Below are 56,998 nucleotides of genomic sequence, written 5' to 3' on the forward strand. Positions count from 1 at the left end.
TCCAATGGAACACGCAGTTCACTGTCTAAAATGATTCGGATCGGATTTTTCCCGCCGCCTTCCGGGAGTCTGGTCGTCAGTGATGGATCATCTGCCAAAACAGTCCCAATACCGACAAGAATGGCATCCACCTCATCACGCAGTAAATGAACGGAATGACGGGATTCCTCTCCTGTAATCCATTTAGAATGGCCTGTATGGGTTGCAAGTTTCCCATCCAATGTCATCGCAAACTTCGATATGACAAAAGGACGATTCGTCGTCATATTGTGAATAAAACGCTCATTCAGTCTTTGCGCTTCCATTTCCATAACGCCAACTTCCACTTCTATGCCTGCATCCTTCAGGATCGATATCCCTCTGCCGGCAACTTCCGGATTAGGATCTTGCGTAGCCACCACAACCCGACGGACACCTGAATCCTTCACTAAATTTGCACAAGGGGGTGTCTTTCCATAATGGGAACAAGGCTCAAGTGTCACGTAAAGCGTTGCACCTTCTGCATACTCACCCGCCATTTTGAACGCATGGACCTCTGCATGCGGTTCACCTGCTTTACGATGGATCCCTGTCCCTGCTATCACACCGTCTTTAACTATGACGGCCCCGACCACTGGATTTGGATTGGTTTTCCCTTTGGCACTGGCCGCTAAATCCAGTGCCAACTTCATGTAATATTGATCATCATTCATACGGTTAGCTCTCCTTATACAATCAAAGTTGGCTTCTCTTTGGGAATATGTCCAGACTTCTTAACCTTTGTATCCAGATAGAAACTATTATCTTCCGTTAAGCCGCCCCAAAGCGGGATATGGTCCTTTGCCGCAAGTCCATGCTTCATGAGGGCATCCAACTTTTTAGGGTTATTCGTAATTAAAGTCACCGGATTCTCACGCAGTCCCTTCAACACTCGAATGGCCCCCTCGTAAGATCGTGTATCGTCTTCAAAACCTAAAGCTTGATTCGCCTCGACTGTGTCATAGCCTTCCTGCTGAAGCAAATAGGCAAGAGACTTGGAGAATAGGCCGATCCCTCTTCCTTCATGGTCCGCAAGGTAGAAAATGGCTCCGCAACCATGCTCGGCTATCATTTTCATCGATTGGTGGAGCTGGTAGCCGCAATCACAGCGTTTACTGCCAAAGATATCACCCGTATGGCAGATGCTATGCATCCGGACAAGTGCATCCTCCGACTTTTCAAAATCTCCATACACCAATACAGAAGATTGCTGGCCAAAAGCAAGGTTGGCTTCAGAAAGGGAATCAAGCACCGCTTCCTTATCATTATCCATGCCATCGAGCTGAAGCCATGTGTACCATTGGAAAACCGCAGAGAAATCGCCTTGTTCAACAGGCAAGTTTACGGGCCCCACTAGGCATATATCAGCTTTTCCCGGGGTTTTAAGGATATTCATTTTATCTATTAAAAGGTCTTTTGTTTGTTGGTTTATTTTCATGATAACATCACCTATTTTATAATTTATAGTGTGCCTAGCCCTTACTTTAGGTAAGTAAGTATATTACTATACACTATACCTGTCAATGAAGCAGTTTACAAATAATAGTGTGTCTTTCTTATTAATTTCCAAGAAGATTTTTTCAGAAGAAGGGTTATTCACTAACGGCTATCATATCTGCCTATCGTTATACATATTTTATCGTATAAAGAAATCGTGTCTATAGACAGACTAAACGAAAGGAAGGAAACCTTTTGGAGGATTTCCCTTATTTTTTATATGATCCTGGCCTATTTCAATCTCCCGGCGGTGCAGCGAATATGAATAACGAAACTGCAGGATTGGTGCGTTCCTACTCCACACCCAATCCAGATTTGTTAGTTAAATCGGCAAAGACCTCGCAATCTTTATTTCTGGATGTAAAAAAAGTAATGGACACTATAGCCACATCCAAGCCATTCTCGAACCGGTTGATGACTGCTGCCCAATCATCAGAAAAGAGTGTCGTGGAAGAAATGATACGAAAAATAGGCATTAATAACGAGCCTGATATCATGTATAACCCTGATGGGATCCGGTTTGATTTCCACCCTAAAACAGGGGATATAAACTGTCATATCATCGTCAGCTTGAAATGGAGGGATTGATAACGATTCAACACCTTTTGGTAAAAAAACCGAAGCCCATTTTCGGCTTCGGATCTTTTGGGTTCATTTTGATTTGGATTCAAAGGTTTCAACCAATAGTGCAAGCGTTCGTGCCATGACGCCGGTCGCCCCCGCCGTGCACAATTCGGAGTTGTTCGAAGTCGTGGATGTCCCGGCAATATCCAAGTGGACCCATGGAGTGTCTTCAGCAAATTCACCGATGAAAGCGCCACCCATGATGGCATGTCCTGCCCCGCCAGGTGAATTATTCAAATCCGCTATTTTACTATTACGTACACGCTCTTTGTCCTTTTCTGTAATAGGCAGCCTCCACATAGGTTCCCCGGCCTCCTCTGAGGCTTTGAGGACTTGTTCATAGAATTCCACGTCATTCGTCATTGCACCCGTCATATCCATACCCAGCGCCGTTATAACACCACCCGTTAAAGTCGCAACGTCCACCAGGTATTCTGCACCATGATGTTTAGCGTACGTCATCGCATCTGCCAGAACCAGCCGTCCTTCGGCATCCGTATTCAATACCTCAATCGTTTTTCCGCTCATGGCAGTGATTACATCATCCGGCTTGAAAGCTTCGCCGCTAATCATATTATCTGTGGATGGAATGACAGCCACGACATTTTGACCCGGCCCCAATTCGCCGATAATTTCCATAGCACCCAATACAGCTGCCGCACCACCCATGTCCGTCTTCATTCCGACGATTCCAGCCTTTGTTTTCAATGAGTACCCGCCAGTATCGAATGTGATGCCCTTCCCAACCAAACCAATAACATCTTTCCATTCCTCTTTACCTTGATACTTCAGGACGATCATTTTCGGTGGCTCGGCGGAACCTTGATTGACAGCAAGGAGGGCGCCCATTCCCAACTTGAGCATATCTGCCTTTTCTAGGATCTCCACTTCAAACCCATAACGCTCTCCCAAAGCAGATGAATAATCGGCAAGATCCGTAGAAGTCAACAAATTCCCTGGTGTGTTAACCAATGTTCTTGCTGAGTTCGTCGCTTTTCCGAATATTCGCCCTACATGAAGTGCGGCCCCGATCTCTTCTTTATCCGATTCACTATAAACCGAAATCGATTCGATGGTCTTTTCGACCTGATTCGATTTCTGCTTGTATCCGGCAAATTTATAGGAAGCAAGTTCAAATGCCTCAGAACAAGCATGCGCAGCGTCCAATGCATCCAGATTTTCTGTCGTGAATGTATCCAAAGCAATCGAAAGCGTCGTAAGCTTGGATTCTGCAATCGTTTTACGCGCTTTCCCCAAAGCTTCACGCAGCGTTTCAAAGGAAAGTTCTTTTTCCTTGCCTAACCCCACAAATATCAATCTCTTTACTCCTAATTTACCTAATGTATGTATTTTGACTACTGATTTTTTCTTGGAAGAGATTTCTCCAGCTTTCACTAACTCGGTTAGCTGACCGCCTAATTTCTCATCGGCTTCTTTCCCTAAGCCTGTAAATTTTATTGGTCTGTCGAATACACCTAGAATCAGGCATTCATCAATCATATCTAAATTCAAGGAATCTTTTACTGTGAACATTCTGCTACCTCCTCCATTCGATTACTTTCATTATAACGAAATCTTCCAAAATTTTCGAATTAGGCATATATCATTAATATTAACCAAGGATATTGTTTAAAATGGGTCACTTTAGAGTAATAGTATAAGAAAGATCATATTTATCCTTATATCCAGCAGGGAATCGACAGGATTGGATGGAACTAATTAATAAGGGCCCCATAGCCCTTGTACCAAGAAGGATTTTTTATTTACCCAATATAGATTTCATCGTTACTTATTACTAGAAAGAAGGCTGATACTCTTGGAATTATTTCTCAACTTCCCTTTAATCGCAGCATTGATTGCCATTTTCTTTGCTCAATTCATTAAAGTGCCCATCCACTTCATAGCTTTCCGCAAAGTAAACTGGTCACTTCTTAACTCGACGGGCGGGATGCCCAGCTCCCACTCGGCTGCCGTGTCAGCACTCACGGTAGCCGTTGGGATTGAAACTGGAATGGACTCTCCTGTATTCGCCGTTGCCGCAATCTTCGCCATCATCACGATGTTCGATGCGACAGGAGTAAGACGGCAGGCAGGAGAACAGGCAGCCGTCTTGAACCGACTAGTTACAGACTTCAATACATTTGTCGAGCAAGCAAAAAACTGGCAGAAGAAAGCAGATAAGCAGAAACAGCAACAATTAAAGGAACTGTTGGGCCATAAGCCAATCGAGGTATTTTTCGGAGCCTTGACCGGAGTATTCATTGCACTTGCACTTCACTTTTTCATCTTTCAAGGGTAGGTGGTTCATTTGAAAATTATCTCTATTTGCCCCAGCAATACTGAACTCTGCACATATCTAGGCATTGAAGATCAGCTGATCGCCATCGATGACTTCTCGGATTGGCCTGATACCATCCAGCAACTCCCTAAAGTGGGGCCGGATTTATCGATTGATATCGATCATGTAGAATCATTAAAACCTGATTTGGTCCTTGCTTCACTTAGTGTGCCTGGTATGGAAAAAAACATTGAGGGATTAAAAGAAAGGAACCTCCCACATATCACATTCAATCCGCAATCACTAGAAGATATCGCGAAGGATTTGCTAACATTGGGCGAGGCCCTGGATCTTAAGGAGAAAGCAGAGGAACAGGCTGCCAAATTCCGTGATATCATCCTTCAATATAAAAGTGTCGCCGAAAAAATCGAAATAAAGCCGTCCTTATATTGGGAATGGTGGCCAAATCCCTTATTCAGCCCTGGGGGGGTTAACTGGTTATCGGAAATCAGCCTACTTGCAGGAGGATATAATGTTTTCGAAGAAGTAGACATGGCAAGCATTCAAGTCACTTCGGAAGAGGTCCTGAAAAAGGATCCCGACCATATTTGCTTAGCATGGGTCGGTGTTCCTTTACGAAAAGTAAACCCCGATCTGGTCAGGAAACGGAAAGGGTGGACCGATTTAAAGGCTGTCCGGGATAATAACATTCATATTATGGAAGAACCCTTATTCTGCCGTCCATCCCCACGTTTACTGGATGGCTTGGCAAAATTGGCAAAAACCCTGCACCCCGAAGCATATAACGGCATCGGGTAAAGAGTGTATTGGAAATTAACCTACATCAAAAAGGCTGCCTCAACTAAGGGCAGCCTGTTAAAGTTCTGCTTTCTCCACTCTGTTTTTAATGGTTTGCCCAGCATTTCATTAAAAAGCAAAGGAAGATACATTATTGTTCAACGCCTTTTCGGCGATTTTTGGCTTGAATACCTGCCTGATCTTGGTTTCATTCAACTTGTTTAGCTGTTCTTCAGATAACTCGCCGTTCCCTTTTTGTACAACATACACTTCAAGGGTTTTTTTCCCCCAGTTATTATACACATCTTGTACCGTTTCGTAGTATAGATCCAGGTGGTTTCCTTTTATCGCTCCCCCCTTATCCGCTACTACCCCATAGCCATAGCCAGGAATCCAAAGGATCGTTCCTAGGGGAAATACGGCAAGATCGGCGGCAATGGTGGAAAACAGATCCCGTTTTACCTTCACTCCTGAATAAGTAATTCCATAAGATGGACTTTCCGGGTACTTTCCGGTTGATTCATAGCCTGCTGTATATCCTGTAGCCAATACTTCATGTTTAGGGTATTTCAAGAGCTCGAGTGCTTCATCTATTGTCTTTGGGCCATTGCTCATGGATGCGGATGCAACCAGTGTCGCCACTTGGTCACCCCTATGTATGGCTTTGTATTCGAGACCAAGCATTCGATTTTGTCTCATGGCCTCTTCAAAAGGATGGTCTTCGTACGTAGCCCCAAAAACATGATATAAGGTTGAATCGATGGCCAAGATAAATAATATGATAATAGCAACCCTTAATAATAATGCCTTCAAAATCTTCATATGTATTTGTTTCCACTCCTCTCACAAGGATATTTGTTCCCTTTCCAGAGTGAAAGTATTCATAAAGCATGAAAACAATCTTTTTTCGCACAAAAAAGAACCGTCTTTCATTGACGGCCCTTCCCCTTTTTAAAACATTTGATATCCTTTATTTCTTAAAACCTTAATAACCACACCAGCTAAAATCGCGCCAAGTAGCCCGCTTGATAAAATAATGAAATCTGCCGTATGCAATGATGTAAGGTTCGTCCCAAGATGTGAAAAAGATATTCCTGGATTTCTGAAATATTCTATTAGCTTTGTTTCATTGACAATGACGATGAAGACGATTGGAAATAAGATGACCATGATCCATGAAGAACGAAAGAGCATATTCAACAAAAAGCCAATTCCGAAAAACAATATGAAAAATAAGAGTATTGAGATAATTAAAACAGGCAATGGCATGTTAATCTAGACCCTCCTTAAAAGCACACCTTTAGTTTACTGAAAAAATAATTGCTACGTCAACGACTTAATACCAAATAATTCCGAAGAAAAGATAATTAACCAAATCACATGAATAATTTATACGCTGTATACCCAAATTGATCTCCCGGGTTCACACCGTCGAGCATTGTTTGCATACTTTCCTTTTTAAAAGCTAAAAGCTGCTCCAATAATACGGAGTGCTTGCCTTCTTGGACCAGTAAATCAGGGTCAAAAAACTTAGCTTCATATAATTCATCCAATTGAGCGGTGACTTCAAAACTGAGCGGTTTTAGTAAGAATATTAACATATTATCACTTATATCCCCTTTGATGACTCCGCTTCTCACTCCCACCATACCTTCGACTTTCGTATGAATACCCGTCTCCTCCAACACTTCCCTTACGACAGCCTCATCAACGGTTTCATCATTTTTGACAAAACCAGCCGGGAGCGACCACTGCCCTTTCAATCCGCCATACCTTTTATTAACGACCAGCCACTCACCTTTATCAGATATCACAAGGCCAGAAACTGCCAGCCAAACATTTTTGCATCGTTCCACCAAACTCCACTTCCTCCATTATGATTCTTTTTATGTAGTGTAAACTCCAAAATCACATAAGAACGTATGATCACTAAAACCTTCAAGGTCAGGATGATTTAATTTGCTCCATTACCCTTATCCCCATTATATTCCACACATCAACGGTACATACTCCCGCTTCATGGTACACCCATCGATACATGCCAAAGAAAAAGCCATTCAGGGACAATCCCAAAATGGCTTTTCCTATTATATATCGAAAAAACTTAAAGGACGTTGAATTTACCCTTTTTAGCAACGAGGGAAGCTCCGCCAATCAGTAACAATGCTCTGTTGTCGACCATCTTCTTCAAGAATGATGCAGTCTTACCTGTAACTTTCTTGCCGAATACAACACCAATCGCATTGTCATCGCCAAGTGAGCATACCGTTCCTTTGTTTTCGAATGTGAATGTTTCAAGGTCACTTTCGTTACGAACCAACTTCGTTAGGTTTTTGGCAATGACTTCACCTTGCTGCATGGCTATTTGTGCAGTCGGTGGATATGGCCGATTAATTTCTTCATTGATGATCAACGCGCAATCACCTACTATGAAAATATCATCATGCCCTGGTGCACGCATATCAAGGTTCACTTTTATCCGCCCACGCATAGCTTCAAATCCTGAAGCTTCAATCACGGAGTTACCGCGCACTCCTGCGGCCCATACTACGGTTCCGGCTTTTATTTCTTCCACTTCATCTTCACCTTTTGCCACGATGATGCCTTCAGGGGTTGCTCCCTTGATCGGTGTGCCTATTTTAAATTCCACACCTTTTTTCTCAAGGTAAGAAACGGCATAATCCACCAATTCCGGATCGAAACCAGGAAGGACCGCTGGTGCTGCCTCAACACAGTACATACGAACCTTTTGGAAGTCGATGTCATATTCTTTACAAAGTTTAGGGACACGGTTTGCCAATTCCCCAAGGAATTCAATACCAGTAAATCCTGCTCCACCAACAACGATTGTCAAGCGGTCTTCATTTTTCTCTGCCTCGGAGCTGTATGTAGCAAATTGCAATTGTATATGGTCACGGATTTTACGTGCTGTGTTCACGTTAGAGATGGAAAAGGCATATTCTTTTAGTCCTTGGATCCCAAATGTTTCTGATTCAGGTCCAAGTCCAATCACTAGGTAATCATAAGAAATTTCGCCGTTTTCAAGAATGACTTTTTTGTCTTCTGTTTTGACTTCCAAAACAGAATCTTGGATGAACTTAACTTTGTTGCCGTTAATGACACTTTTGATTGGATAGCGTACACGGTCATGATGAAGCGTTCCAGCAGATGCTTCATGCAGCCATGTTGTTTCATAGTGGTAATCATTTTTATTAACTAACACGATTTCAGCCTCATTTTGACCCAATGCCTTCTGCAAGCGAGTAACGGTCATCAAACCACCATAGCCTGCTCCTAAAACAACGATAGTTGGCTTTTTCAAAAGAATTCGTCCACCTTTACGATATTTTCTTGTGATGCTTTCCATAACTAATATCTATTATTTATTTTATTAATTTCCATTATAAAAAGCACTCTTATACATTTGTGACATTTTTCACGTAACACTTCATAATTTTCATGAAAAATTCATAAAATTTTACCAATTTATTCATAAGTAAATATTAGTCTTTTTCCATACCTTTGACAAGTAACAATCTGAACTTTTTCATATAAAAATCAAGCTCAAAAACGCTACTTTTTTACCAGAAGCGAAGTATATCCATACTATATCCCCCAACCTTAGTAAAGCATCCTCACCTGCATATTGAAGGAAGGGTAAAGGATATTCATCGTTTAATGCGTTATTATAGTCAAAACTTTCTAACTTTTCTAATCTTTCTCCTTTTTTAAGGATTCATCTATGTTAAAATAAGAGAATAAATTTCAGCAAACCTAGTATATCGGAGGGATAACGTTGGAAGTTAATGAAAAAGTTTATGATATCACCATAATTGGCGGAGGCCCAGTTGGGCTATTTACTGCATTTTATGGCGGTATGAGGCAAGCATCCGTAAAAATCATCGAGAGCTTACCGCAATTAGGCGGACAATTGTCAGCTCTTTATCCTGAGAAATTCATCTATGATATCGCAGGTTTTCCTAAGGTGCGTGCTCAGGAGCTAGTGAATAATTTAAAAGAACAAATGGCAAAGTTTGAACAGACCGTCGTCTTGGAGCAAGCCGTTCAAGAAGTAGAAAAGCAAGCCGATGGAATTTTCAAGTTAACGACAGATAAAGAAATCCATTATTCCAAAACCATCATCATTACGGCTGGAAATGGAGCTTTTCAGCCCCGTCGCATCGAAATTGATGATGCAAAGAAATATGAAAGCAGTAACCTTCACTATTTCATCGACGACCTTAATCATTTTGCAGGCAAAAAAGTGGTGGTCTTTGGAGGCGGTGACTCTGCAGTGGACTGGGCACTAATGTTGGAGCCCATCGCTGAGAAAGTGAGCATCATTCACAGAAGAGATAAGTTCCGTGCCCACGAACATAGTGTAGAAACCCTTAAAAATTCAAAAGTTGAAATAAAGACTCCTTACATACCTTCAGAGTTGATTGGTACTGCAGGACGGATCCATACAGTTGTCATCAAGGATACAAATGGTGAAGATACAGAAACGATGGAAGTAGATGCAGTCATCGTCAACTACGGCTTCGTTTCTTCTCTTGGTCCCATTAAAGAATGGGGTCTTGATATTCAAAAGAACAGTATCTTGGTAAATTCCAGAATGGAAACGAATATCCCAGGGATATATGCAGCAGGTGATATCGCAACATATGACGGTAAAGTCAAATTAATTGCAAGTGGTTTCGGTGAGGCACCCACTGCTGTCAATCACGCCAAGCAATATATAGACCCAAAAGCAAAAGTTCAGCCAATGCATAGTTCCTCGATGTTCTAAACCGATATCCGGGTTTCATAGCCGGGTTTCAGACTGTAGACAAACTCGATATTAATGGAGTTTGTCTACAGTTTTTTTGAGGTTGGTAAAATTCCGCAGGAGTCTCGCACATCCGTTCCAATCAACTTAAATAGAACCCCTTTTGACTACAAACTGGAACCGGCTTACATTAAGCCGGTTTTTAAGTTGTCCCCATTTCCATGATTGTGGATAAGTTTTTTTCATTAGTTATCCACAATACTTAATCTTGATGCACATTTATGAATATTTGAATTGCAGGAGCCAATGGGACGACCGGAAAGCAGATTATTGGGGAATTATCGAAAAATCCACAAATGAACGTTTACGGAATGATCCGGAAAAAGGAACAGGCCCAAATGATAAAAGGACTCGGCGGGAATCCCATCCTTGCAGATTTAGAGGGAAATGTGGATAAAGCAGTGGATAACATGGAAGCCATCATTTTCGCAACTGGATCCGGACCAAATACAGGTCCTGATATAACGACAGCTGTGGATAAGAATGGCGCGATTAAACTTGTTGATGCGGGCAAGAAAAAGGGAATCGACCGATTTGTCATGTTAAGCTCCGTCGGTTCTGACCATCCGGAGCAAGCCCCAGAAGGGATGCGCCACTATCTTGAATCAAAGCGCGATGCCGATGAACATTTAGAAGCAAGCTGGCTGACATACACGATTGTCCGGCCGGTTGCTTTGACAAATGAACTATCTGTCGGAAAAATCTTTGCGGATGAGAAAGTGGATCATACGAACAAGTCCATTCCAAGAGCCGATGTAGCCACCGTTCTTGCCCAATCAGTCACATATGATACTACATTCAATAAAACATTCGAGATTTTTAGCGGCACCCTTCCAATCGAGGAGGCCTTGAACAATATTTAAAAGTAGAAAATAAGCATAAAAAAAGAGGCACCTATATAGGGTGCCTTAAAGACTGTAGACAAACTCGATGAAAATAGAGGTTTGTCTACAGTCTTTTGAGGTTGGTAAAATTCAAAACGTAGGGCACCTATATCTAGGCCCCCTCTTTCAAAAGATTTGAGCCTCTTAGCAATTCTCCGGCGTACCGGCGTTTTTTGCCGTTTTGAAGGAAGACCCGCAACCGCATGATGCGATAGCATTTGGGTTTTCGATCGTAAAGCCTCCGCCCATCATCGTTTGTTTATAATCAATTATTGTTCCATTCAATATATCAGCATCCTCGTTATCCACAAGGATCTTAATTTCAAACTGTTCCAGCTGGCTATCTTTCTCTCCGGGTTCTTTTTCAAAACCCATTCCGTAGGATAATCCACTGCAGCCTCCGCCTTTAACGGCCACTCTTAAAAAGGAACCCTCTTCACCATTATGTTTCATCATTTCTTTTATCTGAAAAGCAGCAGCTTCCGTTATTTGAACAACTTCACTCACAATAAATCCCTCCTTCTTCTGATATGTGAGATAGACTATTTCTCCTTATAGTATATACCAAAGAATTTCCCGCGCTCAATTTTCCTGCTTGAAAAAAGAAAAACACAGCATCCTGGCCGAAAACGATTTTCGCTTGGCTTTATAGGTTCAATCAAACACTGAACAAGAAGAAAGATTTTTGAGATTTGCTCTAAAGGAACAGTTGCATCCTATTTAACAGGAGACTTCAATGATACCCAAACATCTGAAGCCAGACTCCTTTATATCGCCGGCGACATTTCAAAGCGAATAGGAAATCAAACAAGAACAGGGCAACACCACAATTATCACTGCATTCAAATCAAAAGGCAGTCCCGTAAGGAACAGCCTTTTGATTTGCCCTTGATGATTAAAGCATTTGATATTCATCAATGAACTTATATATATTTTCCACCAATTCATCCGTTGTGTCCCCTGAAACCACTTCACCGTTAACAAGTGCATATAAGTTACTGGAACATTTTCCGCAATATCCCAAACAACCATATTCAATAATATCTAAATTAGGGTCGCGTTCTAATCGTTCAAAAGCTTCTTGAGCGCCACTGGCCAAATTACTTACACAAAATTCAATAATCGGGTACATTGCTTCACCTCACCATTACTAACAATCCATCTTATTACTTTTCCCAACTCCAGTCAATATTTACGCATAAAAAATAAGCCGATTTCAAGATACCGGTTGTGATTTCCTTTTATATTCGTTATACTTTTGTCGGGGTATGTAAAAAAAGAAAATTATCTAATGTTTTTATTCTTACTACTAATTGGGTATATATATTTAATTAAACTATAAAGGGCTTCATTTGGGGGAATCCTATAGGGGTACTTGTTTTCACAAGTGAAACAATTATCAAATTTCAATAGATCAAATAAAGGGGAAAATCATATGAAGAATTTAGTCATACTTGGTGGTGGGTATGGTGGTATGCGCATGTTGCAAAGATTGCTGCCTAATCAGCTTCCTGAAAATGTGAGCATCACACTTATCGACCGTAATCCTTATCACTGTTTAAAAACGGAATATTATGCTTTAGCAGCAGGTACCATTCCAGATCAACACATCCGTGTTGCATTTCCTGAACATCCTCGCTTGAAGAACGTATACGGAGAAGTACTTTCCATCGATATGGAAAATAAACAAGTCATTATAGAAAATCAAGATCCTGTCGTTTATGATGATTTAGTCATTGGCCTTGGCTGTGAAGATAAATACCACGATATTCCTGGCGCAGACACACATACTTATAGTATCCAAACAATCGATAAATCACGTAGCACATATTCTGCATTGAATAATTTAGGTGCAGGTGCAACCGTTTCGATCGTTGGTGGCGGACTTAGTGGTGTTGAGCTGGCAAGCGAATTGATCGAAAGCCGTTCAGACTTAAACGTTAAGTTATTTGACCGCGGACCGCATATTCTATCAGCATTCCCAGAAAGATTAAGCACCTTTGTCGAATCTTGGTTTGATAAACATACAATCGATATCATTCATCATTCAAATATAACTAAAGTAGAACCAAACCTTCTTTATAATGGCGATGAAGCCGTTCAAAGTGACGTTATTGTATGGACAGCTGGAATTCAGCCAAGTAAAATTATCCGCGATATGGATATTGAGAAGGACCGCCAAGGAAGAGCCGTCCTGACGCCTCAGCATTTCCTTCCATCAAATGATAGCATCTTTGTAGTCGGCGACTGTGCGAGCTTACCGCATGCACCTAGTGCGCAATTAGCTGAATCTCAAGCTGAGCAAATCGTTCAGGTCCTTGTGAAAAAATGGGCAAATGAACCACTTCCAGAAAGCTTCCCTACCATGAAATTAAAAGGGACATTAGGTTCCCTTGGGAAGAAACAAGGTTTTGGTCTTGTTGCAAATCGTCCTATTACCGGAAGAGTGGCACGCCTCATGAAATCAGGCATTCTCTGGATGTATAAATACCATAACGGTTGATCTACAACTTTCATAGCCACATTTCAAAACTGACCCATGCGCTCCTGTATGGGTCAGTTTTTTTCATTTCTTCCATTATATATCAAACCCGCAACTTATATCCGTATTTTTCCATCTCTTCCACTACTTTCTTGAGACTCACATTTCCTTCTGCAATGATCTCCTCTTCAATGCGGACCAGTGGATAAAATAAGTCTTCTTCGATCATCCTCGCGGCAAAGCTCTTTTGATTCATCTTTTCTGGGGGATTATACATATCTATATAGGAAATTTTGAATTTCTGCTCTGGAAATTTTCTTGTTAATGCTGCCTCTAACCACTCACACGTATCTTTCGATGAGGGGAGATTCACACAGCTAGCACAAATTTGCTCCGCTCCATATACTTCTATTTCAATTTCTTTATTAACCATGCTCTTCCTCCATTATTTTAGTTTATTTGATTCATTTTAAATACTTTTAAGAAACATTCAACGGTTTCCAGCTTATCTGAATAATATAGATTATATTTCCGCAAAGTTACAGTTGGATTTTTTACTATCTTCGCATTATAATATGATTAGGAAAGGAGTCGATTGCAATGTCTGACCAAACAATGGAAGTACAAGTTCAAGATGTTCTAGATAAGCTTCGTCCGTTTCTTCTTCGTGATGGCGGTGACTGTGAACTAGTTGACGTAGAAGATGGAATTGTAAAATTACGATTACTAGGAGCTTGCGGAAGCTGTCCAAGTTCGACCATTACACTAAAAGCTGGGATTGAGCGCGCCCTTCTTGAAGAAGTGCCTGGTGTAGTGGAAGTTGAACAAGTTTTCTAATACCCTTTAAAAATAACAAGCAACGTATAGAAGAATCTTTCTTCCATATACGTTCAACCATTTTCATACGGACCAGAACTATTTGGACTGTTATAGAAATAAAGCTGACTCGGCTTTTGCCCTATCAAAATTGATACGGCTTGACGCGGGTCAGCTTTTTTTATAACAGTAATTAAGTTAAGTATGGCTTACAATTTCAAAAATTTCAATTTCTTTTTTTCTTGCTCTGATAGGATTGCCGTATGGCTGCCATCATTATCGATTTCCAGCTCTTTCACAAGAAATTCCGGAAATTCCTCCTTCAATCCAGAGAGCACCCTTTCAGATTTTTCAACGGATGCCAGGCATAAAATAGTGGGACCCGCTCCGCTTAGAGCTGTACCAAATCCACCTTCTTTTTGGACAACCTCTTCAATAATTGCTAAATGAGGGACTAGCTCTGCTCTATAGGGTTGATGGAAACGATCACTTTGCATCATTTCACCAACTAGCTTCCAATCTTTCGATAAGACTCCGGCAAGCAAAACGTTGGCGGCTGCACTTCCGCTTATCGCATCTTTATAGGAAAGTGAATGTGGGAGAACATTTCTTGAATCCTCCGTAAGCAATTCAAAATTGGGTATGACGGCAATCACCTTAACTCCTTCGATTGGAAACGAAACAACATCGGTTCTTTGCTCTGTATGAAGGCCCACAACCAATCCGCCATAAACAGATGCCCCTGCATTGTCAGGGTGCCCTTCAAAGAGAGAAGCATGCCTATTCTTTTCCTCATCGGATAAATGGAGTTCACCTATGATGTTTGCTAATTCAATACCTGCTACAATGGCAGACGCACTGCTCCCAAGACCGCGTGCCAGTGGAATTTCACTAGAGACGAAAAGTCGGCATGGAGATAGTTCTTTTCCATAAGAAGCCGCTGTTTTCTTGGCAATTTGGACGATATAATTACGATCATCCCTTGGAAAAACGGACATTTCCTCTGAAAGTGGGATGACTTCCCAATGATCTGATGAAGATCCGTGTATTTCCAAGTAAAGCCCTAGCGCCAGGCCGATTGAATCGAATCCTGGTCCTAAGTTGGCCGTACTCGCTGGTACACGGATCAAGAACATCTCGGAATCCCCACTCATGCCTGTTTCACACCTTGCAGATGTTCTAAAATGACCTCTTCATCCATTGGCAACAGTGTCGGTTGAATCGTGCTTGTATCGACTGCTACATTTGGATCTTTCAATCCATTCCCTGTCAGTACAGCAACGATCTTACTTCCTTTTTTGATTTCACCGCTTTTTAATTGTTTATAGATGCCTGCAATGGAAGCACAGGATGCTGGCTCTGCAAACACTCCTTCTTTTTTAGCAAGGAAATGATAGGCTTCCAGAATTTCTTCGTCTGTCACCTCATCGATTTTACCTTTTGATTCATTTGCTGCTTCCACAGCGAAGTTCCAGCTGGCAGGATTACCAATCCGAATTGCTGTTGCAATCGTTTCGGGATTTTCAATAATGGTATCGCGGACAATCGCAGCTGAGCCTTCCGCTTCGAACCCTCTCATTTCAGGAAGGCCCGTTTGTTTCGATTCATTATATTCTTTAAACCCTTTCCAGTATGCTGTTATATTCCCTGCATTCCCAACAGGAAGCGCCAATATATCCGGTGCAGAGCCAAGAGCGTCACAAATTTCAAACGCCGCCGTCTTCTGCCCTTCAATCCGATACGGGTTGACCGAATTCACAAGTGTTATTGGTGAACTCTCACTAAGAGAACGGACGATTTTTAAAGCTTGGTCGAAGTTCCCCTCGATCGAGATGATTTCTGCTCCGTACATAACTGCTTGAGCAAGCTTGCCCATGGCAATTTTACCTTCTGGAATGACTACGATGCAGCGCAGGTTTGCACGAGCAGCATAAGCGGCTGCAGCAGCTGATGTATTCCCGGTAGAAGCACAGATGATCGTGTCGCTGCCCTCTTCGATCGCTTTGGCGACGGCCATGACCATTCCGCGATCTTTAAACGATCCTGTCGGATTCGCTCCTTCATATTTTACATGTAAGTCGATTCCCCACTCTTCGGATAATCGATTCAGTCTAATTAATGGAGTATTCCCCTCCAATAGGGATAGTGCAGGTGTCTTTTCATTGACGGGTAAAAATTCTTTATACGTGCTTATAAGTCCTTGCCAACTCATTTAATTTCCTCTCCTTCAACTCGGTATGTGCTTTTCACTTCTCTTACCATATTGTAATCATGTAATTTCTGTTTTATTTGCTCAAACGCAGCCAAAGTAGAAGTGTGCGTTACTAATACGATTTCGGAAGATTCCTTTTCATCCAACGGCAATTGAAGGATTTTATCGAATCCTACCCCATGCTCTGCAAATAAATTGGTGATTCTCGCTAAAACACCCACTTCGTCCTGAACATGTAATCGAATGAAGAACTTAGCGGAAATTTCAGTTGCGTCTTTTAATTGTTTCGGGAACTGAGGTGAAACGGCACTTCGGCCATTTACGCCAAGCCTCATATTCTTGATGACGGTCACCATATCCGAAACGACGGCCGTCGCTGTCGGAAGACTGCCTGCTCCCGGTCCGTAAAACATCGTTTCCCCTACAGCTTCCCCATAAACGTATACCGCATTATACTCATTATTTACCGATGCTAACGGGTGTGCTTCCGGAAGAAGTGCAGGTTGGACACTTACTTCGACCCTGTCTCCCGCCCTGGAAGCGACGCCAATCAGTTTCATTGTATAGCCAAGCTTTTTACTATATCTCAAATCCTCTTCGGATATATCGGTAATTCCTTGGACCTCCACATCATTCAGGCCAATGTTCATTGAGAAACCAAGTGTGGATAGTATCGCCATTTTACGGGCTGCATCCAATCCCCCTACATCGGCTGTTGGATCCGCTTCAGCGAATCCAAGCTCCTGAGCTTCCTTCAATACGTCATTATAAGCTCTGCCTTCTTTGCTCATTTTCGTTAATATGAAGTTCGTCGTTCCATTGACGATTCCCATCATTTTCGTGATTCGGTCAGAAGATAATCCATCAACAAGACCACGTAAAATCGGTATACCCCCGGCAACACTTGCTTCATAGAACAGGTCACATTTATTCTCGGTTGCTAATTCAAGCAGTTCCGGACCATATAAAGCCATCAAGTCTTTATTGGCCGTGACGATATGCTTTTTATTTTTTATAGCCTCTATTAGATAATGGCGTGTTTCTTCAATTCCACCCATAACTTCAATCACAACATCAATCTCGGGATTCGAAATGATATCTTCGGGATTGTCAGTTAATATTCCTTTATCAATCTCGACAAGCCGCTCTTTCGTCATGTCTTTGACAAGTATCTTCTTAACGGAAATGGAACAGCCTACTTGATGCATAAGCTTGTCCTGATGCCTTTCAATGATTTGTACGACTCCTGATCCGACTGTACCTAACCCCAATAAACCGATCGAGATGGCTTTCATATTTGGTTCCCCCTAATAAAACTGTTTCCCTGAAGAAAACACTTGTATTTGTATAGTAGACATTATAAGTTTAATTCATATAATTATCAATAGTTAGAAAAGATGGATACACAAACATTTTTTGTCCATCCCTTGAAAGAGTAAGAGCGGATAACACTTATTTTTTTATGGGAAAACCATTTTAATGATTATTACTTAACGGACTTTAATGAATCATTCGTCCCCATTATTACATGTGGCTTTTGCTCGGGATCCATCCACTTCAGTAAACTGAGGACGTTCTTTTCAGCAGTGGCTGTACATCCTGCCGTCGGTTTTGTTTCCCCTCTCCAAATATGAAGAAAGATTGCACTTCCTTTTCCTTTTATGATGGGGTTCGTATTATAATTGATGACCGCCCCATACTTATAGAGTTCATGATTCATCCTTTCGAAAGACTTCCATTTACCTTCGGGATTTCCCTTATAGGTTTTCCACTTGTTATAATCCTTGGATGTTTGATCATCAATCCAGTAGTCGTATTTTGTCGTTTTCTTATAACCCATTTTCACGCCTTCCGGCTTCGTTTTGCTTCCAAAAGCCGTACCGAATGAATAAATGCCAACCGGGGATTTTCCATCGCCCTCTTTTTTACTCTTCGTAAAGCCGTTTTTTCCAATGACGCCCTCCATTTTCTTTAATGCCCGTCGCCATTCGCCTTTTTTCTTCTCATATGTTTGGATCGTGACCTTCGTGTCACTCATCGACTTCCCTGTCACCGATACAACTTGGTTGACGCCTTTTCTCGTATCGAATTTCTTTTGCAGGGCTTTTTCACTGGAGCTGAAAACCTCTTTTGCATCCGCCATACTGATATATGCAGTCTTTTTAGAGTGACAGACCTTATACCAGTCTCCAGTTCTCCCACTGACTGATAACTCAGTATTTTTCTTATAAGTTTTTACTGTTTTACTTGCAGCCGACGCCTTTTCTTTCATATCCGTAGTAGTCTTAATGACAATTTTGAATTGAGTTGCTTCACAACTTGTTTTCATTTCAGCCTTAGCAGGCATTGTCGCTTGGATGACTAACAGGAATAAAAGGGCGGCCATCATCATCCTTTTCATGGACTCATCCTTCCCCATCTTGAAGTAATTCTAAGTTAATATCTAACTATTCAAAAAAATCTTGTTATTATCATAACATAGTAAGTAAAGATGAATCATATTTCTTTCCAGTTTTCATCTAAATCCAATCGATTTGTGGCAAATTATATTTCTTGGCGGGGACTTCCGCCAATTCATAAAAGTTTTTGAGGAAGGACTCATATTGTTGGGATGACTTCGTGATTGAAGATATCTTATCCTCCAGTTCATTGGACCTTGACTCCGTTGTTTTTGAAAAATACTCTTCGACTGTTTCAAAATAATGGATGGGAAATAACATTCTGGAATATAACAGCCGGGCTGAGAAACTCGAGAACGGTTCTATGGTCTGATATTCGTGAAAAAAATGTCCAATTCCTCGCTGATGAGTATGCACATTTTCAAAATAGTGTTCCCTCACCCACTCTGCGACATCCCTGGATCCGTGGTCGAAGACCCAATCAAACGGATTTTTCATCCATTTATTGCTTTTCCAAGTATCATGTAAAAAGCGTTCATAACATACGGTTCCACTATCGACAATTTGCGGGGTATCATCAATTTCCGTGTCGACTAAATATTGAATCGCATTTTCACCTAGCACCATATAATAGGGAAAGGTTTCTATAAATAATTTTTCAAACTGGTTATCAGGATGAGCATTCAGCTTATCCCTCCAAATCCTTTCTAGTTGATCGATTCTTTGTTCCCAAAGCTCTTTCCATTTACCAATTCTTGAACATGTTCGAATCGTTTCATTGATACCTCTCCCACGCTGATGGAATCTGGCCAGACGTCTTCCCGGATTGAAATTTTTCGGACCTTCCAAAGCCTGATTGGCGAGCAGGATGAATAATTGTTCATCCGCTTCAGAAACATAACTGCCATGATTGGCAAGAACAAAGACCGAAACGTGCCGATCTCCTTGTGAAATCAGATGTTGGGACATTTTATGGCGTTCGACTAATTCCTCCTGCTCCATATTCTCAATGGGAACGATGCTGTAAACCATATTCCCTGACAGGAAACTTGGAAACCTGCTGTTGGCTTCTTCGCGCTCAACTTGTATACCGTAATTATTAAATATGATTTCTTCTATCATGGAATGGCCCCCTTCTTTAAATGGATATAATAGAAATATTGGACATCATATACTTATATATATGTGGAATAACCCGTTTTCTGAATGATTATCGAAACCTTCTTAGAAAACCTGAACATCTTACATGATTTTTCACTAAAAAGAAATCAAAATACAGACATTAGAACTATCCCTAAAAATATAGAGAAATGGGTGATGACATGGCTAATATCGAACAATCAATGTCAGAACAAACAGCTCGAAGATGGCTAAGTGAACGAGGAGTGAAGCTGGAGGATATCGCTGAGCTTGTCATGTATTTACAATCAAGTTATCATGAAAATCTCCAAATTGCCGATTGTCTTCACAATGTCGAACGGGTCCTTTCCAAGCGCGAAGTCCAAAATGCCATCCTGACCGGCATTCAATTGGATATCCTAGCCGAGAAAAAACTGCTCGAGGAACCTTTGCAAAGCATCATTGAAATAGATGAAGGCCTTTATGGGGTCGATGAAATATTAGCCTTATCCATCGTAAATGTTTACGGATCCATCGGCTTTACCAATTATGGTTTCATCGACAAACAAAAGCCGGGTATCTTAAAATATTTAAACGATAAAAGTACAGGTAAGGTCCACACCTTTTTAGACGATATCGTTGGGGCAATTGCAGCTGCCGCTTCAAGCAGGCTTGCCCACAGAACCAAAAATGCAGAATAGGAATGGCCTATGTTTCTTTCATTGGTTTTCAATGATAAAACTCCGGTGAATGGAATTTAAAGTTTTTCGACATAAAAAAAACCAGGGCTGCCTTAGCAGACCTGGTTTTTTTCATTCGAAGTGCCATAGGTCGAGCGTGTCCACCACATATGTTGGCTGCTCCTTATATTGCTTTAAGCGTTCTTTTGTCGTAACGCCAGTATGTACAAGCAATGTATCAATACCCGCATTAATGCCAGCCATGATATCCGTATCGTAGTTATCGCCAACCATGATGGTCTCTTCTTTAGGCACCCCTAATACTCTTAGAGCTTGCTCCACTATGACGGATTCAGGTTTTCCTATGAAAATCGGCTGTACCTGAGTCGAAACGGAAACAACGGATGTCAACGCACCATTCCCCGGCATAAGTCCTTGTTCAGTAGGAATGGCAATATCCCCATTGGTCGAAATGAAGGAAGCGCCATTTCTAACTGCCAGACAGGCTTTTGACAATTTTTCATAATTGACACCACGGTCGATGCCCATCACCAGAAAGTCTGGATGATCATCCACCAGCTTCATTCCTTTTTCCTTTAGCGCCTCGATAATGCCTTCTTCCCCCACTACATAGACCGATGCATCTTTCTTTTGCTCAGCAATGTAGTTCGCAGTCGCCATGCTTGTCGTGAAAACCTGATCATCTTCCGTTGAAATACCGATGCTTCTCAATTTATCCGCTACCTGTGCCGGAGTCCGGGACGAGTTGTTTGTTACGAATAAATAAGGGATATCCCTTTTTCTTAGGTCATTTATAAACCCTGCCGCTTCCGCAATTTGTTCCGTCCCGCGGTACATGGTGCCATCCAAGTCAATTAAATACCCTTTATACGACTTCATTCGATTTCGCCTTCCTAACGCTACTAGTTTTTAAAAGCAGATACAGGTCCCAATTCGTTTATTAAATAATTTCTTACCAAATTTGGAAACTTTTTGAATGCCTCGATATTCTCCTTGAATACGGTATGCAGTTCTTTGTGATCCACTTCAATGAAATCCTGAACCAGCATTTTCCTTAACGGCAGCACATTTTTAAATTGTATCGCTTTATCTTCTGGAATAACCTTTTCATCATGAAGGATATCGATAATATCTTCATAACTGCCTGGATCACGCATAATAAAACCATCAATTACCGCATTCCCTACATCCAACACGGAATCGATCGAAGTATGTATAAGCCTTTCAGCAATAAGTTCGGAAACGTCTCCATCCCAATTATCATGCCCTTCAAAAAGTCCAAGCTGCTTTTCAAGAAAACCTAATATTTGTTCAATCTTTTGGCGGTCTACAAAGTACATTTTTTCCAGATCCTTTCTGATCTAAGGTGATATAGGAATCATTTCTATAGTTGAATGGCCAGCCCTATTAAACTTATGTGCCAATCCAACCTTATTCCTTGATGATACCATAGCTTCTCCCTTACGCTCAATTCCTTCGACTAGAGCCTTTGAACCAGTACCTTTACAAAAAGCAATAGTAACGCAGCCATCGGCCATTTTTCTTCCAGTTAAAAACCAAAATTTCTTCACCATTCGTATTCTTGACAAATATTCTTTAATTGATGAATATACAAGCGGTATGATGCATTAGCTTGAAGAAGTACCAATCCAGCCAAGGAGCCCCAAAAATGGCTGTTCCCCTATTGTAGTCACTTTGTTATGATGGAATTACAAATGAAAAGATAAGAAAAGAGGGATACTATGGAAGATCGTTTTTATTTATACAACGACGTCGTTGATTCAAAAACCCGGTTCATAAGTTTCATGGGAGCGGAATCAAGATTCGATTTGGCCATTACAACAACCGATCGCTTTTATGGAAAAAAACTTGTATTAAATATGCAAAGTAACCGATTCGCGATTATTGGACCGGATGATTTAGAAGAGGAAGGCTATCTTGAGCATGCCTTTCAGTTGACAGAAGCGGAAGCCGAAGAACTACGTCACTTTTTAATGGAAATCGTCTGAAAGCTGAAGTTTTTTTCTTAAACGGGAAAACCTACTTAATGTAACGATTACATGAGGGGGGATTACCTTGGACAAAGAAGAGGAATACCACGATTTCTCCAATGCCGAAAAGCAGCGGGATTTTTTGATTCCTGAAGAATTTCCCGAAGGACCTGTTGGATCACCCATTGCAAAAGATGCACCAGTGCAGAATAAAAATACACCATGGCAGGAAGGGCAACGATATCAAAGTGCCTTTAATTATGAAAATAAATCGCTGCACGAAAACTTGCCTCGAAAATATCCTGGTGCTCATCCGACACATGATGATTCAGAAAAAGATGAACAGCCTCCTTATAAAGGATATGGAAGCTCTTAACATGAAAGGCCAGAGGCAGTTCTGGCCTTTTTTATTTCTTTACTTTCTTCACTACGAAATATGGACAGCCAAAATTACAGTATTCATATAAATATTCACTAAGCGTGCTTATTTTAGTATCGAACGTCGCCTTCTGATTCGTATCATCAAAAAATCCTCGAAGCCTTAATTGGCCGTAACCCCAATCGCCTACAATATAATCATACTTCGTTAAAATCTCACTGTATCTCGCTTTAAACGCTTCTTCGTTATAGCCTTCCCTTTCATCTTCGATGATTTCATAGGTCAAGTTATTGATGTTAATCATTTTTTTCACCTCTCATAAATACATTCCTTATTTAAATTATAACTGATTCCCCATCAATTACTAAGCGAAATCTAGAGAAATATGTTCATCCTAAAGTTACGGGGGTGTTATTGATGAAAAAAACAATAATAACGATAGGTCTAAGCTCGATGATTGCACTAACCGGATGTTCCGATAAAAAGGATCTGGGGCTCGGTGCAAAAAACCATGCTGGTAACCCGACAAACGTAAATAATCCAACTCAATATTATGACGAGGATTATCGTAATCATGACAACAAAAGTGATGATTTCGGCTTTACACGCACTAATAAGACGACTCTTGATGGTCGTAACATTTCCAACAAAACTGCTTCCATAGATCGTGAACAACTGTCTGATGTGATTTCAAAACTTAGTGTACAGATTCCAAATGTCAATGATGCCGCTACCCTTGTTACTGATGAGGAAGTGCTTGTCGTATATGATACCAATACCAAGGATCGGACGGAAACCGCAGACCAAGTTAAACGTACTGCCATGTCCATCGTGCCTCGCTACTATCATGTCTATGTCAGTGATGATTATCAAACCCTTGCCCAAGATGTCGAGAATTTCTCTGCATTGAAATCCGGCAGCAAAGGGATTGACTATACAATCGAACAAACAATCAAAAGAATGCTGAAATCGCCTCAAGGATACAAAATGAGTGAAGAAGAAAATGAAAACGGAGAAATGGTTAACGATAAAAGAGATCATCACGATAATATACACCAAAAAATGGATAATCTTTAATCATCCAATAAAATGAAAGGACCGAATTTATTCGGTCCTTTATTTCACTCTATTTCAATAATTCTTCACCTTTGGCTTGCTTATGTTTTGCCGCTGCATTAACCTGTTCATCTGCATGGTAGGAAGAACGGACAAGCGGGCCGGATTCACAGTGGCTGAAGCCTTTTTCCAATGCACGTTCTTTCAATTCGGCAAACTCCTCAGGCGTGTAGTATTTCAACACCTTTAAATGCTTTTTAGTCGGTTGCAAATATTGACCGATCGTCATGATATCCACATTATTCGCCCTCAGATCATCCATCGTTTCGAGGATTTCCTCTCTCGTCTCTCCTAGGCCGACCATTAAACTGGACTTTGTTGGAATCTCCGGATACAGTTCCTTCGCCCTTCTTAAAAGCTCCAATGAACGATCATATTTAGCTTGGGCACGAACACGGTCGGATAAACTTCTGACTGTCTCAATATTATGGTTCAGAATGTCAGGTTTTGCATCCATCAAAGTCTTAATATTTTCATACACTCCACCCATATCCGACGGTAATACCTCAATCGATGTAAATGGATTCTTGCGTCGGATGGCACGAACCGTTTCAGCAAAAACTTCTGCGCCTCCATCCTTTAAATCATCACGGGCAACTGCCGTAATGACAACATGCTTTAAATTCATCAATACGACGGAATCAGCAACGCGCTCTGGTTCAGCCCAATCCAACTCATTTGGACGTCCAGTCGTAACAGCACAAAAACGGCAAGCCCTTGTACATATTTCACCTAAAATCATGAATGTTGCCGTTCTTCTAACTGCCCAGCATTCATGAATATTCGGACATTTTGCTTCTTCACAGACAGTATGCAGGTTTTTCTCCCGCATCATATTTTTTAAGCCGATGTAATTTTCATTAGTATTAAGCTTTATTTTTAACCAATCTGGTTTACGAAGAATTTCTTTATTTGTAGAAGACATCAAAATGTCACTCCATTCTATAGAAATTAACACACCCTACTTTAACAATAATAAAGCATTTATACAAGTTATAGATTGATTCCCATTATTTATTTTTCATGTTTAAAGCTAAATCAGCAAAACTATAAAAGATGGACGGACTGATGTCTTTATAAATACGAAAGAGTGTCATGAAAGGAGCCTGCCCCGTTGAAAAAATTATTCCTTTTTACCATAGCTTGTTTGTTTTTTTTCAATTCACCAAGCCAAGTAGCTAATGCGGCCGATACCCCTCAAGTTTATGCAGGACGAATGGAGCTATATAAAAATATGGAAGCTACCCTCCAGGTTCCATGGTATTATCTTGCTGGGGCTGATCAATATGAACATAGCCTAAGGCTGGCCCGGCGGGATTTAGAGCCTGCAAAGGGTTTAATCGGGATCAACATCGAGCCCGCTAAGTGGAGAGGAGCCCTTAATCCTAACTTAAACGATGTGAACCCGCTCACGATCACTTTTTTTGATGGATTGGGCCAGGATGGAAATGGTGATGGAAAAGCTGATGTTACTAATGATACCGATCGTTTATATGCTTTTTCAAAGCATCTCCACACTTATGGTACGGATGAAGATAATATCCGGATCGGCCTTTGGGATTATTACAAACGGGATAAAGCAGTCAGCATCATCATTGGCAATGCAGAGATTTACAAGAAATATGGCCGGCTGGATTTACAGGAAAAAGCCTTCCCTGTTCCAGTAAGGACCCATTATACGTATTTAAATACGTGGGGAAGCGCTCGTGGTTGGGGAGGAAGAAGGATCCATGAGGGTACTGATATCTTTGCGGATTATAGCCTTCCCGTTCGATCTACGAGCTATGGCATCATTGAAATGAAAGGCTGGAATAAATATGGCGGTTGGCGGATCGGGATACGTGATTTAAATAATACGTATCATTACTTTGCCCATTTAAGCGGTTTTGCCAAAGGATTGAAAGTCGGACAGATCGTCGAGCCCGGACAAGTCATCGGAGGTGTTGGCAGTACAGGTTACGGTCCTCCCGGAACATCCGGTAAATTCCCTCCGCATCTTCATTACGGGATGTACAAAGACAACGGTATCACAGAATGGAGTTTTGACCCTTACCCTTATTTAAAAATGTGGGAAAGGAAGGATTTGGCCAAAAAGAAAAAGTAAGCGGCGAGGAATTTTCGCTGCTTTTTTTTGATTCGAACATAATCCCCTGAACTTGATGCATAGGTATTAATAAAGGGGGCTAAAGCGTGTTCCGAAAAAGATTTCGCCCAAAGAAATTTCGAAAAAAGGGGCCTCTTCCAACCCGAAAAGTATTTCTTTATTCATTTATCCTTTTCATCATATCGAGCTTCATGACGCTTTGGTATGTTGATAAAGCCATCGAACCAGTGATCATGAGTGTAGCCGAGTATGAAATTAAACGGATTGCAACAGAAACGATTCATGAATCAGTTGATGAGAATATAGCAAAGATTGATATGAAAAAAATCATCACCAACAACGAAGGTAGCAAGGACTCCAGTTCTTCCTATAGCTTCAATCCAGTCATATATAGTGAATTGCGCGCCAACATTACAAAGGATATTCAAAAGAAGCTTGGCATCAAACAGGGCAATCCATTTAAAACGGGTTCGGCCAAAATAAATGATGAACAATATAAAAGCGTGGTCTACTATATCCCCTTAGGCGTCGTAACAGGGAATAACCTTCTTTCCAACTTTGGACCTGAAATCCCTGTGAAAATGTCAGTCATCGGGAATGTTGAATCGGATTTGAGGACAAAACTGACAAACGCAGGCATCAACAATGTTTATTATGAATTGATTGTGGATTTTGATGTCAATATTCAAATCGTCATTCCCTCTTTCACTAAAGAGACCAAAGTGAGTCAGGAGGTGACAGTAGGCAGCCTGCTTATAGAAGGTGATGTACCAAGCTATTATAGTAATGGAAACAGTTCGGTCGCTCCTGCCATCATGAAGGAAAACAAGGAATGAAAAAACCAGCTTATTCCTTTTGGTTAGGCTGGTTCTTGTATATTCAAACATTTCACGATCAATAAATGCAGGCTTTTATTCAAGTCCACTTCATAGGGCTCCTTTATTTGCTCCCCATTTTCTTCAAGGATCCTTATCATGGGCCGGTCACCTATTCCCTCATTTTGAGCGGATACGACCCCTTTTCTCCCATCATTCAATTCTACTGAAAGACCATTTGGGTAGATCGCAACTGCCCGGCGGAAAGCCTCGATGATCCTATTATCGAACTTTTTCCCGACTCCTGCATAAAGAATTTCCAACCCTTGATGCGGCAGCATGGCCTTACGGTAAACCCTATTGGAAGTCACGGCATCAAATACATCGGCAACGGCAATGATCTTACCGAAAAAATGAATTTCATCCCCTTTTATCCCACGAGGATATCCTGACCCATCTATCCTTTCATGATGCTGATAGGCACAATTTGCAACTAAAAGTGAAACGGTATGAACCTTTTTAATTAGATGAAATCCGTAATCGGCATGTTTTTGGATTTGTTCAAACTCCATTTCCGTCAACTTACCAGGTTTCCGAAGGATATCCAAAGGCACGAGCATTTTCCCGACATCGTGTAAGATCGCCCCTAGCCCAAGAATCTCCAAATTTTTTTTATTTATATTCAATTCCATTCCAATCGCAAGGGTATATAAGGTCACATTTAAGGAATGAGTAAAGATATAATCATCGTATGTATAGACGTCGGCCAATAAAGTCATTAACTCTTTATTCCTATTCAGCTCGTCCATGATGTTTCGGACTAATTGAGTGAACTTGACGTTTGCCTGTTCTATCGTGAACGAGGCATCCAGGTTGATGTTGTTTTTCATGTCCAGGAAAGTGGTTTCAATCGTATTAATGGCTTCTCTCCTTAGTTTCCCGGATACTGGCGGCTTTGGAATAATGTCATCCGTCCTTGAATCTTGAATGTATACAAAGGGAATATTAAGGGACACCAGTCGATCGATCATTTTCTGCGTTAATGTTAGCCCCTCACACAATAGGACATGGCCTCGCTCATTATAGATGTTTTTTCCGAGCCTGGCTCCAGGGCTGAGTGACTTTGTAATAGCTAGCCTCATACTTGTACTCCATTCCCCATTCAAGATTTGTAGATTAAACCGTTGCTTTCCTTTATAAGGATTATCGGAAAATATTCTGATATATGAATCTGTTTATGAATATTTATTGAAAAATATTCCGATTACTTGATGAAATAAAAACAAGGCCCCCTTCTGGATAAAAAGAAAGCCCACCTTTTCAAATCATTTTGATTAATGCCTCTTTACCAAGCATTCCTGGATGGATGCCCTGTTCCACAGCCTCCCATGTAACCGATTCAAGCGGTGCATCCAAAAGCTCTTCAATCGATTTAACACCCGTGGCCCTGCCTGCAAGTATTTTGCGATCCCTTAATTTATCATTTAGTAGTCCTACATCTAACGCACCGCACATTATATATCCCTTCTCGGACGCCACAGCAAGCAAATTAGTTTTGGGAAGTCGGACAGAAATGGCTAGGAATGTATGATTATCAAGTATTATTGGTATCATGCTGATCAATTGGTTTCGCCCCTCTCTTCCCCATACTTTATGAAAAAAAGGGCGGAACCGTGATTTAGCGTTAATCGTCCGTATATAATTTTTTCAACTTCCATAAAAGGATATCCCGTAAGAATTCCGGTAATAGGTATTCTTTACGATTGGAGCGATGGATACTTGGAAAGAAGTGCCCAAACGTGAACATATCAGGAATAGCCAGTTTATAGGACTTGTCAGGATGCAGTTTCTTTCCATTTATCAAGATTCCTTTTACTATTCCATTGTCCGTTTCTTTAAATTCAATTTGATCATAGTGCATGACACCCATGACTTTCCCGCGAAAACCGAAACCTTTCACCTGAATATGAGGCCACTCCTCATTTCTCGATTGCATTAAGATTTCTTTTAATTCATTCCCATTAACTTCAACGATGCAAGGATTGATGGGGTGTGGACAAATTCTGTGAATGTCCCCTTTTGTAACAGGTCCTTTAGACAATCCATCAAGCAGAAGACCCGCATTCAAAAAGGTACAATCAGCCTTACTCCACTCCCTAAGTGCCTCCCCTAGTATTTTCGTAAGGGCACTTACTTTGAACCAATCATTTTCCAGAGATTCAGGTAAATCCACTACAACTTGCTGAAGCGTTTCCCCGCCGGCCTGGTACATTGCTTCAATCCATGACCGTTCATCCTCTAATTCCGTAAAATCATTGGTATCATAAAGAATGGCTCTCTTCTTGCTGACTCTCTTTTCCTGATTGACGGTCATTTCTACCTGTCCAACAAAAAATCCATATTTTCCGGCACCACAGAGGAGCGTATCATTGACCAATTTCCCTTGGTGAAGGATGTGGTGTGTATGCGCGCCAAGTATGACGTCAATCTCGGGAAAGTCCTCTGCCATCCTCTCATCATCATGGATGCCTAGGTGAGACAGGATGATGATTACATCTGCCTCCGTTTTAACCCGTTCAAGCTGTGCCTTCAACTCCACGAATGGCTCTGTTAATTCCCAGCCCATCGCAGTATAAAACTTTTGAAAAAAAGCTGTCAAACCTATCATGGCAATCTTGGTGCCCTTTTGCGTTGTATGTATCCAATATGGCAGCGCCCATTCAGGCCTTTCATTATCCCGGTAATAAATGTTTGCTGCCAAGACCCTGAACTTTGCCGCATCATATAGGGAATCTAGCGCATCATGGGGTAAAGTGATCCCTTCATTATTGCCGATGGTCACATATTGATAGCCCGCTTCATTGAGCAGTTCAATATTTCCTTTCCCCAACGTACCTTCTGTATATGGATGCCAGCGGTCTACATGATCACCTATATCAAGTATGATCGCTTCTTCTCCCGTCTCTTGATGAAGTTGTCTTCTTTCCTTAAGAAACTTATCAATACGAGGCCAATTCTCAAAATGACTATGGAGATCATTGGTGTGATACAAATGAATGATTTCTGACATCATTTTTCCTCCTCGTTTATCCTGTAATACCTTGGTATATAAGACGTAAACCAATGATTATCAGCACTATTTTCAACATATTTTCAAGTGACGCACTCTTTAGGCGCGTATTAATGAATGCCCCCAATTTTGCACCGAACCATGCACCCGGAATCAGGGCAAGAGCATATGGCCAATTTACATTCCCAAGGGAAATGTGCGTAATCGAATTAGTGATGGAAGACAAAAATACCATGAACATCGAAGTCGCTACAGCCATATGCGGAGGGAAGAAGAAAAGCAGCATCATTACGGGAACCATTAAGGCGCCACCGCCAATTCCAAATAACCCTGAGCTGAAACCCACGACAAATGTAATCACTACAGCTATCAGTGGGTGGTACCCATAGGAAAATGAATGTCCATTCTCCCTTTTATACGTTTTAACGATTTTCCCTTTTCCAGGCTTGAAAACCATGGGCTTCAAACGATCTTTCACTAATAGCACGATAGCCATGAAAACCATGAAAAGTCCAAAATACAAGGAGAAAGCTTCCACGTTAAGGTTCCTATTCACATAGGCTCCTATTATGCCACCAGGCGCACTGCCTATGAAAAAGACTAACCCTGCCTTATAATCCACCACTTTATGTTTTAAATAAGATAAAGTAGATGATAAACCGGTAAAAATCATGATCACGGTTGATATACCGACAGCAATCTGGGGTGTCAGTTCATCGATTATATCTGTAGATGTACCTAAATACAAAAGAGAAGGTACAATGATAATGCCACCGCCCAGACCGACTAGAGAGCCGATTGATCCCGCTATTAATCCGATACCTACTAATACTACCCATACCATGTAGAAATCCGCCTTTATCTGTTTGTGATTCTAGCGCTCATTAACTCGCTTGTCACGTTATCTCTTTATTAATTATATAATGCCTGTTAAAACAAACCAAGCTGCTTAGGAGCCAGTCCTTCATATTCTATACCAAGCAACTCGATCATTTGCTTGGCATTATCTGCGGCATCTCCGCCTGAGTTATTATTGAAAAGGACATATATCTCCTTACATTGCTTTTCTAATATCTTGATCTTCTCCACCCATTCGGTCAATTCCTGATGATTATATCGGTATAAGTACCTGACTTCCCGCCAATTATCTCCCGACGATGATTTTTGCCAACCATGCAAATTTCGGCCATGAAAGCGTATCAGGGTTTTATCTTGATGAGTCGGATGCAGGACGACAGGAATGGACCCTTCTCCAGCCTGCGGCTCGTCACATACAGTATGAATCCAACCTTCCTTTTGGATAAAATCCAAAGTTTGCTGGACCATGTTGGGTCTGTACCAGCTTTGATTCCGGAATTCTATGGCAACTGGCATATCGCCCATCTCAGCTCTGCACCATCGTAGGTAGTTTACATTCTCACGTTTACAATCAAACCATGGTGGAAATTGAAATAGGACCATAGCAAGCTTGCCGGCCTTCTGATAAGCTTCAAGAGAGTCGCGAAAGGCTTTGAACATTTCCTTTTTACTTTCAAATGGAATTTCCCCACGCTGATGTCCTGTCATCCCCTGATAGGCTTTAACGACAAAATGAAAGGACGCAGGTGTTTCTGACACCCACTTTTCACTGTTCCTCTTAGGCTGGACCGCATAAAATGAGGCATCCACCTCCACAATGGGAAAATGAGCCCCATACTCTTTCAGTTTATCACGTTGGGGCACCCCGCCAGGATATAAACTATCGTGATCGCCCCATCCAGTCACACCAACATAAATCATCTGCACCATTACTCCTTTCTCCTGACAAGACCCTTTTCCGACTTTTCCCATACTATTTTTCACCCTTGCATAGGCATCTTTAATCTTTTCATAATGGCGGCCGGATTTCACTTTCCAAAATAAAAAGCCTGCCAAGTCTCCCTGGCAGGCTTTTTATTTTGGATTGTTCTGAATCGCCTTACAGGCAATCCGTCGGTTATTATCCGATGGAGCCTTCCATTTCGAACTTGATCAGACGGTTCATTTCAACCGCGTATTCCATAGGAAGTTCTTTTGTAAATGGTTCGATGAAGCCCATTACGATCATTTCCGTTGCTTCTTGCTCAGAGATTCCGCGGCTCATTAGGTAGAACAATTGCTCTTCCGATACTTTGGAAACCTTCGCTTCGTGTTCAAGGGAAATGTTATCATTCAAGATTTCATTATATGGGATTGTATCAGAGGTAGACTGATTATCCATGATTAATGTATCACATTCAATGTTAGAACGAGCACCATCCGCTTTACGTCCGAAATGAACGATACCACGGTATGTTACTTTACCGCCTTGTTTAGAAATTGATTTTGATACGATAGTTGAAGATGTATTTGGCGCAAGATGAATCATTTTCGCTCCAGCATCTTGATGTTGGCCTTTTCCAGCAATGGCAATCGATAATGTCATACCGCGAGCGCCTTCACCTTTTAAGATGACAGCAGGATATTTCATTGTCAATTTAGAACCGATGTTACCATCAATCCATTCCATTGTTGCGTTAGCATCACAAACCGCACGTTTCGTAACCAGGTTAAACACGTTGTTTGCCCAGTTTTGAATCGTTGTGTAACGGCAGTAAGCATCTTTTTTAATGATGATTTCAACAACCGCACTATGAAGGGAGTTAGTTGTATAAACAGGTGCTGTACAACCTTCTACATAGTGAACGGATGCCCCTTCATCAACAATGATTAGCGTACGTTCGAATTGACCCATGTTTTCAGAGTTGATTCGGAAATAAGCTTGAAGCGGAGTATCCACTTTAACACCTTTTGGAACATAGATGAAAGATCCGCCTGACCATACAGCTGAATTCAATGCCGAAAACTTATTATCAGTAGGCGGGATTGTTTTACCGAAATGCTCACGGAAGATATCTTCATTTTCACGAAGTGCAGAGTCCGTATCTTTAAAGACGATACCCAAATCTTCCAATTCCTCTTTCATGCTATGGTAAACCACTTCTGATTCATATTGAGCCGATACACCAGCAAGGTATTTTTGTTCAGCTTCAGGAATTCCCAGTTTATCAAAAGTCTGTTTGATTTCGTCAGGAACTTCATCCCAAGATTTTTCTGATTTCTCTGATGGCTTAACATAGTATGTGATTTCATCAAAGTTCAAGCTTTGCATGTCGCCGCCCCATTGAGGCATTGGCATATTGTAAAAATGCTCCAATGATTTCAAACGGAAATCAAGCATCCATTGCGGTTCATCCTTCATTCGAGAAATTTCTTCCACGATTTCTTTCGTAAGACCACGCTTTGAACGGAAGATGGAAACATCTTTATCCGCAAAGCCATATTTATAATCGCCGATTTCAGGCATTTTCTTTGCCATAGCTCGTATTCCTCCATTTCAAATGGCTGAATTACAACAGCTCATTTTAATTTAATTATTCCTTCAATCCCTTTTCCATGGCCTTCCAAGCTAAAGTGGCACACTTGATTCGAGCAGGGAATTTAGAAACTCCTTGAAGGGCTTCAATATCCCCAAGATCAATTTCATCATCATATTCTTTTCCCTGAATCATTAAGGAAAAGGTCTCGGATATCTTTAAAGCAGTATCAACGTCTTTGCCCTTAATGGCTTGAGTCATCATGGAAGCTGAACTCATGGATATCGAACAACCGTCACCATCGAATTTAACATCGCTGACTTTTCCATCTTCAATCTTCATCGTTAAACGAATCCGATCACCGCAAGTTGGATTGTTCATATCGATTGTCATGCTGCCATCTTCAAGCATACCTTTGTTACGTGGTTTCTTATAATGATCCATAATGACCTGACGGTAGAGTGTATCTAAGTTATCAAAAGACATTGCTGAAATACTCCTTCGTTTTAACAAGCCCGGACACAAGCTTATCAATATCTTCTTCCGTGTTATAGAGATAGAAACTCGCTCTTGCTGTCGATGACACGTCAAGCCATTTCATTAATGGCTGTGCGCAGTGATGACCGGCACGGACAGCAATTCCATCTGCATCAAGTACGGTAGCGACATCATGTGGATGTACGTCATTAATATTAAAAGTAACTACACCCGCACGCTTTTCTGAATCTTTAGGACCGTATATGGTTATCCCTTCGATTGCGGACATTTTCTCCATTGCATAAGCGGCGAGTTTATGTTCATGCCGTTCAATATGATCCAAGCCGATTTCTTCCAAGAAATCAATTGCAGCCCCCATGCCGATGGCTCCGGCAATGATAGGGGTACCGCCTTCGAATTTCCACGGGAGTTCTTTCCATGTAGACTCATACAAGCCTACAAAATCAATCATCTCTCCGCCGAATTCAATTGGCTCCATTTTTTCAAGAAGTTCTTTTTTGCCATATAATACGCCGATACCTGTTGGACCGACCATTTTATGACCTGAGAAGGCAAAGAAATCACAATCCAAATCACGGACATCCACTTTTAGATGCGGCGTGCTTTGTGCCCCATCGACTACCATTACAGCATTGTGTTCATGGGCAATTTTTGCGATTTCCTTCACAGGATTGATAACACCAAGTACATTCGAAACCTGCATGATGGAAACGATTTTCGTTGCATCTGTAATTGTAGCCCTCACATCATCAATTGAAATCGTGCCATCCTCTTGAAGCGGAATATACTTCAGTACAGCGCCTTTTTCTCTGGCTAGCTGCTGCCACGGAATGATATTACTGTGGTGCTCCATGTAAGAGATGACGATTTCGTCACCCTCTTTTACATTTGCTCCACCGTAACTTCTTGCTACAGTATTTAAAGAAGTGGTCGTCCCTCTAGTAAAGATGATTTCTTCTGTAGAAGAAGCATTAATGAATTTACGTACCTTTTCCCGTGCACCTTCATACGCATCCGTAGCTTTTGTTCCAAGTGTATGCACTCCGCGGTGAACATTCGAGTTGTATCCACGGTAATATTGCTCAATCGCTTCAATCACTGCAGCCGGTTTTTGGGAGGTTGCAGCACTATCTAAATAAACTAATGGCTGACCGTTGACTTCTTGATCTAATATCGGAAAAAGCTTACGAATTTCGTATGGGTTCATTACTGTACTTTCCTTTCAATGACCGCTACTAATTGTTTTTTAACTCCCTCAATAGGAAGCTGGTTAACAACTGGGGCCAAGAATCCGTGAATGACAAGTCTTTCTGCTTCTTTCTTCGTAATACCACGGCTCATTAAATAATACAGTTGAAGCGGGTCAACACGACCTACAGAAGCGGCGTGACCAGCCGTTACATCATCTTCATCAATTAAAAGGATTGGATTGGCATCTCCGCGTGCTTTTTCACTTAACATCAGTACGCGTGATTCTTGTTCGGCATTGGCCTTTGTAGCACCATACTCTATTTTTCCAATTCCATTAAAAATGGATGATGCCGCGTCTTTCATGACACCGTGCTTAAGGATATAGCCCTCAGAGCGTTTGCCATAATGAATGATCGCTGTCGTAAAGTTTTGTTTTTGTTCCCCGCGACCGACTACAACGGTTTTAGTATCACCGTGCGAGCCATCGCCCATTAGATATGTTGTGTTATCTGAAATCGTATTTCCATCGTTCATCAGGCCAAGTGCCCACTCAATACGAGCGTCACGTCCTGCCACCCCACGGCGGTTAACGTAAGTCGTAAAGCCTTTTGAAAGGGTATCGACCGCCCCGTATTCCACTTTTGCATTTGCATTCGCAAATACTTCAGTTACGATGTTGGCAATCCCTTCGTTAGACTCAACAGTCGAGAAATAGTTCTCTACATATGTGACAGAGCTATTATCTTCCGCTACGATCAATACATGGTTGAAAAGTGTAGTATCTGGATTATCCAATAGGAATACCGATTGAATCGGCTCTTTGACTTCTACATTTTTCGGAACATAAAGGAATGCTCCCCCATTAACCAATGCAGCATGTAGTGCTGTTAAACGATGCTCATCTATTTTAACTCCGTCTTTCATGAAATATTTTTGCACAAGCTCAGCATGGTCACGAGCCGCTGTTAAAATATCCGTAAAAATGACGCCTTGTTCTTTCACATTTGCTGACAGATTGATATGCGCCGGCGTATTGTTGCGTTGAATGTATAAGTTTCCATTTTCTTCAATGATGGATTTAATTTCTTCCGGAAGCTCTTCTATAGAGGCAAAAGCTTCACTTTCAACCGCATGGGTCTTGAAAGAAGTAAAATTCCATTTGTCAATTTTCGTTTTATCCGGCTTTGGCATAGGGAGCTTTTCAAATTCAGAAAACGCTTGAATCCGTAGCTCTGAAAGCCAAGCAGGCTCGTTATTTTTAGTTGAATAAGAGCTTATATCCTCTTGTTCAAACGGTAATTTCGTTTCTGTAGTCATTGCAAATCCTCCTACTTACGCTTCTTCGCCAACAGTTTCGTCTTCAATGCCCAATTCTTGTTTGATCCAATCATAACCTTCCGCTTCCAAGCGGGCAGCAAGTTCAGGACCACCTGATTTAACGACACGTCCTTGCATCATAACATGTACATAGTCAGGAGTGATGTAATTCAATAGACGTTGGTAGTGAGTGATGATCAAGCACCCAAAGTCTTCTCCGCGCATTTCATTGATTCCTTTTGAAACGACTTTAAGTGCATCGATATCAAGCCCTGAATCAATCTCATCTAAAATTGCAATTTTAGGTTGAATCATCATTAATTGAAGAATCTCGTTACGTTTTTTCTCTCCGCCGGAAAAACCTTCATTTAAATAGCGTTGTGCCATATCTTCATCCATCTCAAGAAATTCCATTTTTTGGTCCATTTGACGAATGAATTTCATTAATGAAATTTCATCGCCTTCTTCACGGCGTGCATTAATGGAAGAACGTAAGAAGTCGGCGTTTGTAACACCACTGATTTCACTTGGATATTGCATAGCAAGGAATAGACCGACACGAGCACGCTCGTCGACTTCCATTTCCAAAACGTCTTCACCATCGAATGTGATGCTTCCGCTTGTTACTTCATATTTTGGGTGACCCATGATTGCTGATGATAAAGTTGATTTACCAGTTCCATTAGGTCCCATGATCGCATGGATTTCTCCACCTTTAACTTCAAGGTTAACCCCTTTTAAAATCTCTTTACCTTCAATAGATACGTGAAGATCTTTAACCGTTAATGTAGAAGCTGACATAATAATACCTCCGTGAACTAATTCCTATTTTATTACCAGAAAGTAAAGATTACTTTCTTTACTATAATTTTCGTAAAAGCATTCTCACTTTATTCTCATTCCAATTTTATAACAAATCCAATTTAGAATCAACTAATATAGATAGGGGTTTCTATTTCTTACATGGTGAAAACCTGTCCCATTCTAATAATACTAACAGTTATAGCCAACATACAGCATATTAAGCCTTATTTAGCTTTTGTTAAAATTATCTTATTATTCGGCAAATCTTCGTTGCTTATTATTATATGTTCAAAAGATTTGATTGGAAGGTATGAACGTTTCACTTTGAAAAGAAAAAAATCGGACTGTTTGGCGTTATGTAAGATAATCCAATAAGGAAACCCTTATTTTCTGGACCACTTATCATTTTACCTCTACAGACCGATCTTTTAAAGAACTCTTTTATATGCTTAGCCGTGAATTTTACGTTGTAGGTCTAGGACCATTTTGTTGCACTTTTCATGTTCCCTATCTCGTTCTTTCTCAACCTCAATACGGAGGTCTAAGTTTCTACTGTACTCACTGTAGCCAATCCCATGTGAAGACTGCATCGCCTTTTCCATTTCGCTTGTTACATTTAACTCTAGAGTATTGATAGTGAACCATCCTTTCAAATTTGTGTTTCATTTTATTTCTTTCTTTAACCTTTTACCCTACTATTCACACTTTAAACATAAAAAACCGACCCGAATTAAATCAGGCCTCTGACTGTAGACAAACTGGATGATAATTGAGTTTGTCTACAGTTTTTTTAGGATTTTAAAATTTGAACGTTACTTGGAACGTAGGGCACTCGCTTTTGCCGCAGGAGTCTCGTACCTTCCGTTCCAATCCACTAAGACTAAACAATTAAATAGAACCACTTTTGCCTACAGTCTTTTTTCGTTTCATGCGTAAAACGATTGAAGAAGTTGAAAACAACATGATACCGTTGGTTTTAGGTTACGGTTCCCATGATCAAGCGCCTTACTTCTCACTTCTCTATGTTATGTGAAAGATGAACGAACAAAACAGTTTTCCTATTCATTTCATGCGGCAGCAGACCGTAACGGATTTGTATTTGGGACGATAGTAACAACCGGAAATACGCATGATAGTCGTATCTTAGAGCATCTGATTGAACAAGTTATTGAAAAAGTTGGAAAACCTGATTGAAGCTGTTGCCGCAGATGCAACTTACAAAACACCAGCCTAACCCTATACACCTCCTCGAACAAAAGAAGGATACTTCCGCAATCATGACATGTGTAATATGAACGTTTTGATTGTTATCTCTGCCCATCGGCAGGATTTTAAAGCACTCAACAACAAATACAGAGGGCATCGAAAGTACAAATCGCTTTAAGTGCTTCAAATCCAATAAAAAATCAAAAAGGTTTCGGAATGTGACCATTCCGAAACCTTTTTGTCTACAAACTGCGATCGAATTAAATCAGGCCATTCTTGAATCATTTATCCGCTGGTACAACCGCACCTTTGTATTCCTCAAGGATGAAATCTTTGATTTCTTTAGAATGCAATACTTCTACAAGAGCTTTGATTTCTTCTTTATTTTCATCGCCTTTATTTACAGCGATGACATTCACATAAGGTGATTCGGAATCTTCGATCGCAATTGAATCTTTCAATGGATTCAAGCCAGCGTCGATTGCATAGTTAGAGTTGATCAAAACAGCATCGCCTTCGCCGCTTTCATAGATTTTCGGAAGTAATGCCGCTTCATATTCAGCGTCGAATTTAAAGTTTTTCTTATTTTCAATGATGTCTTTCGTTGTAGCTGTCGTTTTATCGATGCCCTCTTTCAACTTGATGAGGCCATTCCTTTCCAACAGTGATAAAGCACGGCCATGGTCAGCGACAGAGCTGCTTAAAATGATCGTTGCTCCATCAGGAAGTTTATCGATGCTTTTATATTTTTGTGAATATAAACCGATAGGCTCGATGTGAATCCCGCCCGCATTGACGAAATCATATCCATTCTCTTTAATTGCCGACTCTAAGAAAGGTAAGTGTTGAAAATAGTTAGCATCCAATTCCTTATCATTCAATGCCTTATTCGGTAAAACATAGTCCTGGAATGTTTCGATTTCCAAATCGATGCCTTTTTCTTTAAGTATTGGCTTTGCTTTCTCAAGGATTTCAGCATGCGGAACATTTGATGCACCTACTACTAATTTCTTCGATTCTTTATCCGTATCGCTGCCACTTTTATCCTTTTCACTTCCACAAGCCGCCAAAGCGATCGATAACACTAAAATTAATGCAAATCCCAAAAACTTTTTCATTCAATTCATCTCCCTTTATCTTTTATCCAATTTAGATGTAATCATATCTCCAATAATTTGAATTATGAAGACGATAATTAGAATAACGATAGTCGCTACAAGAGTAACGTCATTGTGATTTCTTTGATAGCCGTCCAGATAGGCTAGATTACCAAGCCCTCCTGCACCGATGACACCAGCCATTGCTGTGTAGCCGACCAATGCAATCGATGTTACCGTAATCCCGGAAATAAGGGCCGGCATCGACTCTGGAAGCAGGACCTTCCAAATGATCGTGCTCGTTTTTGCCCCCATGGATTTGGCAGCTTCAATTACACCTTTATCGATTTCACGGAGGCCGATTTCAACCATGCGTGCATAAAATGGGGCCGCACCGATAATAAGTGCTGGCAGTGCAGCATTCTCACCAATCATGGAACCGACAAGTGCTTTAGTGAATGGAATGAGCAGCACGATCAAAATAAGAAACGGAATGGAACGGAATATATTAACGACAGCACTCATAACCACGTTAACCGTCCGGTTTTGCCACATATTCCCTTTCCCTGTCAAGAACAGGATCAACCCTAATAGTATGCCTATAAAAAAGGTAGCTACTACAGATATGCTTGTCATATATAGTGTTTCTTTCGTTGCTTCAATAATGTCTTCCCAATCCACATTCGGCAATAATTCTTCAAGCATGAGTAATCACCTCCACGCCTACCTGCTGTTCTTTAATGAATTCGATTGCGCGGAGCATTTCATCCTCTGTGCCATCAAGATGGATGAACAGCGTTCCATATGAACCGCTTCTGGTTTGGGATATCTTACCTTGAACGATATTAACGTCCAACTCGTAGTTACGTACGAGCTTGGTGATCAACGGGCTTTCGGCATGGTCCCCTACAAAGGTCAGTTGAATAACTTTACCTGCAGGAAAGCGTTCGAGTAAATGGTCCATTGTTTCTTTCGTTTCTTCCGGTTCCGTTACCTGTTGCACGAAACGCTTTGTCATTTGTTCTTTAGGATTCTTGAAAACATCCAGGACAGGTCCCTGTTCAACAACTTGCCCGCTTTCCATCACAGCCACACGGTGACAGATTTTACGTATTACATGCATCTCATGTGTTATCAACACAATCGTTAGCCCAAGGCGCTGATTGATGTCAACAAGCAATTCAAGTATGGAGTCAGTAGTCTGTGGATCTAAAGCAGAAGTCGCTTCATCACATAGCAGCACTTTAGGATCATTGGCAAGAGCCCTGGCTATTCCCACCCTTTGCTTTTGCCCACCGCTCAATTGCGATGGATACGCCTTTTCCCTGCCTTCCAGTCCGACTAACTTGATTAATTCGTTCACACGTTTGGTGCGTTCATATTTCGAAACTCCTGCAATTTCCAACGGAAAGGAAATGTTCTCTTGGACGGTCCTGGACCATAATAGATTGAAATGTTGGAAAATCATGCTGATTTCTTGACGGGCCATACGAAGCTTTGCCCCATTTATCTTAGAAATTTCCTTATCAGCCACCACAACGGATCCCTCCGTGGGCGTTTCCAAGCCATTGAGCATTCTGATCAAAGTACTTTTCCCAGCTCCACTGTAGCCAATAATACCGAAAATCTCGCCTTTATTTATTTCAACATTTACATTATTTACAGCCTTGATCGTCTCACTGCTTCCTTTTCCTGTTCGAAACAGCTTACTGACATTAGTCAATGTAATCATTAATACTCACCTCTTTATCCAATAAAACCTATGAACTTAGTTGATTTCTCTACATAATTAGTTTGTGCTTTTACCAATTTCACTGCCCATGCAAAGGTTTCCCCAATATGGAATAGAAAAAACCTTTCTGCATGAGCAGAAAGGCAGGTAAAAAGATTGGCCTTCCTCTCATCTTCCAAAGTGATTAAACTTTGTGTGAATTGGCACCTTTCCAAGGAAATCTCCTTGTCGGTTGCCGGGTTTCATCGGGCACATCCCTCCACCTCTCTTGATAAGAGCTAATATATAGAATATTTTGTACATCATTAAGTTCTTTAGTATGGTGAAATTTTATCATAGATAAAAAAGGAGTGCAATGTATAATATTTCTATAATAATATGAACTTGTCTTTTCCTTAAATCGTTTTAGAAGCCAAGGAGACGATATTCGTTGCTTTTTCAATTGCCTGCTCTAAATCTTCAATTAAATCCTCAACATTTTCTATCCCAATGGATAGGCGGACTTGATCAGCACTCACACCCGCTTTCGCCAGACCTGCATCATTCAATTGTTGATGGGTCGTGCTGGCGGGATGGATGATTAAACTCTTAGCATCCCCAACATTCGCTACATGGGACCATAATTCAACCGAATTGATAAGTTTCGCTCCGGCCTCACGGTCACCTTGTATTCCAAAGGTCACAACCGATCCTGCTCCCTTAGGCAAGTATTTATCTGCAAGGGCTTTATCCGGATGATCCTCATTAGCAGGATATGAAACCCAGGTCACGGCCGGATGATTTTTCAAATATTGAATGACAGACTTGGTGTTCGAGATATGCTCTTTCATTCTTACATGCAGCGTTTCAAGTCCAAGCGTAAACTGAAATGCACTTTGGGCACTTAACGCAGGGCCTAAATCACGAAGTAATTGCACTCGGGCTTTTGTAATAAAAGCAGCGGGTCCCACTGCCTCCGAATATACGAGATCATCGTAGCTTGGATCAGGCTCGGTAAAGCCAGGGTAGTTTGGCGAGTTCCAGTCGAACTTCCCTCCATCCACAATGACACCGCCTAATGTCGTCCCATTTCCCAATAGCCATTTTGTAGCAGAATGGATGACAATATCCGCTCCAAAATCAATGGGTCTGCAAAGATATGGTGTAGCGAAGGTATTATCGATAATTAAAGGTATGCCGGCATCGTGGGCGATATCCGCTACCGCTTCGATATCTAGGACTCTCAAGCTTGGATTTCCAATTGTTTCGGCAAATATGGCTTTTGTTCTTGGCGTAATCGCCCTTTTAAAATTTTCAGGGTCATCAGGGGAGACGAATTTCACTTTAATCCCATATTTAGGGAGAGTATTCTCAAAAAGATTATACGTACCACCATACAATGTAGAGGCTGAAACAATCTCATCCCCTGCACCGGCAATATTCAAGATTGACAGGGAAATGGCCGCCATTCCGCTTGCTGTTGCCAATCCGCCGATCCCGCCTTCCAATAAGGCCATTCTCTCCTCGAAAACGCTGACCGTGGGGTTATGGAGTCGAGAATAGATATAGCCATTCTCCTTTAAGCCAAATAAATTTGCTGCATGGTCGGTGTCTTTGAACAAGTATGCATTACTTTGGTAAACAGGAACTGCACGGGCACCTGTTTCATCAGCTTGCAGACCACCATGAACACTCAATGTTTCGAAACGCAACTTTTTCTCTGACATACGCTTTCTCCTCTTCTTCTATCGATTTAGTTGGAATTATAATAAAACCAGGAAATCCATTGAATAACAAAAAAACCACTTCCACAAGAAGAGGTTTCCATACACACCTCATCTTCCAGAGCCAACACTCTGCTGGAATTAGCACCGTATATAAATTTATACCGGTTGCCGGGCTTCGTCGGGCCAGTCCCTCCGCCACTCTTGATAAGAACTATTAAATTCAGCAGTTACTTTCTTAATTCAAAATATAGCATTTTAGATTTATCCAGTCAATAAATAGTTAGAATATTCTACGTTTTATTTAGATTTTGGCCCCTACCTATCCAAAACTAAAAAACCAACCCGTACCTGGTTGGTTTCTTAGCTAATTTCCTTAAGCAATCCATACAAATAAGGAACGGATTGAAAGGCATATATTTTTTTGTGCAGCTGTCCTTCTTTGAAAAGCAATAAACAAGGGACGCTTTCAATTTCATACGATTCCGCAATTGCTTGAACATAATTCATGTTCATTTTGCCTGCCTTAAAATCCGGGAAAAGTTCCAATGAAATCGTCAGCATCTTGGAAGCCACCTGACAGGTACCACATAAAGGCGTATATAAATATAAGCAAAAGGTTTCCCCTTTTTCAACAGCAAGCTGACACTCTTCTTCTTTCCATTCCCGCATCAATTAGTCGTTCACCCTTTGGCTTAAAAATTTCATTTTCACATTCATATTGGCAGATAAAAGGACAGTTGCGATATGATGTTCGGGCGAGCTTTCCACTTCCTTGTACATTTTATTAATGTACAAGTGGTTCGCTTCCGGCATTTCCCTCCGGAATTGCCTCCGCAGCTTTTCTCCTGATTCATCTGCGTCAAAAAGGAGATAGACATCACGATCCATTAATTCATCAACAAATTCATCTAGCTTAGTTAATGATATGGTTCCATTCGTACATCTTATTTCCACATCTTCATTTAAAACGGAGGCAACTTTTCTTCTATCAGAACTGCCTTCTACAATGATCACTTTATCGAATTCGCCGAATTCCATGTCATCACTCCATCTCACGAATTATGTGCGCAACTGCCATATTACAAAATGAAAAAGAGAGGAGGCCTTTATCTGGCCCCCCTCTACTTCGCTTTACCCGTTAATCAAGCTCTCATATTCTTCAGCACTCATCAGGTTTTCAATATCACTGCTATTTGATGGCTCCAGCACAATCATCCATGCTTTTTCAAAAGGAGATTCATTCACATATTCAGGGTTGTCACTTAAATCATCGTTCACTTCAACAACCTTGCCACTGATAGGAGCATAAAGCTCAGAAACGGTTTTAACGGATTCAACACTTCCAAATGGCTCGTTCGCTTTCAATTCATCCCCGACCTCTGGAAGCTCGACGAAAACGATGTCCCCAAGTTCGGACTGGGCAAAAGCTGTTATTCCGATGCGAACTGTTCCATCTTCCGTTTTGACCCATTCATGTTCTTTAGTGTAACGAAGTTCTTTTGGCGTTGTCATTATTAATTCCCTCCATATGTACATCTTGTTTTATCTATTACATTATAAGGTAGAACTTTGTTTTAAGTAAGAAATTAACCAAATATTTTGTATAATTTCAGTTCCAAACCTGTTCGAATTGCTCTTCTTTGAAACCCACTGTCACTTTAGTGCCATCCGTTACGATCGGCCTTTTCAGCAGCATGCCATCAGTGGACAATATATCAAGCATCTCTGCTTCAGAAGCTTCTTTCAACTTATCCTTTAAACCGAGCTCCCGATATTTTTGACCGCTAGTATTGAAAAACTTCTTCAACTCTAATCCGCTGTTTTTGTATAGTTGTTCTATTTCAGTTCGAGAAGGCGGATTTTCCGCTATATGGATCGCTTCATATTGCAGTTCATGACTATCCAACCACTTCTTCGCATTACGGCATGTGCCGCATTTTGGGTACCAATATAATGTTAATCCCATCATTTCACCACCTACCAATAGAATACCCGTTTTCACCACGCAATACAACGAAATGTCCTTTGATTTTCCAACGTGATTTCATCAAAGCAAAGGGAATGCCTATTACGGGCATTCCCTTTTAAGATTTTCAATTTATTTCTTATAATGCGTATTTTTCCGTTTCAATAACCTTAACTGAAGCTTCACGTTTTTTCGCAATGACATTGATTGGATTGTGTCTTGTCAGCTTGCGAAGCGAAGAAAGCATGATGCGAAGAGTATCGCCTGTTTCTACCGCTATTAACGTTTCCTTTGCATGCTGTTCTATTTCATTGAAAGCTTCTTGAACGAAAATTTCAGTGTAAAGGACTTTTTGTTTATTCTTCTCCAGCCCCGTGGCCGCAATGGCTTTTTCCGTACGTAATACCACCGATTCTGCAGCATATGCAAGAGATGCTATATCAGCAATGTTGGAGAGGATTTCTTGTTCTTGATCAAGTTTTGTGCCGTATTTCTGTGCAGCAAGGCCAGCTGCCAAAATACCGATTTTCTTGGCATTTCTAACAAGCATTTTTTCTTGTGCCAATGGCTCATCGCCAGGTTCCTCCGGCATCATCATCATTAATTCCTCTTGCAGGCCTTGAGCTTTTTGAAGAAGCGGCAATTCTCCTTTAAGTGCTTTTTTCAGGAAAGTTCCCGGGACAAGCAAGCGATTGATTTCATTTGTGCCTTCAAAAATTCGGTTAATACGGGAATCACGATAGGCTTTCTCAATTTCATATTCCTGCATGAAACCATAACCGCCATGAAGCTGCACGCCTTCGTCCGTTACGTAATCCAATACTTCAGATGCAAAGAACTTATTCAAAGAACACTCAATTGCATATTCAGCGATTGCTGCTGCCATTGATTTACCATCTTTCACTTGTTCATCCGTCAACTTGCTTTGTCTTTGATCATAAAGGCCAACGGTACGGTATACTGAGCTTTCTGCTGCATAGATTTTAGAAGCCATTGTTGCAAGTTTCTCTTTCGTCAAATTAAAATCGGAAATTTTTGTTTTGAATTGTTGGCGTTGATTTGTATAAGCGGCTGTAATTTCAAGAGCGCGTTTAGATCCGCCGACTGCACCAACACCTAATTTATAACGGCCAATATTCAAGATATTGAAAGCAATGACATGCCCTTTTCCAGCTACACCCAAAAGGTTTTCAACTGGTACATGAACATCCTCCAGGATCAATGTGCGTGTAGATGAGCTCTTAATGCCCATTTTCTTCTCTTCCGCACCAGTGGATACGCCCTTATATTCACGCTCAACAATGAAGGCTGAGAATTGTTCGCCGTCGATTTTAGCATACACACAGAAGACATCTGCAAAACCGGCATTAGTTATCCATTGTTTTTCGCCGTTTAATATATAGTGTGTTCCTTCTGCATTCAATTTTGCTGTCGTTTTTGCTCCCAAAGCATCAGACCCTGAGCTTGGCTCCGTTAAAGCATAAGCGGCAATTTTTTCACCTGTTGCCAGTAAAGGGAGGTATTTTTTCTTTTGCTCTTCATTGCCGAATAATACGATTGGCAAGGATCCGATCCCTACATGTGCACCATGCGTAATTCCGAAGCCGCCTGCAAGAGCCATTTTTTCTGTAATTAGCGCCGAACTGATTTTATCTAGACCCAATCCGCTGTATTCTTCAGGAACATCAGCACCAAGTAAACCGATTTCACCTGCATGCTTCAGTAATTTAACAGAACGGTCAAATTCATGGTTTTCTAAATGTTCAACTTGCGGCAGAATTTCATTCACGACGAAATCTTCAGAAGTTTTGGCAATCATTTTATGCTCATCGGAATAATCCTCCGGAGTAAAAACTTGATCATACGTAATATCTTCTACTAAAAAGGCTCCGCCTTTAATGAGGTTATCTGTTGTTTGATTGGACATTTCATTTCCTCCTAAGTATTCATATATTAAATCTTCCGGAAGCAAGCATGTTGAGCATCCGGAAAGGTTGTTTATGCTAGTAATTCGAATACTCCAGCAGCGCCCATTCCGCCGCCGATACACATTGTAACAACTCCGAATTGTTGGTTTCTGCGCTTCATTTCATGAAGCAGGCTTAATGTCAATTTAGCTCCGGAACACCCAAGGGGGTGGCCTAAGGCAATCGCTCCGCCATTAACATTGACAATCTCTTCATTCAATCCCAGCTCACGAATGATTTGTATGGATTGAGAAGCGAAGGCTTCATTCAATTCAAATAACCCAATATCAGATAGCTCAAGTCCTGCTAGTTTCAAAGCTTTAGGAATGGCAGCGATCGGACCGATGCCCATAATTTCAGGTGGTACTCCTGCTACAGCAAAGGAACGGAACTTACCCATCGGTTTCATCCCTAATGAAGAGGCCTTTTCCCCATCCATGACCATGACCGCGGCTGCACCATCACTCGTTTGTGATGAATTCCCCGCTGTTACAGATCCTGTAACAGAGAATGCAGGTCTAAGTTTTTTTAGCACTTCAGCAGTCGTGCCTGGACGAACGCCCTCATCCTGTGTAAAAGAAAATGATTTTTCCTTTAACTTAAGATCTGGTCCCACTGAACGAAGGGTTACGTCAACCGGTACGATCTCATCCGAAAACTTTCCTTCTGCAATGGCCTTAGCCGCTTTTTGATGACTTCTAACAGAAAATGCATCTTGATCTTCACGGGAAATGCCGTATTTTTTTGCAACGGCTTCAGCAGTGTGACCCATACCCATATAATATTCCGGTGCCGTTTCCGCAAGTCTCGCGTTCGGACGTGTTACATGGCCCATCATTGGCAAAAGGCTCATGGATTCCGCTCCGCCTGCAATGACTGTATCACTTTGGCCGAGCATGATTCTTTCCGCTCCATATGCGATACTTTGCAGCCCGCTTGAACAGTAACGATTAATCGTTATGGCCGGTACTGTGTACGGCAATCCTGCCAATGCGCCGATATTACGCGCCATGTTCAATCCCTGCTCCGCTTCAGGCATTGCGCAACCGATAATCAGGTCATCGATGGTGCCTTCATAATTCCCTGCACGCTTTAATGTTTCCTTTACAACTAGAGCCCCTAAATCATCAGGACGTACACTAGCAAGAGAACCTTTTTTCGCTCTTCCTACCGGAGTCCTTGCTCCAGCTACTATTACCGCTTCTTTCATGAGGATCCCCCCTTACTCATTTTTAAGCTATCAATCTATTAATTTTCGTTTTGGCCATATCTTCATCTATTCATCAATTACGCAGCGGTTTCCCTTTAACAAGCATGTGCTGCATCCTTGCCTGAGATTTCGGAGTCGATATCAGTTTTAGAAATGCTTGTTTTTCAAGGTTCAAGATATACTGTTCATCTACTTCCGTACCATATGGGAGTTTTCCCCCTGCCAGGACATATGCAAGCTCTTTTGCTATGACGAGGTCATGATCAGATAAGAATCCTGACAGGCGCATGGATTCTGCCCCTAATAGAAGTGCGGCATATCCCGTTTCACCTACGACAGGAATCTTTGTACGGGCTGGAGCGGTATAACCTTGTTCAAACATGGAAATTACTGCCTGCTTCGCATCATATAGCTGATGATCCGCGTTCACGCTTATTCCGTCAGATGCATTAAGGAAATTATTCCCGCGTGCTTCCTCAGCAGAGGTCGAAACTTTTGCCATGGCGACCGTTTCAAATACATGGTTGGCTACTTTTTGTAAATCGAAGTCGACACCCTTTGGCATATTCTTCAACGTCTTCACATAAAGCTCTTTAGTCCCCCCACCGCCAGTGATCAATCCTACACCTGCTTCCACAAGACCCATATATGTTTCTGTCGTTGCCTGGATGCGTGCAGCCGGAAGGGATACTTCAGCACCGCCGCCAAGTGTCATATTAAAAGGAGCCACCACTACAGGAACTGCACTGTACTTAATTTTAAGCATGGCCTTTTGGAATTGGCTGATGACCATATCCAGTTCAAAAATATTGTCATCTTGCGCTTCCATCAACATCATTGCAATATTAGCGCCTACACAGAAGTTTTTTCCTTGGTTTCCGATTACCAGGCCTTTAAAATTCGCTTCCGCTTCATCGACTGCCGCATTGATCATTTGCATGATATCCAGGCCGATAGCATTATTGGGAGAAGTGAATTCAAGGAGGGCCACCCCATCACCGATATCTATCAAGCTGGCACCACTGTTTTTCTTGATTATGCCTTTTTGCTTCTTGATTGCTTTAAGATTGATCACTTTAGGATTTTCGACGAGCTCTTTATATTCACCATTATCATAGTAGTGAACGATGCCACTTTCCTCTGTATAGAATGAAGTGAAGCCCTTGGCGAGCATATCCTTTACCCATTGGGGAACTGTGATGCCTTCAGATTCCATGCGTGCTACCGATTTTTCTACACCTATCGCATCCCAGGTTTCAAAAGGACCTGTGGACCAACCGAAGCCCCATTTCATCGCTTGGTCGATTGCCACGATGTCATCGGCAATGTCCCCAAGCAATTGGGCAGAATACACAAGCACTGGATTCAGCACATCCCAAAGTAATTGACCGGCACGGTCTTCGCTATAAACAAGCGCTTTCATTTTATTAGCTAAACCCTTGGCCTGTTTTGCCATTTCCATAGAAGGCGTTTTTAACTTTTTTCGAGCATCATATTCAAGCGTATCTGGATTCAGTTCAAGGATTTCCTTGCCCCTTTTCAAGAAAAACCCTTGGCCTGACTTGCTTCCAAGCCATCCATTCTTAAGCATTTCCTTCATGAAATCAGGTAGTTTGAAAACTTCTTTTTCTTCACCATCTACCTGGTCATATACGTTTTTGGCAACATGGGCAAAAGTGTCCAATCCAACTACATCAAGCGTCCGGAAAGTCGCGCTGGTTGCCCTTCCGATCAATGGTCCTGTAACCGAGTCGACTTCACCTACACTGTATCCGCCTTTTTGCATTTCCCGAAGAGTGACCAACAACCCGTAAGTGCCAATGCGGTTAGCGATGAAGTTTGGTGTATCCTTGGCTTCGACGACACCTTTCCCCAGTACATCTTCTCCGAATCGTTTCATATAATCGAGCACTTCTGTTGAAGTTGCTTTAGTCGGAATGACTTCTAACAATTTAAGATATCGCGGTGGATTGAAGAAGTGGGTTCCCAGGAAGTGCTTTTGAAAATCCTCGGAGCGTCCTTCTGCCATCGCTTCGATTGAAATTCCAGATGTATTCGATGAAATGATGCTTCCTGGTTTACGATGTTGATCAACTTGGGCAAATACACTCTGCTTAACTTCCAGTTTCTCAACGACCACTTCGATGACCCAGTCGACATCCTTTAAACGGCTTATATCATCCTCCAGGTTTCCCGCCTCGATCAACGCAAGATTTCCCTTAGCTGAAAGCGGAGCTGGTTTTTGTTTTAAAAGTTTTGTAATCGCAGTTTGGCTAATGCGGTTACGTACTTGTTTATTTTCTAATGTCAGTCCCTTTTTCTTTTCATCCTCAGTGAGTTCGCGAGGTACAATATCCAATAATAAAGTCGGAATGCCGATGTTAGCAAGGTGTGCAGCAATCCCTGATCCCATAACTCCTGACCCTAGAACAGCAGCCTTTCGTATTTGTCGAACCAAGTTTATATCCCCCTTACGCAATGTATTGAATGAATGCTCATTCATTTTTAATCCAAAAAATTTTGAATATTTTTTCTTATTACTAATATAGAATATATTTGGAAATTCCGCAATGATTAAACAGGAAAAAATATATTTTTTTATCCACATTTCCTTTGGTTATTTCTCCTCTGTTCAGTAGAAAATAACGAGCAGGAGGTGACTATAAAATGAAGCGTAAAGATAATCCTTCTAAAGCAGCTGTAAGTGCAGCAAGTGTTAAAGGCAATGCTGGTCCTGGCGCTGAACGTCAACATGGGATCAATAAAGTGAACAGCCAGAACAATCAGTTCAAAAAGTAAATGCTTAATTTGAGCAGCCGTCCCATATCCGGGCCGGCTTTCGCTCTATTTCTTGAATAGACCTTTTAAAACGAAAGCAATATTGGCCGGCCTCTCTGCAAGGCGGCGCATGAAGTATCCATACCAATCCGTACCATATGGAACATATACCCTTACCTTATATCCTTCTTTTACGAGTTCAAGTTGCTTCTCATTACGTATGCCATATAACATTTGAAATTCAAATTGATCATCGGGAATTCCGTGCTCTTTGACCAATTCCCTCGTATAATCAATGATTTTATCGTCATGTGTGGCAACCGCTGTGTAATTGCCATTCAGCAAATGCTTCTTGATGATTTTCTTGAAATTTTCGTCCACATCTTTTTTCTCGGAAAAAGCCACTTCCCTCGATTCCTTATAAGCTCCTTTAACAAGTCTTAGATTCGGATGGTATTCATTCAACTCCTCGATATCTTTTTCAGTCCGATACAGATATGCCTGGATGACAGTCCCCAATTCATTATATTCAGCCTTTAAGTTTTTGAATACATCAAAAGTCGGCTGGCAGCGCGGAAAATCTTCCATGTCAAGGGTTACGAACACTTGATGTGCTTTGGCTTCATCCAAAATCCTCCGCATATTATTCATCACGACTCGTTCGGATAAATCCAAGCCCATCGAAGTCAATTTCAAAGATAACTGTGATTCCAGACCGTTTCTGGCAATCATGCGAATCGCTTCTATACACTGGTCTGCCATCTTCCTTGCTTCTTTTTCATCTTCTATGAATTCACCTAAATAATCAATGGTTACAGAAAGCCCTTTCCTGTTTAAATCTGCAATGACAGTAGATGCCATTTCCAATGATTCTCCAGCCACGAAACGGGATGCCCCAAATCGTAACCCATATTTTTTCGCTGCCTTCGTCATGCTTTTATTCTTTGATAGAAAAAGAAAAAGGTTTCTTAATATTTGCTCCATCTGCATTCCCTCCAAATCATTTTTGGAAAATAGATGCACAAGATTATTTTACCATTTAATTCAATTTTCAGATATTTAGAAGCCAGAATAAAAAATTTCATGAAGGGAAAATTAAATTCGTTTAGAGAACACTCAAGGGAGGTAGAATGATGGAACAGCAAAATTCGTTTAACAGCCCACAGCAGTCCACCGGTTTTATGAAACAACCGCCGGAATTGGTTTCGGTGAAAGATAGTTTATACTTAACCGATATGCTTGCATGGAATCTGAATGCGATTAAAAAAGCACACTTTTTTGCCGCGCAATGCAAGGACCCGCAAATCATCGATGCGTTAAACCGATGCGGACTCATGCATCAGCGCCATTACGATACCATTCTGACTCATTTGGCCCCAAACCAAAATCAGAATCAACAACAATTTCAATAAAGGAGGGTTCTTGATGCCCAATCAAAACAAAGTCCAAAATCCAGAAACTCCTGTGCCAAAGACACCGCAAATGAATGATCGGGATTTTATAAACGATATGCTTACTACTGAAAAGTATTTCTGTAACTCCTTTTCCGTTGCCTTGCATGAAATGAGTAATCAATCGTTATTTCAAGACATTTTCTCCATCTCGAAAGAAAATCATGAGATGCAGCGCGAGCTTTACAATCTTATGTTCGAAAAAGGCTGGTATAGTTTAGAAAGCGCACAACCGACCAGCTTAAGCCAGTCGTATCAACAATTTTCCGGATATAAAAGCCAATTCCCATATGGATCAAACATTCAATAAACATGCAAACAGGAGCTGGATTCAGCTCCTTTTGTCTTTTTGCTACAAAGAAAGCCGGCCCGTGGTGGGCCGGCTTTCTAATTTAGATATCCGTTGAAAACATGTACTTCTTATAATGATACCGAATGCTGAATATTAAGCCCATGGCCATCATGTTCCCCATTAACGAGCTTCCCCCATAACTGATGAATGGAAGCGGAATGCCCGTAATCGGTAAAAGGCCAACCGTCATGCCGATATTTTGAAAAACGTGAAACGTCAACATGCTTATAACGCCAACACAGATATATGTATAGAAGTTATTTTTCGTGTCCATTCCCGTTTTTGTTATGTGGTAAATCAATAGGAAAAATAAGGATATTATGATACTTGATCCCATAAAACCAAATTCTTCGCCGATGATACTGAAAATGAAATCCGAATGACTCTCAGGCAAATATACTTCCCTTGAGCCTATTCCCTTACCTGTGGTCTGACCGGAGCCAATCGCCAGTAAGGATCTAGTTAAGTGATACCCTTCGGAGCTCGCATAATTATATGGATCCAGCCAAGAATAGATACGTCCGAATTGATAGGATTTTACCCCTAAGTATTTTTCCAGAAGCTCTGGCTTCCAAAGGACAAAATATAGGATTGTGGAAGCAACGACAATTCCCCCCGATACGATCGGCAAGAGAATCTTCCATGATACCCCTGATATGAAAACCATTCCGAGCATGATTGACATGATGACAAGCGAGGTACCTAAATCCGGCTGTTGCATGATTAACAATAGCGGGCCACCGGTCACAAGACCGATTTTAACAAGCAGCCATAAATCCGTTTGAATCGTTTTCAGCGTGTTTTTAAGATGATGGTTCGATATGACGTTTGCTAAAGCCAAAATTAGAAATACCTTCATGAATTCCGAGGGCTGAATCGAACCAATTCCTGGAATGACGTACCAGCTTCTTGCACCATTTATATTTGGTACGATGCTACTTGGCATAAGAATCAGCAATAATAACAAAAACAATCCGAATCCATAGGCATACCAAGATATTTTTTTCAACTGATCAGAATCCAGGGTGATAAACCCCAATACGATCCCAATCCCCACTATATACCAAAAAATTTGTTTAATTAAGAAGTTTTCAGCGTACTGTCCAGTCGTTTGGGCACTATAGATTGCTAAGCAACTTCCAACGCATAACAACAGCAATATTGTGACCAAAGAAAAATCTATTCGTGATGAAAATTTATTTTGTTCTTCCATACTTAACTCTCCCTTAAAAAGGCTCCTGCGATATATCTTTAAATACACTTATTCATTATACTTTAAACAAATAAAATCACAACTATATCGAAGAATAGTTTACAGGCTCCATGAAGTTATCCGCATGGAGCCTGCAGGGAGAGGAAACTATGAATGTGATTCCTTTGACTTCCGCTTTAGGAATCTGCTCACCATTCCATGGCTTGGGGAAAAGAGAAAGGCCAATCCGAATAATAAAGCGGCCGATCCCACCATGCAACCAGATATCGAGGCATCCAAAATGGTAGCTGAATAATAACCGATGAGAGAACTCAGTATTCCAACACCGATACTGACCAAAATCATCCGACTTAAACGGTCTGACAACAGATAAGCTGTTGCAGCAGGTATGATGAGCATTCCAACCACTAAAATGGAACCTACACTATCAAAAGAAGCTACAGTTGTCAGTGAAATTAGGCTCATCAATAAGTAATGAAAGAACAGTACAGGAATTCCCATTGCAGCCGCAAGTGATGGATCAAAGGAAACGAGTTTAAACTGTTTGAAGAAAAGGAAAATCAGTATGAGATTCAAGATCAAACAACTGCCCACAATCCACACCGCTTTTGGTCCGGCCTCGATTCCGCCGATTGTCATCGTGTTCCAGGGTGTATAGGCAATTTCTCCATAAAGGACATGTTCCAGGTCAAAATCTATTTGTTGTGTATACAAGCTCACCAGTACAATCCCCGTTGCAAAAAGGGATGTGAATACAATCCCGATTGCTGCGTCAGATTGAACGCCCGACGATTGGAAAAGCTGGATTAAGAATACTGTAAGTAAACCTAGCGCAGCTGCCCCTATCAGCATTGGAACCGAGTCACGAGTCCCGGTTATTAAAAATGCCAATACGATTCCCGGTAACACGGAATGACTGATGGCATCCCCTATCAACGTCATTTTCCTGACTATTAAAAAACACCCTAATACACTGCATGAACTCGCCACTAATGCTCCGACTAAGATAATCCAAAAATCATTCATGATGGATGGCTCCCTTTCCTTCTTTCCTGTTCGAGAGAATATTTCTTTTTCGTCGATACCCTTCTCCATACAGATGAAAGCACTCCACGTTTAGGTGCAAAAAGCATGGAAAAGAAAAACCATACCGTCGCTGATAAAACAATTAACGGTCCTGTTGGCAAATCATTGACAGATGTACTGATCAACGTGCCGGATACACCACTCAGCATTCCGAATATCCCAGAAAGGATGACCATGATATGCAGCCGCTCTGTCCAGTACCTCGCAGAAACTGCAGGCGTGATTAGTAGAGATGCCATCAATACGACACCAACGGCTTGGATACCGATCACTACAGCTGCCACGATCAGCATCATGATGAAATAATCCAGAAAAACGACCGGCAGTCCCATCCCCTTGGCAAAACCAGGGTCAAAGGACAGTAGCTTGAACTCTTTAAAAAACACGGTACAAGTGAAAATGAGTATAAAGGAAACCGTCATCATCATATATACATCGGACATGACCATTGACGCCGTCTGTCCGAATAGAAAGGTATCCAACCCACTCTGGTTTCCATACTCACTCTGCTGGATTTGTGTAAGCATGACAATTCCGAAACCAAAGAAGGAAGATAAAACAATTCCCAAGGCCGCATCCTGCTTGATTTTACTGTATCTCGTGAGCACACTGATCAAGAAAACAGCCACTAAACCCGCTAGTGCCGCTCCAATCAAAAAGAAGGAAGTGGATTTCACCCCGGTTAATATAAAAGCGACGCAGATTCCTGGTAACGCTGCATGTGCGAGCGTGTCTCCAAGCAAAGACTGCTTTCTGAGGTAGGCAAAACTGCCTATGACTCCACTGCTTAATCCGAGGAACATCGTCCCAAGCAAAATCCACCTTGTATTAGGATCTGTAATAATATCCAGTATGTTCATCGTGTACACCTCATTTTAATAAAAGGCCGGACTTCGTGTCTGATAGTATTGCTAGGCGGCCTCCGTAAGTTTCCTGTAAGTATTCAGGAATGAAAACTTCTTCTGTCGGACCTATTTTCATCACCTTTTTATTCAGTAACATCGTCCAGTCGAAATATTCCTTTACAGTCGATAAATCATGGTGCACAACAAGAACGGTTTTGCCTTTTTCCTTCAATTCCATCAGCAATTGTATGATGGCTTTCTCGGTTGCTGCATCTACCCCTACGAACGGTTCATCCATAAAATAAATATCCGCTTCCTGGGCCAATGCACGAGCCAGGAAAATCCGCTGCTGCTGTCCGCCCGAGAGCTGGCTGATCTGGCGGTTAGCGTATTCAACCATCCCCACTTTATCCAGGCACTCCATCGCCTTCTGCTTTTCAGCCTTCCCTGGTCGCTTCAGCCATCCGAGATGACCATATCTACCCATCATCACGACATCTAGCGCGTTGGTTGGAAAATCCCAATCTACTGATTCCCGCTGTGGTACATAGCCTATACTCTTCCTCATCGATTTATAAGTAGATCCCTTTATTGTGATTTCTCCCGATATTTTTGGAATCAATTCGAGTATTCCCTTTATCAAAGTCGATTTCCCTGCTCCATTGGGGCCTATGATACCGATTAAATTCCCTTCCGGCACCTCAAATGAGACATCTTCGACAACCGGTTTCTTATGATATGCAATCGTTAAATTCTCGACCTTCAAAGCTGCTTGATCCATCTTTTTTCCTCCCCCTTATTTCAAAGCGTGGACGATGGTGTCTGTATTATGACGGACCATACCGATATATGTTCCTTCTTCCGTCCCTTTTTCACCCATCGCATCCGAGAATAATTCACCGCCGATTTTCACTTTGTGCCCTTTCTTCCCAGCTCCTTGAATGACAGCCTCGATAGCCTTCCTTGGCACGCTGGACTCTATGAATATCGCTTTTATTTTGTTTTCCACAAGGTAATTCCGCATATCCGTCACATCTTTTGATCCATATTCCGATAATGTATTGATCCCTTGAA

62 protein-coding genes, 1 pseudogene and 2 riboswitches (2 of these 65 only partly in view) are annotated in these 56,998 nt (G+C 41.4%); of the genes and pseudogenes, 17 read left to right on the forward strand and 46 right to left on the reverse strand.

The genetic code is table 11. The annotated features are described in order from the left end of the window. Both ribD and ACQKMH_RS16860 read right to left on the reverse strand, forming a co-directional pair. Nucleotides 1-692, reverse strand: the 5' portion of a protein-coding gene (gene ribD / locus ACQKMH_RS16855) for a bifunctional diaminohydroxyphosphoribosylaminopyrimidine deaminase/5-amino-6-(5-phosphoribosylamino)uracil reductase RibD (protein ID WP_427588640.1). The gene continues 409 nt to the left of window position 1, outside the view; the window shows 692 of its 1,101 coding nt (coding positions 1-692); the start codon lies at nt 690-692; the stop codon falls past the left edge of the window. A 14-nt stretch (nt 693-706) separates the two neighbouring features. Next, nucleotides 707-1,456 (reverse strand): GTP cyclohydrolase II, encoded by a 750-nt coding sequence (locus ACQKMH_RS16860; protein ID WP_427588641.1) that lies wholly within the window; start codon nt 1,454-1,456, stop codon nt 707-709. Between the two features lie 254 nt (nt 1,457-1,710). Here ACQKMH_RS16860 and ACQKMH_RS16865 point away from each other — a divergent pair, with 254 nt between their 5' ends. Beyond that, complete coding sequence (locus tag ACQKMH_RS16865) at nt 1,711-2,103, forward strand: hypothetical protein (RefSeq protein ID WP_427588642.1); 393 nt, start codon at nt 1,711-1,713, stop codon at nt 2,101-2,103. Between the two features lie 63 nt (nt 2,104-2,166). Here ACQKMH_RS16865 and ACQKMH_RS16870 read toward each other — a convergent pair whose 3' ends face one another. Next, nucleotides 2,167-3,672: a leucyl aminopeptidase gene (locus ACQKMH_RS16870; RefSeq protein WP_427588643.1), complete on the reverse strand. Its 1,506-nt coding sequence runs from the start codon at nt 3,670-3,672 to the stop codon at nt 2,167-2,169. A 283-nt stretch (nt 3,673-3,955) separates the two neighbouring features. On the opposite strand from ACQKMH_RS16870, the gene ACQKMH_RS16875 reads away from it, so the two are divergent. Both ACQKMH_RS16875 and ACQKMH_RS16880 read left to right on the forward strand, forming a co-directional pair. Next, nucleotides 3,956-4,438, forward strand: a complete 483-nt coding sequence (locus ACQKMH_RS16875) for a divergent PAP2 family protein (protein WP_230159406.1) — start codon at nt 3,956-3,958, stop codon at nt 4,436-4,438. 9 nt (nt 4,439-4,447) lie between these two features. Further along, nucleotides 4,448-5,236: a cobalamin-binding protein gene (locus ACQKMH_RS16880; RefSeq protein WP_427588644.1), complete on the forward strand. Its 789-nt coding sequence runs from the start codon at nt 4,448-4,450 to the stop codon at nt 5,234-5,236. A gap of 108 nt (nt 5,237-5,344) precedes the next feature. On the opposite strand, the gene ACQKMH_RS16885 is transcribed toward ACQKMH_RS16880, so the two are convergent. The 4 genes from ACQKMH_RS16885 to ACQKMH_RS16900 form a co-directional block, all read right to left on the reverse strand. After that, the gene (locus ACQKMH_RS16885; RefSeq protein WP_427588645.1) at nt 5,345-6,037 is read right to left on the reverse strand and encodes a 3D domain-containing protein; all 693 of its coding nucleotides are present in this window, start codon (nt 6,035-6,037) and stop codon (nt 5,345-5,347) included. A gap of 129 nt (nt 6,038-6,166) precedes the next feature. After that, nucleotides 6,167-6,484 (reverse strand): YuiB family protein, encoded by a 318-nt coding sequence (locus tag ACQKMH_RS16890; protein ID WP_427588646.1) that lies wholly within the window; start codon nt 6,482-6,484, stop codon nt 6,167-6,169. 107 nt (nt 6,485-6,591) lie between these two features. Beyond that, nucleotides 6,592-7,074 (reverse strand): NUDIX domain-containing protein, encoded by a 483-nt coding sequence (locus ACQKMH_RS16895; protein ID WP_427588647.1) that lies wholly within the window; start codon nt 7,072-7,074, stop codon nt 6,592-6,594. 245 nt (nt 7,075-7,319) lie between these two features. Next, nucleotides 7,320-8,537, reverse strand: a complete 1,218-nt coding sequence (locus ACQKMH_RS16900) for an NAD(P)/FAD-dependent oxidoreductase (protein ID WP_427588648.1) — start codon at nt 8,535-8,537, stop codon at nt 7,320-7,322. A gap of 474 nt (nt 8,538-9,011) precedes the next feature. Here ACQKMH_RS16900 and ACQKMH_RS16905 point away from each other — a divergent pair, with 474 nt between their 5' ends. Next, nucleotides 9,012-10,004 (forward strand): NAD(P)/FAD-dependent oxidoreductase, encoded by a 993-nt coding sequence (locus ACQKMH_RS16905; RefSeq protein ID WP_427588649.1) that lies wholly within the window; start codon nt 9,012-9,014, stop codon nt 10,002-10,004. Between the two features lie 272 nt (nt 10,005-10,276). Then, nucleotides 10,277-10,906: an SDR family oxidoreductase gene (locus ACQKMH_RS16910; protein WP_427588993.1), complete on the forward strand. Its 630-nt coding sequence runs from the start codon at nt 10,277-10,279 to the stop codon at nt 10,904-10,906. A gap of 165 nt (nt 10,907-11,071) precedes the next feature. On the opposite strand, the gene ACQKMH_RS16915 is transcribed toward ACQKMH_RS16910, so the two are convergent. Together ACQKMH_RS16915 and ACQKMH_RS16920 are read right to left on the reverse strand one after the other, a co-directional pair. After that, nucleotides 11,072-11,434 carry a HesB/IscA family protein gene (locus tag ACQKMH_RS16915; protein ID WP_427588650.1) on the reverse strand — a complete coding sequence of 121 codons (363 nt, stop codon included), beginning with the start codon at nt 11,432-11,434 and terminating at the stop codon, nt 11,072-11,074. 388 nt (nt 11,435-11,822) lie between these two features. Further along, the gene (locus tag ACQKMH_RS16920; RefSeq protein WP_427588651.1) at nt 11,823-12,059 is read right to left on the reverse strand and encodes a YuzB family protein; all 237 of its coding nucleotides are present in this window, start codon (nt 12,057-12,059) and stop codon (nt 11,823-11,825) included. Between the two features lie 303 nt (nt 12,060-12,362). Here ACQKMH_RS16920 and ACQKMH_RS16925 point away from each other — a divergent pair, with 303 nt between their 5' ends. Continuing rightward, nucleotides 12,363-13,430, forward strand: a complete 1,068-nt coding sequence (locus tag ACQKMH_RS16925; protein ID WP_230159395.1) for an NAD(P)/FAD-dependent oxidoreductase — start codon at nt 12,363-12,365, stop codon at nt 13,428-13,430. A gap of 82 nt (nt 13,431-13,512) precedes the next feature. Here ACQKMH_RS16925 and ACQKMH_RS16930 read toward each other — a convergent pair whose 3' ends face one another. Next, nucleotides 13,513-13,842: a YuzD family protein gene (locus tag ACQKMH_RS16930; RefSeq protein WP_427588652.1), complete on the reverse strand. Its 330-nt coding sequence runs from the start codon at nt 13,840-13,842 to the stop codon at nt 13,513-13,515. Nucleotides 13,843-14,009: 167 nt separating this feature from the next. Here ACQKMH_RS16930 and ACQKMH_RS16935 point away from each other — a divergent pair, with 167 nt between their 5' ends. Then, a complete protein-coding gene (locus ACQKMH_RS16935; RefSeq protein WP_427588653.1) occupies nt 14,010-14,246 on the forward strand; it encodes a NifU family protein in 237 nt (78 codons plus the stop codon). Nucleotides 14,247-14,434: 188 nt separating this feature from the next. On the opposite strand, the gene thrB is transcribed toward ACQKMH_RS16935, so the two are convergent. The 5 genes from thrB to yutH form a co-directional block, all read right to left on the reverse strand. Then, on the reverse strand, nt 14,435-15,379 hold the full coding sequence (gene thrB / locus ACQKMH_RS16940; protein ID WP_427588654.1) for a homoserine kinase: 945 nt from the start codon (nt 15,377-15,379) through the stop codon (nt 14,435-14,437). After that, nucleotides 15,376-16,437: a threonine synthase gene (gene thrC, locus ACQKMH_RS16945; protein WP_427588655.1), complete on the reverse strand. Its 1,062-nt coding sequence runs from the start codon at nt 16,435-16,437 to the stop codon at nt 15,376-15,378. Before thrC ends, thrB begins: the two co-directional genes overlap by 4 nt. Beyond that, a complete protein-coding gene (locus ACQKMH_RS16950; protein ID WP_427588656.1) occupies nt 16,434-17,732 on the reverse strand; it encodes a homoserine dehydrogenase in 1,299 nt (432 codons plus the stop codon). Before ACQKMH_RS16950 ends, thrC begins: the two co-directional genes overlap by 4 nt. A gap of 191 nt (nt 17,733-17,923) precedes the next feature. Further along, a complete protein-coding gene (locus tag ACQKMH_RS16955) occupies nt 17,924-18,838 on the reverse strand; it encodes a L,D-transpeptidase family protein (RefSeq protein WP_427588657.1) in 915 nt (304 codons plus the stop codon). Between the two features lie 118 nt (nt 18,839-18,956). Continuing rightward, entirely contained in the window at nt 18,957-19,958 is a 1,002-nt protein-coding gene (gene yutH, locus ACQKMH_RS16960) for a spore coat putative kinase YutH (RefSeq protein ID WP_427588658.1), read from the reverse strand. Nucleotides 19,959-20,158: 200 nt separating this feature from the next. Here yutH and ACQKMH_RS16965 point away from each other — a divergent pair, with 200 nt between their 5' ends. Further along, entirely contained in the window at nt 20,159-20,656 is a 498-nt protein-coding gene (locus ACQKMH_RS16965; protein ID WP_427588659.1) for a phosphatidylglycerophosphatase A family protein, read from the forward strand. A 111-nt stretch (nt 20,657-20,767) separates the two neighbouring features. Here ACQKMH_RS16965 and ACQKMH_RS16970 read toward each other — a convergent pair whose 3' ends face one another. Then, complete coding sequence (locus ACQKMH_RS16970) at nt 20,768-21,535, reverse strand: TIGR01457 family HAD-type hydrolase (RefSeq protein ID WP_427588660.1); 768 nt, start codon at nt 21,533-21,535, stop codon at nt 20,768-20,770. A 23-nt stretch (nt 21,536-21,558) separates the two neighbouring features. Then, nucleotides 21,559-21,996 carry a DUF86 domain-containing protein gene (locus ACQKMH_RS16975; RefSeq protein ID WP_427588661.1) on the reverse strand — a complete coding sequence of 146 codons (438 nt, stop codon included), beginning with the start codon at nt 21,994-21,996 and terminating at the stop codon, nt 21,559-21,561. A gap of 402 nt (nt 21,997-22,398) precedes the next feature. On the opposite strand from ACQKMH_RS16975, the gene ACQKMH_RS16980 reads away from it, so the two are divergent. Continuing rightward, nucleotides 22,399-22,665: a DUF3055 domain-containing protein gene (locus ACQKMH_RS16980; RefSeq protein WP_427588662.1), complete on the forward strand. Its 267-nt coding sequence runs from the start codon at nt 22,399-22,401 to the stop codon at nt 22,663-22,665. A gap of 67 nt (nt 22,666-22,732) precedes the next feature. Then, on the forward strand, nt 22,733-23,023 hold the full coding sequence (locus ACQKMH_RS16985) for a cytosolic protein (RefSeq protein WP_427588663.1): 291 nt from the start codon (nt 22,733-22,735) through the stop codon (nt 23,021-23,023). 31 nt (nt 23,024-23,054) lie between these two features. On the opposite strand, the gene ACQKMH_RS16990 is transcribed toward ACQKMH_RS16985, so the two are convergent. Next, nucleotides 23,055-23,330, reverse strand: coding sequence for a YutD family protein (locus tag ACQKMH_RS16990; protein ID WP_427588664.1), 276 nt, complete (start codon nt 23,328-23,330; stop codon nt 23,055-23,057). A gap of 113 nt (nt 23,331-23,443) precedes the next feature. Between ACQKMH_RS16990 and ACQKMH_RS16995 the strand changes: the two genes are divergently transcribed. Further along, nucleotides 23,444-24,103 (forward strand): YhcN/YlaJ family sporulation lipoprotein, encoded by a 660-nt coding sequence (locus ACQKMH_RS16995; RefSeq protein WP_427588665.1) that lies wholly within the window; start codon nt 23,444-23,446, stop codon nt 24,101-24,103. Nucleotides 24,104-24,152: 49 nt separating this feature from the next. Here ACQKMH_RS16995 and lipA read toward each other — a convergent pair whose 3' ends face one another. Beyond that, nucleotides 24,153-25,067 carry a lipoyl synthase gene (gene lipA, locus ACQKMH_RS17000; RefSeq protein WP_427588666.1) on the reverse strand — a complete coding sequence of 305 codons (915 nt, stop codon included), beginning with the start codon at nt 25,065-25,067 and terminating at the stop codon, nt 24,153-24,155. Nucleotides 25,068-25,256: 189 nt separating this feature from the next. Between lipA and ACQKMH_RS17005 the strand changes: the two genes are divergently transcribed. Together ACQKMH_RS17005 and yunB are read left to right on the forward strand one after the other, a co-directional pair. Further along, nucleotides 25,257-26,246, forward strand: coding sequence for a M23 family metallopeptidase (locus ACQKMH_RS17005; RefSeq protein WP_427588667.1), 990 nt, complete (start codon nt 25,257-25,259; stop codon nt 26,244-26,246). Between the two features lie 86 nt (nt 26,247-26,332). Continuing rightward, nucleotides 26,333-27,082 carry a sporulation protein YunB gene (yunB, locus tag ACQKMH_RS17010; protein WP_427588668.1) on the forward strand — a complete coding sequence of 250 codons (750 nt, stop codon included), beginning with the start codon at nt 26,333-26,335 and terminating at the stop codon, nt 27,080-27,082. A 23-nt stretch (nt 27,083-27,105) separates the two neighbouring features. Here the strand turns inward: yunB and ACQKMH_RS17015 are convergent, their stop codons facing one another. The 10 genes from ACQKMH_RS17015 to sufC all read right to left on the reverse strand — a co-directional run bounded on the left by ACQKMH_RS17015 (nt 27,106) and on the right by sufC (nt 37,312). Next, nucleotides 27,106-28,203, reverse strand: coding sequence for an HD-GYP domain-containing protein (locus tag ACQKMH_RS17015; RefSeq protein WP_427588669.1), 1,098 nt, complete (start codon nt 28,201-28,203; stop codon nt 27,106-27,108). 178 nt (nt 28,204-28,381) lie between these two features. After that, nucleotides 28,382-28,675 carry a YunC family protein gene (locus tag ACQKMH_RS17020; RefSeq protein ID WP_427588994.1) on the reverse strand — a complete coding sequence of 98 codons (294 nt, stop codon included), beginning with the start codon at nt 28,673-28,675 and terminating at the stop codon, nt 28,382-28,384. A 70-nt stretch (nt 28,676-28,745) separates the two neighbouring features. Continuing rightward, a complete protein-coding gene (locus tag ACQKMH_RS17025; protein WP_427588670.1) occupies nt 28,746-30,131 on the reverse strand; it encodes a bifunctional metallophosphatase/5'-nucleotidase in 1,386 nt (461 codons plus the stop codon). A 16-nt stretch (nt 30,132-30,147) separates the two neighbouring features. Then, entirely contained in the window at nt 30,148-30,975 is an 828-nt protein-coding gene (locus tag ACQKMH_RS17030; RefSeq protein ID WP_427588671.1) for a sulfite exporter TauE/SafE family protein, read from the reverse strand. Nucleotides 30,976-31,061: 86 nt separating this feature from the next. Beyond that, the gene (locus ACQKMH_RS17035; RefSeq protein ID WP_427588995.1) at nt 31,062-31,910 is read right to left on the reverse strand and encodes a DUF72 domain-containing protein; all 849 of its coding nucleotides are present in this window, start codon (nt 31,908-31,910) and stop codon (nt 31,062-31,064) included. 199 nt (nt 31,911-32,109) lie between these two features. Next, entirely contained in the window at nt 32,110-33,507 is a 1,398-nt protein-coding gene (sufB, locus tag ACQKMH_RS17040; RefSeq protein WP_427588672.1) for a Fe-S cluster assembly protein SufB, read from the reverse strand. Nucleotides 33,508-33,562: 55 nt separating this feature from the next. Beyond that, entirely contained in the window at nt 33,563-33,991 is a 429-nt protein-coding gene (sufU, locus tag ACQKMH_RS17045) for a Fe-S cluster assembly sulfur transfer protein SufU (RefSeq protein WP_427588673.1), read from the reverse strand. After that, nucleotides 33,981-35,210, reverse strand: a complete 1,230-nt coding sequence (locus tag ACQKMH_RS17050; RefSeq protein WP_427588674.1) for a cysteine desulfurase — start codon at nt 35,208-35,210, stop codon at nt 33,981-33,983. Before ACQKMH_RS17050 ends, sufU begins: the two co-directional genes overlap by 11 nt. After that, nucleotides 35,210-36,511, reverse strand: coding sequence for a Fe-S cluster assembly protein SufD (gene sufD, locus ACQKMH_RS17055; protein ID WP_427588675.1), 1,302 nt, complete (start codon nt 36,509-36,511; stop codon nt 35,210-35,212). The genes ACQKMH_RS17050 and sufD overlap by 1 nt, the downstream gene beginning before the upstream one ends. Before the next feature lie 15 nt (nt 36,512-36,526). Continuing rightward, the gene (gene sufC / locus ACQKMH_RS17060; protein ID WP_061465489.1) at nt 36,527-37,312 is read right to left on the reverse strand and encodes a Fe-S cluster assembly ATPase SufC; all 786 of its coding nucleotides are present in this window, start codon (nt 37,310-37,312) and stop codon (nt 36,527-36,529) included. Nucleotides 37,313-38,341: 1,029 nt separating this feature from the next. Here sufC and ACQKMH_RS17065 point away from each other — a divergent pair. Then, nucleotides 38,342-38,715 (forward strand): annotated as a pseudogene (locus ACQKMH_RS17065) (IS5/IS1182 family transposase); the annotation flags it as partial. Between the two features lie 87 nt (nt 38,716-38,802). On the opposite strand, the gene ACQKMH_RS17070 reads toward ACQKMH_RS17065, so the two are convergent. The 11 genes from ACQKMH_RS17070 to ACQKMH_RS17120 all read right to left on the reverse strand — a co-directional run bounded on the left by ACQKMH_RS17070 (nt 38,803) and on the right by ACQKMH_RS17120 (nt 50,657). Continuing rightward, on the reverse strand, nt 38,803-39,639 hold the full coding sequence (locus ACQKMH_RS17070) for a MetQ/NlpA family ABC transporter substrate-binding protein (protein WP_427588676.1): 837 nt from the start codon (nt 39,637-39,639) through the stop codon (nt 38,803-38,805). A 15-nt stretch (nt 39,640-39,654) separates the two neighbouring features. Further along, nucleotides 39,655-40,323, reverse strand: a complete 669-nt coding sequence (locus ACQKMH_RS17075; protein ID WP_427588677.1) for a methionine ABC transporter permease — start codon at nt 40,321-40,323, stop codon at nt 39,655-39,657. Then, a complete protein-coding gene (locus ACQKMH_RS17080; RefSeq protein WP_427588678.1) occupies nt 40,316-41,350 on the reverse strand; it encodes a methionine ABC transporter ATP-binding protein in 1,035 nt (344 codons plus the stop codon). The genes ACQKMH_RS17075 and ACQKMH_RS17080 overlap by 8 nt, the downstream gene beginning before the upstream one ends. A gap of 165 nt (nt 41,351-41,515) precedes the next feature. Beyond that, nucleotides 41,516-41,628, reverse strand: a riboswitch (SAM riboswitch). 117 nt (nt 41,629-41,745) lie between these two features. Beyond that, nucleotides 41,746-43,056, reverse strand: a complete 1,311-nt coding sequence (locus ACQKMH_RS17085) for an O-acetylhomoserine aminocarboxypropyltransferase/cysteine synthase family protein (protein ID WP_427588679.1) — start codon at nt 43,054-43,056, stop codon at nt 41,746-41,748. A 105-nt stretch (nt 43,057-43,161) separates the two neighbouring features. Beyond that, nucleotides 43,162-43,267, reverse strand: a riboswitch (SAM riboswitch). A 149-nt stretch (nt 43,268-43,416) separates the two neighbouring features. Then, a complete protein-coding gene (locus ACQKMH_RS17090; protein WP_427588996.1) occupies nt 43,417-43,725 on the reverse strand; it encodes a thioredoxin family protein in 309 nt (102 codons plus the stop codon). A 3-nt stretch (nt 43,726-43,728) separates the two neighbouring features. After that, on the reverse strand, nt 43,729-44,094 hold the full coding sequence (locus ACQKMH_RS17095; protein ID WP_427588680.1) for a toprim domain-containing protein: 366 nt from the start codon (nt 44,092-44,094) through the stop codon (nt 43,729-43,731). A 93-nt stretch (nt 44,095-44,187) separates the two neighbouring features. Further along, complete coding sequence (gcvH, locus tag ACQKMH_RS17100) at nt 44,188-44,568, reverse strand: glycine cleavage system protein GcvH (protein WP_427588681.1); 381 nt, start codon at nt 44,566-44,568, stop codon at nt 44,188-44,190. Between the two features lie 97 nt (nt 44,569-44,665). Continuing rightward, nucleotides 44,666-45,022 (reverse strand): arsenate reductase family protein, encoded by a 357-nt coding sequence (locus tag ACQKMH_RS17105; RefSeq protein WP_427588997.1) that lies wholly within the window; start codon nt 45,020-45,022, stop codon nt 44,666-44,668. A 139-nt stretch (nt 45,023-45,161) separates the two neighbouring features. Beyond that, the gene (locus ACQKMH_RS17110) at nt 45,162-46,949 is read right to left on the reverse strand and encodes an acyl-CoA dehydrogenase family protein (protein ID WP_427588682.1); all 1,788 of its coding nucleotides are present in this window, start codon (nt 46,947-46,949) and stop codon (nt 45,162-45,164) included. 71 nt (nt 46,950-47,020) lie between these two features. After that, nucleotides 47,021-48,199, reverse strand: a complete 1,179-nt coding sequence (locus tag ACQKMH_RS17115; protein WP_427588683.1) for an acetyl-CoA C-acetyltransferase — start codon at nt 48,197-48,199, stop codon at nt 47,021-47,023. 73 nt (nt 48,200-48,272) lie between these two features. Continuing rightward, entirely contained in the window at nt 48,273-50,657 is a 2,385-nt protein-coding gene (locus ACQKMH_RS17120) for a 3-hydroxyacyl-CoA dehydrogenase NAD-binding domain-containing protein (protein ID WP_427588684.1), read from the reverse strand. A gap of 209 nt (nt 50,658-50,866) precedes the next feature. Here ACQKMH_RS17120 and ACQKMH_RS17125 point away from each other — a divergent pair, with 209 nt between their 5' ends. Then, the gene (locus tag ACQKMH_RS17125) at nt 50,867-50,998 is read left to right on the forward strand and encodes a YuzL family protein (RefSeq protein WP_289314483.1); all 132 of its coding nucleotides are present in this window, start codon (nt 50,867-50,869) and stop codon (nt 50,996-50,998) included. Between the two features lie 45 nt (nt 50,999-51,043). Here the strand turns inward: ACQKMH_RS17125 and ACQKMH_RS17130 are convergent, their stop codons facing one another. Beyond that, nucleotides 51,044-51,961: a proline dehydrogenase family protein gene (locus ACQKMH_RS17130; protein ID WP_427588685.1), complete on the reverse strand. Its 918-nt coding sequence runs from the start codon at nt 51,959-51,961 to the stop codon at nt 51,044-51,046. 146 nt (nt 51,962-52,107) lie between these two features. On the opposite strand from ACQKMH_RS17130, the gene ACQKMH_RS17135 reads away from it, so the two are divergent. Then, a complete protein-coding gene (locus ACQKMH_RS17135) occupies nt 52,108-52,389 on the forward strand; it encodes a hypothetical protein (protein ID WP_427588686.1) in 282 nt (93 codons plus the stop codon). Nucleotides 52,390-52,402: 13 nt separating this feature from the next. Then, nucleotides 52,403-52,738, forward strand: coding sequence for a spore coat protein (locus tag ACQKMH_RS17140; RefSeq protein WP_427588687.1), 336 nt, complete (start codon nt 52,403-52,405; stop codon nt 52,736-52,738). Nucleotides 52,739-52,820: 82 nt separating this feature from the next. Here ACQKMH_RS17140 and ACQKMH_RS17145 read toward each other — a convergent pair whose 3' ends face one another. The 5 genes from ACQKMH_RS17145 to ACQKMH_RS17165 form a co-directional block, all read right to left on the reverse strand. Continuing rightward, nucleotides 52,821-53,993: an FtsW/RodA/SpoVE family cell cycle protein gene (locus ACQKMH_RS17145; RefSeq protein WP_427588688.1), complete on the reverse strand. Its 1,173-nt coding sequence runs from the start codon at nt 53,991-53,993 to the stop codon at nt 52,821-52,823. 147 nt (nt 53,994-54,140) lie between these two features. Next, entirely contained in the window at nt 54,141-55,019 is an 879-nt protein-coding gene (locus tag ACQKMH_RS17150; RefSeq protein WP_427588689.1) for a metal ABC transporter permease, read from the reverse strand. After that, nucleotides 55,016-55,939, reverse strand: a complete 924-nt coding sequence (locus ACQKMH_RS17155) for a metal ABC transporter permease (protein WP_427588690.1) — start codon at nt 55,937-55,939, stop codon at nt 55,016-55,018. The genes ACQKMH_RS17150 and ACQKMH_RS17155 overlap by 4 nt, the downstream gene beginning before the upstream one ends. A gap of 10 nt (nt 55,940-55,949) precedes the next feature. Continuing rightward, entirely contained in the window at nt 55,950-56,705 is a 756-nt protein-coding gene (locus tag ACQKMH_RS17160) for a metal ABC transporter ATP-binding protein (protein ID WP_427588691.1), read from the reverse strand. A 15-nt stretch (nt 56,706-56,720) separates the two neighbouring features. After that, on the reverse strand, nt 56,721-56,998 hold the 3' portion of the coding sequence (locus ACQKMH_RS17165) for a metal ABC transporter solute-binding protein, Zn/Mn family (RefSeq protein ID WP_427588692.1). Its footprint extends 649 nt past the window's final position; only the last 278 of its 927 coding nucleotides appear in the window; its start codon lies off the right edge, out of view; the stop codon is at nt 56,721-56,723.

It is taken from the genome of Peribacillus sp. NPDC097895, from assembly GCF_050277555.1.
Classification (GTDB): Bacteria; Bacillota; Bacilli; order Bacillales; family DSM-1321; genus Peribacillus.

What these genes read in the sequence shown, in the direction of transcription:
- thrC (WP_427588655.1), bottom strand. Translation starts at nt 16,437, where the DNA reads ATGAGTTGGCAAGGACTTATAAGCACGTATAAAGAATTTTTACCCGTC.
- sufB (WP_427588672.1), bottom strand. Translation starts at nt 33,507, where the DNA reads ATGGCAAAGAAAATGCCTGAAATCGGCGATTATAAATATGGCTTTGCG.
- ACQKMH_RS17155 (WP_427588690.1), bottom strand. Translation starts at nt 55,939, where the DNA reads ATGAACATACTGGATATTATTACAGATCCTAATACAAGGTGGATTTTG.
- ACQKMH_RS16885 (WP_427588645.1), bottom strand. Translation starts at nt 6,037, where the DNA reads ATGAAGATTTTGAAGGCATTATTATTAAGGGTTGCTATTATCATATTA.
- ACQKMH_RS17140 (WP_427588687.1), top strand. Translation starts at nt 52,403, where the DNA reads ATGCCCAATCAAAACAAAGTCCAAAATCCAGAAACTCCTGTGCCAAAG.
- ACQKMH_RS17160 (WP_427588691.1), bottom strand. Translation starts at nt 56,705, where the DNA reads ATGGATCAAGCAGCTTTGAAGGTCGAGAATTTAACGATTGCATATCAT.
- ACQKMH_RS16965 (WP_427588659.1), top strand. Translation starts at nt 20,159, where the DNA reads ATGGCTAATATCGAACAATCAATGTCAGAACAAACAGCTCGAAGATGG.
- ACQKMH_RS16925 (WP_230159395.1), top strand. Translation starts at nt 12,363, where the DNA reads ATGAAGAATTTAGTCATACTTGGTGGTGGGTATGGTGGTATGCGCATG.
- sufU (WP_427588673.1), bottom strand. Translation starts at nt 33,991, where the DNA reads ATGTCTTTTGATAACTTAGATACACTCTACCGTCAGGTCATTATGGAT.
- ACQKMH_RS16935 (WP_427588653.1), top strand. Translation starts at nt 14,010, where the DNA reads ATGTCTGACCAAACAATGGAAGTACAAGTTCAAGATGTTCTAGATAAG.
- ACQKMH_RS17110 (WP_427588682.1), bottom strand. Translation starts at nt 46,949, where the DNA reads ATGTCCAATCAAACAACAGATAACCTCATTAAAGGCGGAGCCTTTTTA.
- ACQKMH_RS16920 (WP_427588651.1), bottom strand. Translation starts at nt 12,059, where the DNA reads ATGTACCCGATTATTGAATTTTGTGTAAGTAATTTGGCCAGTGGCGCT.
- ACQKMH_RS17085 (WP_427588679.1), bottom strand. Translation starts at nt 43,056, where the DNA reads ATGTCAGAGAAAAAGTTGCGTTTCGAAACATTGAGTGTTCATGGTGGT.
- ACQKMH_RS17105 (WP_427588997.1), bottom strand. Translation starts at nt 45,022, where the DNA reads ATGGGATTAACATTATATTGGTACCCAAAATGCGGCACATGCCGTAAT.
- ACQKMH_RS16980 (WP_427588662.1), top strand. Translation starts at nt 22,399, where the DNA reads ATGGAAGATCGTTTTTATTTATACAACGACGTCGTTGATTCAAAAACC.
- ACQKMH_RS17020 (WP_427588994.1), bottom strand. Translation starts at nt 28,675, where the DNA reads ATGATACCAATAATACTTGATAATCATACATTCCTAGCCATTTCTGTC.
- ACQKMH_RS17050 (WP_427588674.1), bottom strand. Translation starts at nt 35,210, where the DNA reads ATGAACCCATACGAAATTCGTAAGCTTTTTCCGATATTAGATCAAGAA.
- ACQKMH_RS16890 (WP_427588646.1), bottom strand. Translation starts at nt 6,484, where the DNA reads ATGCCATTGCCTGTTTTAATTATCTCAATACTCTTATTTTTCATATTG.
- ACQKMH_RS17145 (WP_427588688.1), bottom strand. Translation starts at nt 53,993, where the DNA reads ATGGAAGAACAAAATAAATTTTCATCACGAATAGATTTTTCTTTGGTC.
- ACQKMH_RS17030 (WP_427588671.1), bottom strand. Translation starts at nt 30,975, where the DNA reads ATGGTATGGGTAGTATTAGTAGGTATCGGATTAATAGCGGGATCAATC.
- ACQKMH_RS16860 (WP_427588641.1), bottom strand. Translation starts at nt 1,456, where the DNA reads ATGAAAATAAACCAACAAACAAAAGACCTTTTAATAGATAAAATGAAT.
- lipA (WP_427588666.1), bottom strand. Translation starts at nt 25,067, where the DNA reads ATGTCTTCTACAAATAAAGAAATTCTTCGTAAACCAGATTGGTTAAAA.
- ACQKMH_RS17115 (WP_427588683.1), bottom strand. Translation starts at nt 48,199, where the DNA reads ATGAAAGAAGCGGTAATAGTAGCTGGAGCAAGGACTCCGGTAGGAAGA.
- ACQKMH_RS16955 (WP_427588657.1), bottom strand. Translation starts at nt 18,838, where the DNA reads ATGAAAAGGATGATGATGGCCGCCCTTTTATTCCTGTTAGTCATCCAA.
- ACQKMH_RS16970 (WP_427588660.1), bottom strand. Translation starts at nt 21,535, where the DNA reads ATGAAGTCGTATAAAGGGTATTTAATTGACTTGGATGGCACCATGTAC.
- sufD (WP_427588675.1), bottom strand. Translation starts at nt 36,511, where the DNA reads ATGACTACAGAAACGAAATTACCGTTTGAACAAGAGGATATAAGCTCT.
- ACQKMH_RS16995 (WP_427588665.1), top strand. Translation starts at nt 23,444, where the DNA reads ATGAAAAAAACAATAATAACGATAGGTCTAAGCTCGATGATTGCACTA.
- ACQKMH_RS17125 (WP_289314483.1), top strand. Translation starts at nt 50,867, where the DNA reads ATGAAGCGTAAAGATAATCCTTCTAAAGCAGCTGTAAGTGCAGCAAGT.
- ACQKMH_RS16950 (WP_427588656.1), bottom strand. Translation starts at nt 17,732, where the DNA reads ATGAAAGCCATCTCGATCGGTTTATTGGGGTTAGGTACAGTCGGATCA.
- ACQKMH_RS16870 (WP_427588643.1), bottom strand. Translation starts at nt 3,672, where the DNA reads ATGTTCACAGTAAAAGATTCCTTGAATTTAGATATGATTGATGAATGC.
- ACQKMH_RS17015 (WP_427588669.1), bottom strand. Translation starts at nt 28,203, where the DNA reads ATGAGGCTAGCTATTACAAAGTCACTCAGCCCTGGAGCCAGGCTCGGA.
- ACQKMH_RS17075 (WP_427588677.1), bottom strand. Translation starts at nt 40,323, where the DNA reads ATGCTTGAAGAATTATTGCCGAATGTGGATTGGGAAGACATTATTGAA.
- gcvH (WP_427588681.1), bottom strand. Translation starts at nt 44,568, where the DNA reads ATGACAACGCCAAAAGAACTTCGTTACACTAAAGAACATGAATGGGTC.
- thrB (WP_427588654.1), bottom strand. Translation starts at nt 15,379, where the DNA reads ATGAGTGGGGATTCCGAGATGTTCTTGATCCGTGTACCAGCGAGTACG.
- ACQKMH_RS16930 (WP_427588652.1), bottom strand. Translation starts at nt 13,842, where the DNA reads ATGGTTAATAAAGAAATTGAAATAGAAGTATATGGAGCGGAGCAAATT.
- sufC (WP_061465489.1), bottom strand. Translation starts at nt 37,312, where the DNA reads ATGTCAGCTTCTACATTAACGGTTAAAGATCTTCACGTATCTATTGAA.
- ACQKMH_RS17135 (WP_427588686.1), top strand. Translation starts at nt 52,108, where the DNA reads ATGATGGAACAGCAAAATTCGTTTAACAGCCCACAGCAGTCCACCGGT.
- yutH (WP_427588658.1), bottom strand. Translation starts at nt 19,958, where the DNA reads ATGATAGAAGAAATCATATTTAATAATTACGGTATACAAGTTGAGCGC.
- ACQKMH_RS17025 (WP_427588670.1), bottom strand. Translation starts at nt 30,131, where the DNA reads ATGTCAGAAATCATTCATTTGTATCACACCAATGATCTCCATAGTCAT.
- ACQKMH_RS17090 (WP_427588996.1), bottom strand. Translation starts at nt 43,725, where the DNA reads ATGCGGGAATGGAAAGAAGAAGAGTGTCAGCTTGCTGTTGAAAAAGGG.
- ACQKMH_RS17035 (WP_427588995.1), bottom strand. Translation starts at nt 31,910, where the DNA reads ATGATTTATGTTGGTGTGACTGGATGGGGCGATCACGATAGTTTATAT.
- ACQKMH_RS17070 (WP_427588676.1), bottom strand. Translation starts at nt 39,639, where the DNA reads ATGAAAAAGTTTTTGGGATTTGCATTAATTTTAGTGTTATCGATCGCT.
- ACQKMH_RS17080 (WP_427588678.1), bottom strand. Translation starts at nt 41,350, where the DNA reads ATGATTACATTGACTAATGTCAGTAAGCTGTTTCGAACAGGAAAAGGA.
- ACQKMH_RS17095 (WP_427588680.1), bottom strand. Translation starts at nt 44,094, where the DNA reads ATGGAATTCGGCGAATTCGATAAAGTGATCATTGTAGAAGGCAGTTCT.
- ACQKMH_RS16975 (WP_427588661.1), bottom strand. Translation starts at nt 21,996, where the DNA reads ATGTACTTTGTAGACCGCCAAAAGATTGAACAAATATTAGGTTTTCTT.
- ACQKMH_RS16990 (WP_427588664.1), bottom strand. Translation starts at nt 23,330, where the DNA reads ATGATTAACATCAATAACTTGACCTATGAAATCATCGAAGATGAAAGG.
- ACQKMH_RS17150 (WP_427588689.1), bottom strand. Translation starts at nt 55,019, where the DNA reads ATGAATGATTTTTGGATTATCTTAGTCGGAGCATTAGTGGCGAGTTCA.
- ACQKMH_RS17130 (WP_427588685.1), bottom strand. Translation starts at nt 51,961, where the DNA reads ATGGAGCAAATATTAAGAAACCTTTTTCTTTTTCTATCAAAGAATAAA.